Source organism: Ruegeria sp. HKCCE3926, from assembly GCF_017872515.1.
Taxonomy (GTDB): Bacteria; Pseudomonadota; Alphaproteobacteria; order Rhodobacterales; family Rhodobacteraceae; genus Ruegeria.
In genome coordinates this window covers 1-57,671 of sequence record NZ_JAEDOU010000004.1, presented here as the reverse complement: position 1 = coordinate 57,671, position 57,671 = coordinate 1, and the positions used below count along the sequence as shown (strand labels likewise).

The window sequence follows — 57,671 nt, the reverse complement described above, 5'->3', positions numbered from 1 at the left end:
TGAAGTTGAGGCAGGTTTTGCTGAGGCCAAGGAACATTCGCGCAGCCGCGCCATTCTTGTGGAAAGCTTCATCACCGGGTTCGATCACCGGATGCTGGTGGTGAACAACAAGCTGGTCGCGGTGGCCAAGCGGGTGCCAGGCCATGTGGTCGGCGACGGCAAGCACACGATTGCGGAATTGGTCCACATCGTGAACGAAGACCCGCGCCGGGGCATTGGGCATGAAAAAGTACTGACCATGCTGGAGATTGACAATCAGGCCAAACGTTTGATGGAAAACGCGGGCGTAACCGAAGAGACGGTGCTGCCGGATGGCGAAGTTTTCTATTTGCGTTCCACGGCAAACCTGTCGACGGGCGGTACAGCCATTGACCTGACCGATGTGGTGCATCCAGACAACCGCGACATGGCCGAACGTGCCATCATGGCGGTGGGGCTGGACGTGGGCGGCGTCGATTTCCTGATTGATGACATCACCAAGTCCTACAAGGATATCGGTGGCGCGATTGTCGAGGTGAACGCCGCCCCCGGTTTCCGGATGCATGTCGCCCCGTCCGAAGGTCAGCCGCGCGACGTAGCGGGCAAAGTGATCGACATGCTGTTCCCGGCTAATGAACAGACCCGCATCCCGATTGCGGCAGTCACCGGCACCAACGGCAAGACCACGACCTCGCGGATGCTGGGCCATATCATGAAAACCAGCGGCAAGACCGTTGGCATGACCTCCACTGACGGTGTCTATGTAGACGGTAAGTTGAGCGTCAAGGGCGACATGACGGGACCCAAATCTGCTCAAATCGTCCTGCGTGATCCGGCGGTCGATTTCGCCGTGATGGAAACCGCGCGCGGCGGGCTGGTGCGGTCGGGCCTGGGCTATCAGCGCTCGGATGTGGCGGCCTGCCTGAACGTCTCGGCGGATCATCTGGGTCTTGGCGGCATCAATACCGTCGAGGAACTGGCCGTGGTCAAACGCGTCGTGGTTGAAAGCGCCACCAATACGGCGGTGCTGAATGCCGATGACATCAACTGTCTGAAAATGGCCGATTACGCAGAAGCGGGTCAGATTTTCTATGTAACGACAAACCCGGGTCACAGTCTGGTCAAGGAACATATCAAGGCGGGCGGTAGGGCCATCGTGCTGGAAAAAGGCATGAATGGCGACATGCTGACCATCTATGACAACGGGCTTCATATCCCGGTTCTGTGGTCGCATCTGATCCCCGCCACGCTTGAGGGCAAGGCGATCTTCAATGTGCAGAACGCGATGTTCGCTGCTGCGATGGCATATAGTTTCGGTGTGGATCTGGACAATATCCGCCACGGGCTGCGGACCTTTGACACCAGCTATTTCCAGGCACCGGGACGGATGAATGTCTATGACGAACATCCCTTCAAGGTGATCCTGGACTATGGCCACAACCCTGCTGCGCTCAAGGCGATGGCAGCGTTGGCCGACCAGCTTGAGATCACGGGGCGAAGACTGTGTGTGGTTGCCATGCCCGGCGACAGGCGCGATGAGGATATCATCGACGGTGCCGCCGCGCTGGCCGGACATTTTGACCAATTCATCTGCAAGGCCGACGACCGCCGCCGGGGCCGTGGCCATGACGAGGTGCCCCAGATGATGCGAAAGGCCCTGATCGACAACGGGGTAGACGCCGCTGCGATCACAATCATCCCTGATGAGGTCGAGGCGGTGACGGCCGGGTTGGATCAGGCCGCGCCGGGCGATCTGCTGGTGATCTTCGGCGACGACACCACGCGGTGCTGGAAGCAGATTATATATTTTAACTCCGACGGCGAAGCCCCCGAAGTCGAAGCTGTACCCAAGGCTCGACCTGTCGACACCTCGATTGAGGATATGTTCGAAAGCGACCAGAACCTGATCCGGGACGCGCGCGGCGTGCGTCTGGCCCGCGACATCAGCGAAGACGCGGACTGATCGGGGGCATCGCAATGGATCGGATCGAACAGCTTGAAACCGCGCTGACCATCGAAAGCGCGACCGCCGATCATATCCGGGTGGATGATGCCAGACGCCTGACCGGGCCCGGCCTACTGTGGAACAAGCCCGGCGCGGTGATGGATGTGTTCTTCAACGGGATCGACGCCGCGCAGGTCACGACATTGTGGGAAACTCATGCGCGCCGGGTGATGGATGCGCTTGGCTGGCAGGATCAGAGCGTGACCCACCGTACCTTCACCGGCGGCGTCAATCTGGCCATCTCGGCCCCGATGGATCAGCTTTATTCCGCGATCTTCGCGGCGCAGACTGCCTGGCACTTCTGCGCCGCCGAGCTGTTGGCCGCACCCTCCGGCGACTTTGATCAGATGGTGGGTGATGTCAAAGGTGTCATGGCCAGCGAAGCCAACCCCGCCCTGATCGCCCTGATCGAGGCGGCCGAGGCGCATGGCGTGGATATCCTGTGCGACGATGATGAGATCTCGATCGGGCACGGCACCGGCAGTCAGGTCTGGTCGGTCGATGCGCTGCCCGCCCCCGATGATGTGGACTGGTCCGGCCTTCACAACATCCCCGTTGCCTTCATCACCGGAACCAACGGCAAGACCACGACAACCCGGCTGCTCGAAGCGATTGCACGCGCCTCGGGCAAAGTGGCGGGGCTGACCTCGACCGAATTTGTGCGGGTGGGTGACGATATTCTGGACCGCGGCGATTATTCCGGCCCCGGGGGCGGGCGGATGCTGCTGCGCGACAAACGGCTCGAGGTTGCCTGCCTCGAAGTGGCCCGGGGCGGGATCCTGCGCCGGGGCCTGCCGACCCGCGCGGCGACGGCGGCGGCAGTGACCAATGTGGCGAATGATCATCTGGGGCAATATGGAGTCAACACCGTGCCAGAACTGGCGCAGGCAAAGTTCGCCGTCCACCGGACCTTGGCGGAGGGTGGCGTGCTGGCGCTGAACGCCGATGATGCGTATGTCCGCGCCGAGGCAGAAAACACGTCGGCGAACATCTGGTGGTTTTCTCTGGATGCACAGAATGATCTGATCCGTCAGGCGCGGGAAACCGGCACTTGCTGTGCATATGTTCAACACGGGAAAATTGTCTTTTTCGACGGCACGACCGAGCAAATGGTGATCCCCGTCGCCGACGTTCCCCTGACAATGGGCGGGGCCGCAAAGTACAACATCCAGAACGCGCTGGCGGCCCTGTGCCTTGCTCTGGCACTGGGTCTGCCGCAACAGGCGTTGCGCGACGGGCTGGCCGGGTTCAAGCCAGACGCCAAAGATAACCCAGGACGTTGCAACGAGTTTCGGCATAACGGAGCCCAGGTTTTCGTGGATTTTGCCCACAATCCGCATTCAATTTCGGCAGTTTGCGATGCGTTGTCGAGCTTGCCGGCAAAACGGCGTTTCATCATGCTTAGCCATGCAGGGGATCGATCAGATCAAGATATCTGTGACGTAACAGCGACAGCCCTGAACTTCCGACCTGATGTGGTCGTCGCAACGGAGTTGGAAGGGTACTTAAGAGGTCGCGAATTAGGAGAAATTTCTGATCTGATCGAACGAACAGCTTTGGAACATGGGTATGAAGCGAAACAAATACTCAGAGCTACGTCGCCCTCACAGGCCGCTTCAGTGATACTTGAGAGGGTGGAGCCGGGTGATATTGCCTTGCTGCTAGTGCTATCCGATCGCGACGCCGTTCTCGCGATGCTCGATGGTTAAAAACGAGGCCGGCTACCGAATTCACTGAGTTACAGCCAACACGAGGCAATACCAAAAAACCCTGTGCAGGTATCCAATTGGGCTTCAGACACTGATTGAAAGGTGGATTTCTAGTTCATCGGTAATGATTAGCTGAGAAAATAGCCTGGGTTTCTCCCTGGCAAAATCACGTACACGGGCCCACCTTGTTTACAACACCAGATCTATAGCGGCCCGTTCCGGACATTGAGCACAAGTCCTGATCGCTGCAGTGCGGCCCGTCAGACCCGACTTTCGCTGCGAGAGCACGATCCAGGTTGGATCAAGCGACCGCAGAGCGGACAAATCCGCCGTTGGCAGTAATGCAGCGCGTTGCTAACTGCGCGGGGCAGAGGAAGTTGCGTGTTCAATGGGCTTATTTAGAACGACGTCCCAAAGCAATTGAACCGAATTCTGGGCTTGTCTGACTTTGTCACCAGCAAACGCGCGAAGTTTTTCCGGACGTTCTGGGTGCAATTCGTCTTCCTGTGAAACAAATACTATCGGCAATTTAGAAAAAGAATGACAATCCCAACTTAAACTGCCGATCCGGCCCGCCATTTGGCTTGCGCTCCAAGGCGTAGTAACCAACGCTGACGTCCATTGCAGTGCCTTTGGATTCGTTGATTATTGAAGTCTTACCGACAGTCAGGCCAAGCGGTATAGGCCATGCTTCGTCATCACTCTCTGCGCTCCAGTTGTAGGACAACACGTTGTTGTATCCAAAATACCAGCCTTCCCCCAGTCCATAGGTCAAAATGGGTTGGAGGATCGTCACGTTAAAATCATTTCACCCCACATATGAGCGATAACGCCGCCCCATGACAGGTCACCCGCCTGCCCGAACATGACAAAGGCAGGACCGGCGCCCCAACCAGCACCTTGTAAAGCGTCATTTGTGTGCGTCGGCAAGGAAACCTGAAGACCGTACCCCAATGCGATCCCGCTGGCCCCTGGTGTCGGGGAGTAGAAAGATTGCACTGTTGAGTCACCTATACCCCAAGTCAGGTCATCTTCTGGCGAAGGGTTGACGATTCCGGGCGGCAAAACGGCTCCGGGCTGCACGCCCTGAATGGGTATGATGCCCCGCAAAACCAGCGTCGCGTCTGTCAACGGCACCGAGTAAACCGGTTGCAACTGGAAGTTATAGCTGTCGTCGTCATTTGTGCCTGTACGGAAAGCGACCGTGTTATCGGTAATCAGTGCTTTAGTGTCAGCAAGCGGGTTGGCTGCCTTACGCGCTGCCTGACACGCGGCGTCGCAGGCTTGGGCGTCACGAAGGCCAAACGTGAGGCAAACAATAGCAGTGATAGAGGCAAAAAATAACTGCCTCATACTGAATTCAGGTTGCGTCACCATTTGATCCCATCCCGTGCATCCATAATGTATTGGCCAATTTCACCGCCTCCGGTGGTGTCACTCTCCGCTTAAGTAGTCGTTGATGGCGTCAATAGCCGCATATGTGAAATCATCGTAGAACGCGCCAGTCGACTCCGGTTGGGAGGCCTGCCGGATGAAAGCCGTATTGTTAGCCCGATCAATGTAAATCCACTGACCGTGAATGCCGAGCGCGGTGAAGGCTTCACGGCCTTCGTTGTGACGCACCCACCATTGTGCACGATAGCTACCTTCTCCATCGGGCATTTCATTGACATTGGGACCATTCGTCCAGGCGTCTCTATCACCCCCTGTTTCCAACGCTTCGATTACGGCCTCGGGTACGACGACTTCACCGTTCACCATTCCATCATTCAGCATCATGGCAGCAAATCGTGCCAAGTTGTGCGGTGTTGCATTCAGTCCACCGCCAGCAAAGAGGGTGCCATTTTGATCAAGCAAAACGTAGGTCTCACCTTCAGCGCCGACCTTCTCCATTAGTTCTGTGAGTTGGTCAAAGAAAGACTGATCTGTCACACGATTGGTGACCCAGTTGACCACGTCTGTTTTGGGGGTTTGGTAGTGAAAAACTTCTCCATGCGCATGTTCTGGATCAATGTCCAGGGTCGGCAAATACCCATAAATGCTGTCAGGCAAGTCCTCTCCAGGGTTGGAGGGAAGCAGGCCAAGAACGCGTCCATACTGTTGGATACCGGAATTGGGGTCAGCATATTCTTCCGTAAATGCCATAGAATTAGTCATATCCAGAGCTTGGCCAAAGGTTGCTTCTCCAAAAGCTCCAGAGGGTGCCAGTTCCGGAATGATTTCTTTCAAAGGAGCGTCTTCTTGAACAAGCCCTGCATCGACGGCCATCAAGCCAAATAGACCTGCAAAGGACTTAGTCACTGACATCATTTGATGCGGTTGATCGGCGTGCATGCCGTTTAGATATCTTTCGAAGACAATAGTGTCGCCCTTCAGAACCAAAAACGCATCTGTGTAAGTTTGCTCTAAGAAGTCATCGAGACCGACATTCTCGCCATCTGGATGCGCGATACTCAGTCTTTCAATCCCTCCATCTGGGGAGACCCTTAGCTTGCGTGGCACCGTGGAGGGAGGGATGTTCGCTGAGGGATAGAATTGGCGCATGTTTTGGTAGGACCATCGATTGTACGGCACGCCAAACAACGCGTTGTTGCGCGTGACACGCTTGTCGGCCGGAGGCGGAAAGCCCTTCATAAGACCGAGTTCATTATGTGTGGCGTAAGGATTGTCCCCGTGCTCATCGGCTAACGAAAAAGTCGCTGAAATGGCAATAATTGCAACTGTTGTGGCAAGCGTTTTGCGCGGCATTCTTTGAATCCTCCCAAGTTAAAATAAACACATCAGATTTTCTGAACTGTCGCAAGTTTCTTGCGCGAGAAACTCTTGCGGGTTTGATACAATGAAAGGCCGCTCTGGGCTCGTTCCAGACCTCAAATGCGGCGCGGCATCCTGTGATATGTTGCATCGGTCAACGTCGGGTTGTCGTTCTGGGAGGGCATGGCGGATCGGAGGATAAGTCATGGACACACCAAACCTACCTGCCATTCGCGCTTTGCGCCCAGCCTGGAACAAAGGCCGCATCGTTGGTCAAAAGCGACCACTAAAGCCAAAACATGTCTGGGCGATCCGCGTCAGGCTCGAACTCGCCGAGAATCATCGCGATCTGGCGCTGTTCAACATGGCGATCGATAGCAAGCTCCGCGGTTGCGATCTGGTGAAGATGAAAGTCGTTGATGTCATGGCGTCCGGTCAGATCAAGGAGCGGGCATCGGTCCTACAGAGCAAAACACAGAAGCCTGTGCGATTTGAGATATCCGAAGGCACACGCGCCTCGGTCGAGAAGTGGATGGAAGACGAGCTCATGGTCGGCTCCGAGTACCTTTGGCCGGGTCGCTTCCATGAGCGGCTGCACATCTCGACCCGTCAATATGCGCGGATCGTCCGCGACTGGGTCACGTCGATCAGTCTAGAAGCAAGCGCCTATGGCACGCATTCGATGCGAAGAACCAAGGTCACTCAGATCTACAAGAAGACCGGAAACCTTCGTGCGGTTCAGCTCCTTTTGGGCCACACCAAAATGGACAGTACGGTCAGATATCTGGGCGTCGAACTCGAGGATGCCCTAGCCATCGCTGAAGCCATTGAAATCTAGTGAAGTTGGGCCGCCTACATGGGGCGGCCCACACCTGCCGTTGATCGGTGGGTATCATCGCTTCGGTGCAGTCCGTCGGAGGAGACATTCGCTGCAGTAGCAAAATTTGGTGACGACCAAACTCAGAGCCTGAATACAAAGTGGGCCTTTAGCAAAATCAAGTATACTTCGACCGCAGTTAGCAAAGCTGGCCTCTTTCGGCTTGGTGTTTTGCTTTGTTCAGGCTCGAATGACCGAAAGTTTCTGCGCCTAATTGCCTATGCAGCTAGAAGCTCAGGCTCACCACTTGCGGTACATTAGCAAACCTATGATGTTTGGGTATGGTGCTGAATACCACCAACCGTGAACAGCGCGAAAGATGTTCTCGCAACCCATGTCATACGGATGTCGCGGGAAGCCTGCAAAAAACATGTTAACTAACCAACTTGAGAGGTGCCCAATGTCTTTCTCTAACCGAAAAATTTTTTCCCGTCGCCAGTTTCTTTCCACAACAGCTGCAAGTGCCGCTACGATTACACTTCACCCCTTCTCGGCTGCTGCGGCTAACAATCAGGCGCATCTTCGGATCATGGAAACAACCGATATCCACGTCCATGTGTTCCCCTACGACTACTATGCAGACAAACCCCGGGATACAGTCGGCCTGTCCCGGACCACCTCGATCATAAATGAAATCCGTTCTGAGGCGACGAATTCGCTTTTGGTTGATAACGGGGACTTTCTGCAAGGCAATCCGATGGGCGACTACATCGCCTATGAACGCGGTATGAAGGAGGGGGATAGCCACCCAATCATCACCGCGTTCAACACAGTTGGTTATGATGCAGCCACACTGGGCAATCACGAGTTCAACTATGGGCTGAACTTTCTTGAGACCTCTTTGGCAGGTGCAGATTTCCCAGTGATTCTTGCCAACGTAGCAAAGGAGAAAGGCGCGAGCCCGCGCGATGACAAGACGCTCATCCAACCTTACACCATTCTCGACCGCGAAATTGAAATGGGTGACGGCACAAAGCACCCGCTCAAAATTGGTGTAATCGGTTTTACGCCTCCGCAGATCATGAACTGGGACCGCAAGCATCTCGAAGGCAATGTCGAAGCGCGGGATATCGTTGAGACGGCCAAGGCCTATGTGCCTGAGATGCAGGAACGGGGCTGCGAACTGATCATCGCTTTGTCGCATTCGGGGATTGGCGATGCCAATCACGCGGATGGTATGGAAAACGCATCGGTTGTGCTTGCTGGTGTCGACGGAATCGACGCGTTGGTCACGGGTCACAACCACTTGGTCTTTCCGTCGCCAACATTTGCGGACCGTCCCGGCATCGATGTTGATAAAGGTACTCTGATGGGCAAACCCGCCGTTATGGGCGGTTTCTGGGGGTCACATCTTGGTCTGCTTGATCTGCTGTTGGAACGAGATGGGAACGAATGGCGGGTGGTAACCACCACATCCGAGGCACGACCTATTTCCAGAAGGAACGAGGACCGATCAATCACAGCACTGGTCGGAGATGATCAGCGAGTCCTCGACTCGGTTGCGACAGATCACGACGAAACGCTGGTCTATGTTCGCCGCGCTGTTGGCAAGACCTCAGCTCCTCTGCACAGTTATTTCGCACTGGTTGCAGATGACCCATCAGTCCAAATCGTATCAATCGCGCAGAAGTGGTATGTCGAAGACATGCTGAAAGGCACTGAACACGAAGGCCTGCCAATCCTGTCTGCGGCAGCACCTTTCAAGGCTGGTGGCCGCGGTGGTCCAGAATACTACACGGATGTTCCAGTTGGTGACGTTGCCATAAAAAACGTAGCCGATCTGTATCTCTATCCGAACACAGTGCGAGCGGTCCGCGTGAATGGTGCGCAGGTCAGGGGTTGGTTGGAACGGTCGGCCGGAATGTTTAATCAAGTTGAATCGGGTTCAATAGATGCGATCCTGCTGAACCCGGAGTTCCCATCCTACAATTTCGACGTGATGGATGGTGTGACCTATCAGATAGACCTGTCCCAACCCTCGCGCTTCGGACCCAAAGGCGAAGAGATTAACCCTGATGCAGCGCGGATTGTAAACCTGACTTACAATGGCGAACCCGTTGCTGATGAAATGGAATTCATCATCGCCACCAACAACTATCGCGCATCAGGCGGTGGATCATTCCCCGGAGCGTTGGGTGATACAATCGTATTCGAAGCCCCGGATACCAACCGCGACGTCATCGTGCGCTATATTGTCGAGCAGGGTACGATCGATCCAAAGGCAGATGCCAACTGGTCTTTTGCGCCGCTTGGGGACACGACGGTATTGTTCGAGACCGGCCCAAAAGCGCGGGACTATATGGGCGACGTCAAAGGTGTCACAATCGAGGACGCCGGAGAAGGCACCGACGGCTTCGCAGCCTTCCGGATCAAGCTCTGATCCAATTGGAGCAAGAATACCACCTGTCACCAGTAAAGCTGGTGGTGGGCTTACATTGTTGGCTATCGGCCCTGAGCTGCCGTTGGCCTACATGTTTCAATGCTGCGGTCGCAGCCCGCTTTGCAGCCATTCGCTGTAGTTGCGAAAGCCAGCCGAGGTGAATTCTCACTCTGCGGTTGAAAGTGGCATCGCGACTTAGACTTGCTTCATTCATCGCTTGATTTCTAGAGTGAGAACAAACTCCAACCAGCTATCGATGCTGGGGTTCAAGAACTGGTGCCAGACACGAAGACAAATCTGAGGACACAGCGAATATGATTCTCTAGAACTTTCTGCAGTCTACTCGCGCCAATCAAACGATGTTCGTAACATCACAACCCAGTCTCGAGTTCACCAATAAAGAATTCTAGAAACGATAAGTCGCGCCTAACACTGGCCCTGACTGATCAAATGTAAAATCGCTACCGTCGATCTCATGGTCAAACGAGATATAGCGATAGCCGCCGCGGATCAGCCATCTGTTGTTGATGGCATATTCGGCGGTCAACAGAACCTGCCATGTTTCACTGCCGCTGCGGAAACCTCCGTAGTCGACGAAACCGGTGCCGGACCATTTGTCCGAGAACCGGACGCGTGCTCTGGCGGCGATGACAGGGTCGGTCCAGCTGTCGTCGGCGGTTGTTGTCCTCCCCGGTGCCGCGCCAGGGAGAAGGGTGAACTCTGTATCAGTGCTGAACCACCGGAACCCTCCGGCGACATCCACCGAGATAGTTGGTGCTTCATACACTCGGTAGCCGACATAACCGCTTAGGTATTGCGTGGTAAATGATGTCTCGAGGCCCGAACTGGCGGGGCCGGGAGTGCTGTTGCTGAACGACAAATCTGTGTAGTTGTAATCTGCAAGTATAAGCCATCGTCCGTCGGTGGCCGAGAACGCTCCCATAAAGGCGAAATCTAGGTTTTCCAATGCATCAGAAAAACTGAGTGTACCGTCCAGTGTCCCCATGGGGGTGCTTAAGGATGTTTCTGTTTCCGGCATGAACAGATAAATCGTGGCCTCGTAGGACCAATCGGATTGTTGTGCCGCAGCCGTTGTGGCTGCCGATGCCGATAGCGTTGCCGCGCATAAGCAACTTTTCACCCATAGTGACGAAAACATTCTGTTCCTCCCGACAAACATACAAGTTTCAATAAATTGTCGTTGGTTTGAAATTGTGTGGTCCTGATTTTCATTCCGCAGCTTCTTCCGTCGCCATCGAACTGTTGCCGACGCGATTGATATCTGTGTTCGGGAAAAACTCGGACCAAACGTGCCAGAATACGCCTGCGCGCAGGGTTTCTACACGTTTTAGCTGACCCTGATCCGAGTGACCCCAGAAATCGCATTTGGCCACCGGTTGACCCGAGTCGTTATACCAAACGCCCAGGCTTTCATATTTCGGATCCAGGCTGACCACGACATCCCGTCCTCCGACTTTGGCGGTCACGATCCAGTTGTTCTCGATGATGAAATCGTCGGTCCAGCAAGCGACATCTTGACCAATCGTAATTCCCCAGACGTAGGTTTTGTTCGGCAACCGGTGGTCTGAACGATCCATGTTGTCCATCACAGGAGCGTCTTCCTGATGTTGGCGTCCGATGCCCCAGCCAAAGGTGATCTCGGTCATCATGTCCAGCAGACGCAGCAAAGGGTTCGTCGATGGTTTGTTCAGAAACACCTCACCTTCTGGATAGGCTTTCTGAAACCCGCGGAATGTCATTCGAAAGGTGGGCCAAGGCCTCATTTGCGCTTCGGGCCGGAGAGGGCAAGCAGGACCCTCGGAGTTGGGGTCGCGATCCGCCTCGCGAAAACCGTAGATATGCTGGATCGGATCGCCCGTGTCGTTGTCACGCAGTATCAAGTTGTTGCCATGCTGGGCCAGAACCTCAAGGTTCAGGCGCCGTCCTTCTATTCGCGGTGTGTACCCCTGACCCAGATTGGCCATCGCGCAGTAAGTCATTACCACATCCTCGCCCCCCAGCCCATCTACATCGCCCGCCAAATGAGGGCGCATGATCTGCGCATCCGGGTGCGCGCGCGCGTGACCATTGTGTTCGATGACGATGACTGGCGCTGTTGGACCGACATATTTTCGCGCTTCCTCGATAGAAAAATACTGGGCGTCGTTGAGCTGGTTTCTCAGGCCCAAATGCACCCACACATAGGGAAACCCATAAAGAAGCAAGGTCAGCGCAGCCGTTACGAGCCAAAGCCAGAAAGGGCCGCCCCCCAAAAGGAAATGTGCAAGGGTTGCCACTACAAATCCGCCCAGGCCAATGCCAATCAGGCGGTATTCATGCCGGATAAAGCGCACCATATTCTCGCGCTTTACTTTCAGCAGCATTTGCGAGACATCGCCAAGGTCGCGGAAATAGACAAACCCGATTCCGAGTGACACGATCAATCCCAGTGCGAAAATTATGCTACCAACCATGCTGAGATCCTCGATTTTGGTGATTACAGTCCTTCGCGGTTCATTACGAAAGAACAGGCCTACTTCTGGGGCGACGCGCGCTTGATCATGAAAGCTTCAACGGCTTGCTGTGTCTCGGGACGAATGTTCTCAATCCCCTCATAAGGCATGCCGTAGGCGGGCGGAGTATCGGGGTATTTCTCTTTCCGCGCCTTGTGGCGGCCCAGTATACGTACGAATTCCTGCCCACCCCAAGACCCGACTTCGGTTGAGACCGAGTATTCTTCGCGGGTGTCGCGGTAAAGATCGAAGAATTTTGCTAAAATTGCGCTCTCGCCGGGTCCCGGCAGTTTGAGCTTAAGCTGATCCTTAACGATCGCCTCGGGTTTCGCGACCGAATAGATGATCACGTGATCGCGTCGCGCTTTCGATTCATCCGCGAACAGTAGCGCCGCCGACTGATCGACACCATCGACCAGACGATCCCTTGGGATGAATCCATCCGCCCCGGCAAAGCGCGAGATCGTGGTATAGAGGTCCGAAACATGAATGATGCTGTTTAACAACGCGTCAGCTTCAATCATGCCCGGCCAGCGGATGAAGGCGTCCACGCGCACGCCACCTTCAGTCGTGTCGCCTTTACCGCCCGCGTAAATCAGTGGGGTAAACCCGGATTGCGGCGCGTATTTGGTAAAATGCCCATTGTCGCCCATAACCACAACGATGGTGTTTTCGCTGAGCCCTAGATCATCCATGCGCGCGAACAGATCACCCAGCCACTGATCCAGTAGCTGCATCTTGTCGACATACAAGCCGCCATTCGCGCTTTCCGGCCCGTCACGGCCGGCGCGGGTATTGTCCAGCGGGATCATCGGCCAATATTGCAGGAAGAAGGGCGCGTCCCCAGTTGCAAGGCGTTCCAGTTCCTGAAGTGTTTTATCCTGAAACGCCTGGTTCATTTCGTCGTATTTTTCGGCGTTCCAGCGTTCTCCGGCTTCCATGCGGATTTCGCGAATGGCGCCGCCGGTCTCGCCCTCGATGACGGTCATCATCGCCGAGGCATCCGGTCGGAACCAGCCGTCCAGTGTGTATTTATCCTCATAGTCCCGGATCGCGACCGAGACCTGTTCTTTGATCGCATCATCATTAAAGATTGTCAGCTGGCCCTGCTGGTGGATGGCGTGCTGGGCATAGTCAAAACCCTGATTCATTGCCCAGCTTTCGGCAATATCGCCCATATGCCACTTGCCGACGTGGCTGGTTGCATATCCTGCCTGTTTCAAGACTTCGGCCAGTGTCACTTCATTATCGGGCAATCCAAAGCCAGCGATATCGACGGTCGTATCACCCATTCCCATACGCACGGGCAAGCGGCCGGTCATTTGTGCCACGCGAGTCGGGGTGCAGGACGGTTCAGTATACATCCGAACCATACGCAACGCTTCGTCCGAAAAGTCGTTGATGTTCGGAGTGTCGTACCCACGGACAGCGTTGAGCTCGGGTATACCCATATCGCCAAAGCCCATATCGTCAATCAGAACGCTGACGATATTTGGGGGTTGCCCATTGTTGCCGTCACGAAAAGCGGCCAAAGCCTGATCAACGGCAGCGTCATCCTGCACCCATTGTTCCGCGCGTTGGGCTTGCAGAATATAAAACTCAGCATCGTGTTGAATAGGGTCGTCCTGAGCCTGCAAAGGTGGGGCGGCAATGCCTGCACACAAAACCATAAGCCATTGTAGTTTCATTCCATCTCCCCCAGGGTTCGAAGCCGAGCTTCGGTTTTTGACTTCGATGTGATTACCATCAGTAACATCGATATATTCGAATAATTACTAAATTTGTGATCTCACTGCCAACTCGTGAATACGTCGCGGGTCAGTTCGGATTCCGGGCGCAGGTTTTCAATGCCTTCATAAGGTGTACCTTTGCCAATCTCTGAATGCGGATACTTGGCGATCATCTTCTGGTGACGCTTGATCATATCTTGAAAAGATGCCCCGGCCCAAAGCGAGTAGCCCACCAAAGGGTGTTCCTCTCGGGGGTCCCTATAAATATTATAAGTCGGAGCAGCCGCGCCGGGTTGACCGGGGGCAGGAAGATGCATCTTGAACTCCTGCTTGACGACCGAGCGCAAGACAGGTCCTTCGTAGATATAGACATAGTCGCGCCGCCCATTTCCCTCGCCGTTCAACAGCAAGGCCGTCTGGTCGATGCCGTCTATTACGCGGTCCCTTGGGATAAAGTCTGTGGCTCCGGCAATTCGCGCCATCGTGGTGAAGATATCTGAGACGTGAAAGATGTCACCGGCTGCGCTGTTGGCTTCGATCACACCGGGCCAGCGAATGAACGCATCGGTTCTTACGCCGCCTTCAAGATGCTGGGTTTTGCCACCGCGATAGATCAGCTGGTTCAGACCGGATGAGCCTTCGTAGTGATACATCAGGCCATTATCCGCCATCAAAACAACAATTGTGTTGTCCGCTTTGCCAGATTCTTCAAGCTTGGCCAAAAGATCTCCGATCCAACCATCAAGCAGTTGCAGCTTGTCGGCATGAAAACCGCCATTTCGTGAAATTGCCTGATCCGGGTAGACGAAGTTCAACGGGTAAAGCGGCCAGTATTGTAAGAAGAATGGCGCATCCTCGGAAGCGACGCGTTCAAGTTGCTCCAACGCCTGCCGTTGATATCGTTCGTTCATCTCTTCATATTTGGTCTGCGTCCACACTTCACCGGCTGACATTTCTACTTCCTGGGCGGGTCCACCGGCTTCGGCCTCGACACCGGTGACAAGGCCATATGGCTTGAACCGTTCATCCAGCAGGAACTGATTGTTCTGCCCCTCGGGCACATAGCCGAGCATGGTGTTGGACCGCATTGCCTCGGGGGTCATGAGGCTCAGCTGTACTTGCTGGTGGAGTGGAAATGCGGCCCAATCAAACCCCTGATTGTGGGGGTACGATTGTTCGATGTCGCCTTGGTGCCATTTGCCGACATGCGCCGTATTATAGCCGACCTGTTTCAGAATCTCCGGCAGTGTCACTTCACTGGCCGGAAGGCCCTCGCCAACCAAAGCCACCTTGACCTCTTCCACACCTGCGCGAATTGGGTGGCGCCCTGTCAACATGGCTGTGCGGGTCGGAGTGCAGGAGGGTTCGGTATACATGCGCATCAGCGACAAACCTTCGGTGGCCAATTGATTGATGCTGGGTGTCTCGATCCCCATGACGTAATTCATCTTGCGGCCACCCATCTGACCAAAGCTGACGTCATCAATCAGGATGTAGAGGAGGTTAGGGGGCTTATCGCCATTGGCCGCACGAATTTCGGCCAGCTTGGCGTCGACTTCAACGTCTTGTGCATCCCATGCCTCACCAAACTGCGCGCGGAGGAATTCAAACTCGCCGTCATGAACAATTGGGGTTTCCTGAGCAAGCACGGAGCCAGCACCAATCAACAACGTAGGCAAGATATATCTAAGTTTCATGTCAAACCTCCAAATCTTTGTTCCGTACCGATCCCGCACGCGCGCCCTGAGCCCGCAGGTGTCCGTCAATACTGCTGCGCAGGTCCGAGAGGCTTTCTGCCAGATCCGCGAGATAGCGCATCTGTAGAACTGAATGCGACTTTGGCGGCATCGCCATTTCTGCGAAGACCTCTTTGTAGTCGCGACAAATTTGATCGAACTCTTGGTCTTTTTCCCGCAGGTTCCGTAGCAGACGACCCGCTTTGGGAAATTGAGATTCAAAGAATTCATCATCCGTCATTGGCAGCGCTTTTTAGGCATTCTCCCTCTAAGCATGCATCCAAAAGAATATGTATTGCACGTTTCAAGCCGCATGCTACGGTAGCAACGTGACGTCAAACCCTTATTGTGAAAGGATAGTTTTTGAACGTCAGCGTGGGCAATCAGGGCCAGACTGGTACTCAATCGTTCTCGGGCGAGCAGTTGCGTGCCGCGTTGGACAAGGTTCTGAGGTCGGATGAATTCAAAGGATCCGCCCGCATGCGATCATTCCTATCTTACGTGGTGACGGAAACGCTGGAGGGTCGTTCCGACGAAATACGTGCCAAGACCATTGCGATGGATGTTTATGGATACGACGCGGATGAGTTATTGAAACGCGAGGGCGTCGTGCGTGTGGATGCCGGGCGTGTTCGGCGAAAGCTGCAATCTTATTATGACGGTAAAGGGATTGCTGACGAATTGGTTATCTCACTGCCCGTCGGGGGTTACGCACCCGAATTTTTGCCGGGCTCCAGTCGAAGCAGACGAAGCTTACGCGGAAGGCGACGGGCTACCGCAGTCGTTATCTCGCTTTCACTATTAATAGTCAGCATTCTTTTTGGTGTCCTGATTGGCCGCAATTCGCAATCTGTAGCACCCAAAACCGGCAAAACTGCAATCTACGACGTGTCACCTGCCCGTGTCGAGGCAATGAACCTAAGCGACGCAGGCCGGGATCTGATTTTCCCTGTTACGGATCTGGCCCGGCTTCAGCCCGCGTTGTTGATTTTTAAAACAGCGATTGAACGAGACCCGTTATATTACGGGGGATATGCTGGTGCTTCTCAGGTCGAAACAATGCTCGCCATTATGCAATCGGGCAAGCCCGGTTCAGACGAGTTTTTGCACGCAGCGGACAAGAATAGTGCTTACGCTTTGGAAATGGCTCCGAATGCAGCATGGTCGCTTTCAGCTCGGGCCTGGTTTGAATTTGGGGTGGGCAATTATGAAAGCGCGGTTGGATTATCCCAAAGGGCCGTAGACTTGGCACCCGATGATTCACATGTTGCTGAATTCGACGCCCTGATCTCCCTTTACACGTCCGATTTTGATCGGGTTCTGTCGCAATCAGTGAGATATAGAGCACTGGCCCAAAACGGTGGAGGGCTAGTTTTTGACAACGCATTGGGTGCGGCTCAGTTCCACACGGGAGACTATGCTGCCGCAATCCGAACGTTTGATAAAACAATATCTCGCGGTGGGCCGTTCGGACCAATTTCCGCAGCTTACCTTATGGCAGCCCACTGGAGGAACGGAGAACAAGCTGAGGCACAGCGGCTTGCAAGAGTATTTTCGGACACTTGGCCAAGCTTCCCCCTCGAAAAACTAAAGGCTCGGGTGTTTGTAGACCCACAGCCAGTTCAAGAGCTGATCAGTGCAATGATAGCTGCAGGTTGGTCAGGACCCGCCAAGCCCTGACGATTTTCTATAGGGTTTGTAATAATTCGTTCAGAGGCATGCGCTTCCAAGGAGGAGGTGCGTTGGTTGTGAAGTGGACGAACCTCCAGACGAGATCAAAACAAAGTTCATCGATACCGAATGGGTGTGTGATGGACAGACAAAGGTCTGCTCTTGGCTCCCGATGAGATAATCTTTGCACTCGCAGCGAACTTCTGCTTCCCGCCCTTTCTTCCAGTTGTTGCTGATTGCAGTATCAGTCAAAGTGGGCTCGAAATAGACGTTCTCCGCGCGCAGGATCAATGACTGCTATCTGAGGGGTTGAAATGATGGTTCGTTCGGTCCGCAGATAAGGCTCGCACTCAACCAGAGATCGCTTCAGATAACACCCGTTCAGCGACGTTTGCGGTTTGTTATCGAAGTATCAAACATCAATGGTTGCCAAATCTGGCGCTCGTTATGTCGCTCTCCGTCTACCGTGAAGCAGACAAAGCTGACCTTTTCAGCGCTTACTTCCATGCGAGGTTTCGTAAACTGGTTGCGCAACGCAACAACAATGCTCGGATCTTGTACTCTACCAATCCGGGAAACGTGTCGCGAAAAAGCTGGGGAGTCGGACTGTAAACAGCCGCTGCAGCATGGATCTCAAGGAAATGCCCACTGTTATTTTTGCGGGGCTTCCATCCTCTGGAGAGTAGCCAATCGTTTGTCGTGTTTCGGTGATATCCCAGCGCATACCTGGGTTATCTGACATTAGGTTCAGGGCTGCGAAGGAAATATCCTTGGCATCTATTGCGGCGCGCATTCCGCTTAGAAAGTCCCGATCACTCAACCACATTTCCTGACCCCACCGGCCCATCGCCATGTGTGTGCCGGGTTGGTTGCCGTGAGTCCATTGCGTCCAGCCGATGCGCAAGCAGATGACCGACAGTCCGTGATGCTCGGCGAAATAAGCCCCTGTCCGTTCACAGAATAGCTTTGACATGCCGTAGGCGTTTACTGGCCCTGGTGGTGTCGTGCTGTTGAGCACCTGATGCGTGAACCTTTTGTCGCCGTGAACCCAGTTGGAGCTGGCAAGAACCACGCGGCTGACGCCCATGGCTACCGCATGGTGATAGAGAGAAAGCGTTGCATCCATATTGTGTTTGATCGCGGAGGCCCAAGTGGCGGAGGGCTCTCGGTCTCCGGCAAGATGCACGATAACGTCCACTCCCTTTAGCAAACTGACCCAACTGCTGTCGTCGGACAGGTCTGCTGTGTGAATGTCGGGATGATCAACGGGACGGATGTCGATGCCAGAGACGGTGTAATTGGAGTCGCTTTCTAGCGCATTGAAGAGTTTGCGGCCTAGATGCCCGCCTGCGCCTGTAATCAAGACATGCATGACAGGAACTCCTTGTTGTTTGTGAGCCCCAATGGCATTTGTGTTGTATCTTCATCCGTCAAGACGCGGAACGTCTGCCGAAAACTCAGCGTTTCATTTGGTGCAAGCCTGCGTGCCGGGGAGTGCCACTCCGCTTCGCAATAGGCGTAATCGGCTGAATTAAAGACCTCAAACGGATAGTCGTGTGCAAATTGATCGCCCTTTTGAGGTTCTGGTACCGAGCACATTAGCAACGGGGCATCCGCGCCGCACCGTATCAATGTACGACCGTTGGGGTTCGGTAGCCTGACCTTGAATTCCTGCTGTCTGTTGCAATCCACGACAATGCTTTTGCCGTGCGTCGCTATCATCCCTTCGGCAGAGCCAAAAACAGGATAAAATGCAGGGTCTTGCAATTCGACACCGACCTTGGTGGGGGTATTAAGCATCATGACTGACCAAATGCCGGTCAGGCGCGAGGAGGTCCCATGGTTGACCACGATGTGTTCTATTTCCCAGCTTTCCGCCGAGGTCAGCGTGATGCGGCGCGACACTGACAAGTGCGAGGTCGGGCATACTGCGCTGGTCATGTCGATACGAGTGCTGCTTCTTGAAGTGATCTGGTAAGAGCCGCTGTCCAACACGGGAAACGGAGCGCCGTTTACCCAGGATGCATCTGGGGCGATCCACGTCTTCTCGCCGCCCCAGAGTGGAAAACCAAATTGTGGAGAGCGTGTGGGCAGATCAGTAAGCCGTGTGTCATCGACATCCAAACCGTCGAGATCTGCGTTCTGAAATAGGAGGGAGCGACCTTGGAAGTTTATATCCCATAGGCGGCCCCCGATGCCGGGCAGGAGTGTCAGTTGCAGATCGTTTTGCTGCAGGTGAAGAACGCTCCATCTGTCCGACATGTACCCCCTCCTATCGGGTTCCCGGCGCGATCGAATGCGCCGGGACAATCGCTTAGGTGTGTTTGAACTGGACGACGTTTTCGGCCGTAATCGGCATAACCCCGGTCTCAACGCGCTCCGGCAAAGGGTTGATGCCAGCCGCCTTCCAATCGGGCAAGACCTTCAGCGCGTCTGTGTTCTGCCAATGCATCATGTGGAAGGCTAGAAAGATCTCAAGATAGGATTTCTGAGCCACAGCGCCGTGAATTGTGCCGTCTTCGATATAGGGAAGCATATCATCATTTCGGTCCATCGCGACGATCTTGATGTCCTTGCGTCCCGCCTCATTGACGGCAATTGCAGCGCCTTTGCCGCTGTCGCCGTCCGTGCCGCCAATTCCAACAATATCCGGGTTCGCCTGAATTGCCTGAAGGTAGGCTGTCGGCGCATAGGAAGGGTCGGCCTTATCGTTGACGACGTCGACCACTTCGATATCCGGGTATTTCTCAGCAAAGATTTGTTTGTACCCCTCGACCCGCTCCAATGTGGAGGGGGCAGGGAAAGTGCCGAGGATAACCTTGCCTTTCCCGCCAATCGCTTGCGCAAGCATTTCGCCGCCGACACGTCCTGCCTGAACGCCATTGATACCAAGGAATGTGGACCGGGGGCTGTCGGGAATATCGCCAATACAACATGTGACCGGAATGCCCGCCTCGACCGCACGTTCGACGCCGGGGGCCAGAGTGGCCGGATCACCGGGGAAGATAAGGATGCCTGCGGGACGTCTTGCGATCAGTTCATCCAATTGGCGTGCTTGTGCGGCCGTGTCGAAATCCAAGGGGCCCGTGAATGTGGCCTTGATGCCCATCAGTTCCTCAAGGTCTTCCATTGCATTTCGATAGTCCACCCAGAACGGCACCTGCGTGACGATGGACAGGAACACATACTCCTTGCCGGCCGCTTGCGCCATGGCTTCTTTGGACAGCATGGGCAGTCCGAACGCTGCGGCCAATCCAGCGGTGGTGCCCGCTGTCAGCAGCCTGCGCCGATTCACGTTCAATTCAGTCATCGTAGTCTCCCTGTTTTGGATCTTTGGTTGTTGTTGAGTTTTGGAAAGCTTCGGGATTAGCCCCGTTTGCTTCGGATCAGCATGTCCAAGGCGACCGCTGTAACGAGTACACCGCCGATGACGATCATCTGCCAGTAGATCGATACAGCCAGCATCGTCATAGTGTTGTTGATCAACGCAACGAAAACGACGCCGAGGAAAGCACCAAGAATAGTACCTTCGCCGCCGCGTAGAGATGCGCCACCGATGACAGCCGCTGCCAGAACCTGAAGTTCGATACCGTTTCCTGCCGTGGGCGTGCCGCTCATCAGGCGGGAGGCCAGCAATACACCCGCCAAAGCAGCCAGAATACCGGTCAGTGCGTACAGAATGATACGCACGCGTGTGACATGGATGCCTGACAACATCGCGGCCTTTTCATTGGCGCCGATGAAATAGACCTGACGGAAAAAGCGCGTATGGCGGACGGCCAGGTCAAACAGAACGACGAGCAGAATGGTGAACAAGACGATTACCGGAAAGCCGCCTATGTCAGCTTTGCCGATCCAGGCAAATGATGCCGGCAGGCTTGAGACAGAAAAACCTTCGGTCAGGACAAGAGCGATGCCTCGCGCGATCGACATCGTGCCGAGGGTCGCGATAAGCGGATTGATCCCGAGGCCGGTCACGAGCAAACCGTTGACTACCCCGACAATTCCACCCAACACTAATCCGCATACCACAGCGAGCGGAATTGGCATGCCAGTCAAAAGCAGCATGGCTACGACGGTAGAAGACAAAGCCATAACCGATCCAACGGAAAGATCGAACCCGCCGGATGCAAGTAGGATCGCCATACCGATCACGATGATCGCGGTTGGGGCCATGCCCACGGCCACGGCTCGAAAGTTCGAGAAGCTGAGGAAATAGGGATTAACGTTGGACATCACGATGATGATGGCGGCGATCAGAACGATCAGCGTCAGTTCACGAATATCGACAAAAGCTTGTAGAACACGGCGCAGCAGCGGACGCTTCATGGGCAAGTTGGCTTGAGCGGTCATGGTCACGTCGCGACTCCTGATTGATTGGTTTGGGGTGCGTCCACAATAGGAACGGAATTTCCAGCGGCCATTTGAAGAAGCGTGGTTTCGGTTGCCTCAGCGGCTGCGATGTCTCCCATGAGGCGACCGTCGTGGACGACAAGGATGCGGGTCGAGAGAGAGACAAGTTCGGGAAAATCGGATGACACGACGAGGATGGCCATTCCCTCGGCTGCTCGACGCAAAAGTTCCGTGTGGATTTGGAATTTGGCTCCGACATCGACCCCTTTTGTGGGCTCCTCAATGATCAGAAGAGCTGGCGCGCGTTTGAGCCACTTGGCCAACATAATCTTTTGCTGATTGCCCCCTGAGAGATCACCAACAAGTTCGTTAATCCCACTGGTTTTGACACTGAATGCGTCAATGGCTGTTTGGCTGGCTGCTTTGATCGAGCCCGAACGCATGAACCCAGCAGACGCATGATCGGAAAGACTGGCCGCGATCAGGTTGTCGCTGAGTGATTGTTCCAGAAAGAGGCCTTCAGTCTTGCGTTCCTCGGGAACAAACCCGACCCCAGCACGCATCGCCTGCCGCAAGGACGCAAAGTTAACAGGCTTGCCGTGCAGTCTGATCTCCCCGGTCGCGCCATGCATCAGCCCGACAATCGATCGAACAATCTCGCTGCGGCGAGCGCCCATCAACCCCGCCATGCCTACAATCTCTCCGGCTTTAATGGAGAAGGAAATGTCTTCGAATTCACCTGGATGGGTTAGGTGTTGGACATGCAAAACCTCTTCGCCGTTAACCTTACCTGACCGCGTGACATCACCGGGGTGAGCGCCGCCGATCATCTCGGCGACGACTTGTTCCTGAGAAGTTTCCGAAACCGGTAAAGTGCTGATGTGGCGCCCATCTCGCAAAACGGTAATGCGATCCGAGATCTGGAAAATCTCGGCCATATGGTGGCTGACATAGACGATGCCAATCCCTTTTTTTGTCAGGGACTTTAGGACTTCGAATAGTGCCTCTACTTCGTCGGGTGCCAATGCCGATGTCGGTTCATCCAGCAAAAGGACGCGGGAATTCAACGACAGAGCCTTGGCGATTTCAACAATCTGGCGGGAGCTGATCGGCAAGTTTTCCACGGGTGTTGAGACGTCGATATCCAGACCGAATTCCGCCAGCAACGCCTCCGCTCGGCGGCGCAGTTCGGGCCAGTCAACTACGCCGAACCGGGTGGGTACGCGGCCCGCGTAGATGTTTTCCGCGACAGAGAGCGCGCCAGCGAGGCTGAGCTCTTGGAAAACACAGCCGATGCCCAGGGATTGCGCGTGTGATGGGCTTTCGACTCGCTGTTCCTTGCCGTCGCACAGGATACGCCCAGCAGAAGGTTGGTGAAGTCCATAAAACAGGCCGAGACAAGTGGATTTTCCGGCGCCGTTTTCCCCGCATAGCGCGTGAACTTCGCCGGGTCTCAATTCAAAGTCGACGCCATCCAAAACAATGTTCGTGCCGAAGCTTTTGCCAACCCGATCCAGCTGGATCAATGGCTGTAGCCCCGGTGAGTCAGGTTTCATTGCTGGCGTCATACAAGCTTCCTCCCGTCTTTTGATTGGCATCTGATATCTCAGATGTCAACTGAAAAAGAAAAGACCGGGAGGTGCCCAAAAGAAAGGGGCGGCGCTGTTTTGGCCCGCCCCCGTCACAACGAAGCTACGTTTTTGCTAGGATGCGGTCGCTCCTTCGAGGACGATGGCGGCGCTTTTGTAGGCTTGTCTGGTGCGGTCAATATGCGCAGTGAGAAGAGATTTGATTTTGGCCATGTCGCCTTCGCGAACGGCAATAGCGATTTTCGAATGCTCATCGAAGGAGAGCTCAGTATGCTGTGGCAGCTTCGCCAAATGGGTTCGCAATGCGGCAATCTTACCGATGTAGCGTGTATAGCTGGCCGTCAGGTAGTCGTTACCTGCATGTTCAAAAATCAACTGATGAAATGTGGTATCCAGTGAAAGGTAGCCCTTTTCATTACCTCGCCTGCGTTCCTTCTCCATGTCCTTCACGACACGCTGCATGTCGCTGGCAAGACCTTCCGGGTTCCGCAACAACGCAAGTTCAAAGGCGGCAGTTTCGATAGCCTGTCTGAAATCGCAGATCTGAGTCACTTCCGGCTCAGACAGCGAAAAAACGCGTGCGCCTTTTTGAGGCTCGATACTGACCAACCCTTCGTCACGTAATTGAGCGAGTGCTTCGCGTACTGGCGATTTTGATACGCCCAGCTCTTCGGAGATTTTTCGCTCCGACAAAACCTGACCCATTTTCAGGGAGCCATCGATAATACTATTCCGCAAATGTTCCAGTGCGAGTTCACGCAAAGACTTGGGTCTCTCAAGCGCCATCTGAGGATATCTCCAAAAAAAGGTGTTGCCAGATGCAAGATATCTGATACACCAGATTAGGCAAGCTGGTATATCAGATATCAGAATGTACTTGGGAGATCAAAAAGTGCGCGCAGAGTTGGTCGTCGATTGTAAGAACCAGCACGGGGAAGGGATTTTCTGGAATCCCGCCGATGGTCTTGTCTGGTGGACCGACATTGAAGGCTGTGCGCTTTGGTCATTTGATCCTGCAACGTCAGAAACTGCCTCTCATGAGATGCCGGAGCGCGTGTGTTGCTTCGCGCCGCGCGCGTCTGGCGGTCTGATCGTTGCCTATGCGGATCGAGTTGTCTTGTTCGATTCGCCCAATAGCGAGCAAACCCTCGTGGCACGATTCGAGCCGAACAACCCAGAAACACGGCTGAACGACGGGCGAACCGATCGCCAGGGGCGATTGATTGTTGGAGGCATGAACGAAGTGTCTGGCAACGCCGATTCATCGGTCATCTGCGTTGATAAGGATTTGAGTGTACGGACGATTATCGAAGCAGTGTCTTGCGCCAATTCGACTTGCTTTACGTCCGACGGTGAGACGATGTTCTTCGCCGATACCCCGGATCGGGAAATCGTCGCGTTTGACTACGACACCCGCAGTGGAACCGTTTCGAACCGTCGGCAGCACGCTTCCTTCAATGATGAACCTGGCTTGCCTGATGGGTCCTGTGTCGATGCCGAAGGGGGCGTTTGGAACGCCGAATGGGAAGGCCATCGCGTTGTTCGCGTCGCACCTGACGGCACGATAGATCGAGTGATCGAGGTGCCGGTCTGGAAGCCTACCTGTTGCGCTTTCGGTGGGCCTGATCTCGACACGCTGTTCATCACGAGCTCAAGGCTGATGAGTGACGAAGCAGCTTTAACAATAGAACCGGAATCCGGCGGCCTCTTTGCTGTGAAACCCGGCGTTCGTGGCGTGATCGACGCGCCATTCAAAGGATAACCAACGAAATTCTGGAGGAGAAAACTATGTTGAAAACGCTTATGACCACTACGCTTGCCGCGGGGTTCGCCACGCTGGCAACGGTCGCTCTGGCGGAAAATTATCCAACACCGGTTCCACTTGAGGACGGGGCACAAGCGCCAATCGATGCAATAGAACCCAAGAACGATACGTTCCGGATCGCGTATATGCCGCCGGCGACCGAGTTCAACTACTACATCGCCATCGGTGAAGGTATCAAAGCGGTTGCTGCTGAGGCCGGGGTCGAAGTCTTCATGCTTGCGCCCCAGTCCGGTGCGGACATCAACGGCCAGATGGGTATGATCCAGGATGTGCTGACGCAGGATGTGGATGCGATAATTTTTGGAACACACGATGAATTTGCTGCGGCACCACTGCTGAAGCAGGCCGTCGACAAGGGCATGGCAGTTCTGATGATCAACTCGGACATTCCGAACTTCCCGACACCCATTCATGGCGTTGTCGGGTACTCTCAGCGCAACGGCACGCATGCTATCGCTGACTGGGCAATTGAGACTTATGGCGATAAACCGTTGAAGGTCGGCATTATCGAAGGGCAGCCTGGCTATCACTCAACCGAGCGTGTGGGTGGCTTCCTCGACGGTATCGAGGGCAACGAAAACTTTGACGTTGTGGTGTCTATTGACGGAAAATGGAACGTTGAGGGCGGCAACACTGCTGGCATGGATATCCTGCAGTCGAACCCTGATCTGGACATGATCTTTGCGGCGAACGACTACATGATCATTGGAGCGTCCTTCGCGGCTAAGGCACTCGGTCGCAATGACATCGTCCTTTTGGGCAATGATGGCGACACGTCCGGCCTTGAAGAAATCGCGGCTGGCAACATCACGGCAACCGTCAACACCTCGCCATTCTTAATGGGTAAAGCGGCCATGCACGCAACCATTGATGCGCTCAACGGGTCCTATCCCGGCGGCTGGATCGAAACGCCCACATCAATTGAAGACAAAGATGGTGCGATCAGCGTGCTGCAAGAGCCAGAAAAGCTCTTCCCGCAGCCGTCCAAAGAGTACTGAGCTTTCTCCCCGCTTCCCGGTGGCGCGTGCGCGTGCTGCCGGGTCGCAACTCAACCGAGTTTCGCTTTTATCGAGGCAATCGTAATGACACCCGCAACGCCACTTTGGGAGTTTGTCGATATCACCAAGGCCTATCCCGGGGTTTTGGCGAATGACAAGGTTTGCATCCGGCTTATGCCCGGTTCCATTCATGGGCTGCTGGGTGAAAATGGCTGTGGCAAGTCGACCATGATCAAGACTCTGTCCGGCGTACAGCAACCCGATAGCGGTCGAATCCTGCACAATGGCAAGCAGGTCACGATCAGCGACCCGCAGGCCGCACGCGAACTGGGTGTCGCAACAGTTTTTCAGGAATTCTCGATCGTGCCCACCTTGTCGGTTGGCGAAAACATCTTCCTTGGCAATATGCCTCGGTCCCGCTTTGGTGTGATCGACTGGGCCAAGGTCCACGACGAAGCCGCGCGCGTGTTGGCAGAAATGGATGTCGATGTTTCACCCGAAACCATCACCGGCTCGCTATCGGTAGGCGAGCAACAACTGGTCGAGATCGCGAAAGCCGTCGCGATGGATGCCCGCATGATCATCCTGGATGAGCCGACAGCGGCATTGGGTGAAGATGAAATTGAACGCCTGCACCAGTTACTGCGCAATATGCGTGAACGCGGAACCGCTATTCTCTATGTGTCGCACAGGCTGGATGAGGTTGAACGGATCGTTGATGAAGTGACGATCTTGCGCAACGGCTGTGTTGTGCGCGCAAGTGGCGAGACCAAGATCAACGTCTCTGAGATTGTCAGCGCAATGGTCGGTGAGGACATTGGTGAGCATTATCCGAAGGAGCAGAACGCGACCAAGGATATTGTGCTGGAGGCGGCGGGTCTGGCCACCAATTCGGGCGTGAAAGATGTATCATTTTCGTTGCATCGGGGCGAAGTTCTGGGCTTGGGTGGCGTATTGGGCAGTGGCCGCACAGAGATCGCTCGCGCCCTGTTCGGGACAGACGAGCTGACGGGCGGACAGATAACACTGCATGGCAAACCAGTACGCTTCCGCCGGGAAATCGATGCGATCCGTGCTGGTTTGGCCCTTGTTCCGGAAAACCGCAAATTCGACGGCTTGTTCTTCAATTTCCGCGCAAGTGGGAACGTCACCGCAGCGTCGCTTGGCGGGTTAAGTCGGTTCGGAGTGCTGAACCTCAAGGCCGAAGAGCAAGCTACCCATGACCTGATCCGCGATCTGGAAATCTCAACCCAGGCTGAGGAAAAGACGGTCAACTTTTTGTCTGGTGGCAATCAACAGAAGATTGTTATTGCGCGTTGGCTGTTCTCAGCCTCGGACATTCTGATCCTTGATGAGCCGACGCAGGGGATCGATATCGGCGCGAAAATCGCTGTTTACAAGCTGATTAACAGGCTCACGCGGGCGGGAAAATCGATCATTCTGATCAGTTCAGACCATGATGAGTTGCTTGCGATGAGCGATCGAATTGCCGTCGTGCAGCACGGAACGATCGTGCGCACGGTCGATGCATCCGACCTTACTCATGACGACCTTGTGCGCGCGTCCGCCGACACTCCTCAATCCAAGCCTAAGGAGGCTTTCGCATGAAGCGGATCTTTGACACCCAGTTGATCGGACCATTTGCAGCAATGGTGATCGTCGCACTGATCGTGGCACTTACGACGGAACGCTTCCTGAACCCGGGTAACCTTTCAAACCTGTCCCTTCAGGTAAGCATCGTGGCCTTGATCGCAATCGGGTCTACTATCGTGATCTTCGCTGCGGGCATCGATCTGAGCTCCGGGTCTATGGTGGCTTTGCTGACCATGATCCTTGCGCAGATGTTGAAATTTGTTGGCATTCCACTGGTTCTGGCGTTGCCACTCATTCTCCTCATGGGCGGATTGCTTGGTCTGTTCATTGGGCTGATAACAGCCTACGGGCGTATTCCATCTTTCATCACAACATTGGCGGCGTTGATTGCCTTCAGGGGCCTTGCGCTGACTTTCAACAATGGATCGCCGATCTTTTCGCTGGATCCGGCTCTGGAGCCAATCTTTTACGGCAAGCTGTTCGGCGTTCCGATGCCATTCTTCTACCTCGTGTTCTTCTACGTCCTTGCCGCGTTCACTATGAACTTCACGAAACTCGGCCGTGAGATCTATGCCGTGGGTGGCAACCCAGCCGCTGCCGTTCTGACGGGTATCAACGTACGTAAAGTTCAGACGACGACATTTGTCATCGCGGGTTTTATGACTGCGGTTGGTGCGATCCTGATGTCAGCGCGCCTCAACTCTGGTTCGCCCAACTATGGCCAGACGCTGGAACTGCAGGCCATTGCCGCTGCTGTAGTTGGCGGAGCCAGCCTTGCAGGCGGACGCGGCAACATCCTCGCCACGCTGATGGGGGCGATGACAATCGTTATCGTCCAGAATGGTTTGAACCTAAACGCTGCGCCATCTTCGGTTCAGAATATCGTGCTGGGCCTGATCATTCTGTTGGCCGTCGGCATAGACATGTGGCGCGCGGAAATTTCGGGCTTGATGGGTCGAATGTTCGGCCGCCCTTCATCGCAGCAGTCATCTAACGTCAAGAAGGAGGCCTGAGATGGATCTGGGGCTCAAGAATAAACTGGTCCTGGTGACTGGCTCAGGTTCCGGCATCGGCAAAGCCACTGCCCGGGTCTACCTGGAAGAAGGCGCGCGGGTCATCGTGCATGGCCTGACCGAGGCGGAAGTGTCCGACTGCGTCGACGACCTGTCATCTCTGGGCAAGGTCGAAGGCATTGCGGCCGACTTAACCAAAACCACTGATGCGGAAACTCTGGCAGAGTTTGCTCGTGCGCGCGGTGCGGTGGACGTTCTTGTGAATAATGTTGGCATCTTTTCGGTCAAACCGTTCGAAGATCTCACGGATGACGACTGGATGCATTACTTCAACATCAATGTCCTGTCCGCCGTTCGGATGAGCCGGATTTTCCTGCCTGACATGCTCGGCCGGGATAAGGGATCCATCATCAACATGGCCAGCGAAGCGGCAGTGAAACCACTACCTCAGATGGTGCATTATTCTGTCACTAAAACTGCCATGTTAGGTCTGACACGTGGCATGGCAGAATTGACAAAGGGGACAAAAGTCCGGGTTAACTCGATCCTGCCTGGTCCAACCTGGACCGAAGGTGTCGAGGCCTATTTTGACGGCCTCGCCGATCAAAAGGGTGAGCCGCTCGACACGATCGTCGACAATTACTTCAAATCAGATGAGCCCACATCGCTCATACAACGCTTTGTCCAACCAGACGAAGTCGCCCGCATGATCGTCACGATCTCAGCAAGCACGGCCTCCAATGGTTCTGCGCACCGGATCGAAGGCGGCATCGTTCGCAACATTCTTTAACTTCTAACTGGAGGAGCCCTACATGGCCGCTCTCACTTTCTCTCACATCGGCATCACAGTTCCCGACCTGGAAAAAGCCGTGAAGTTCTATTCCAAGGCATTTGGCCTTTACGTGCTGATGGAGCCAACTGAAATCCTACATGACGAAAGCGCCATCGGTCAGATGTGCGACGATGTGTTTGGGGAAGGTTGGGGAAGCTTCCGTATTGCGCACTTGTCGATGGGTGACGGTGTTGGCATCGAATTGTTTGAGTTCCCGAAGACCGTCGAAGAAGAACGCCCGTTTGAATATTGGCGGCGTGGCTTGTTTCATTTCTGCGTACAGGACGAGGATCTGGAAGGCCGCATCAAGATTATCGAAGGCCTGGGCGGGCGCCAGCGCATGAGCCAAGTGCGCAAATATTACCCAGGTGAAAAGCCCTATCGCATGGTCTATATGGAAGACCCGTTTGGCAATATCTTCGAGCTCTACAGCCACTCGTACGAATTGACCTATTCGGCGGGTGCTTATGACTGATCGCGCCGACTTTTCCCCCAGAACGGACAAACCCAAGGTCGTGATAACCGATTACGACTTTGGTGATGTTGCCGTTGAGACGGAAATCCTGGAAGCCGCAGGAGCCGAGGTGATTGCGCTTCAGGCCAAGCGCCAGGAAGACCTGTTCGATGTCGCGCCGCATTGCGCAGCGATGATGAACCAATATGCCCGGATCGGGAAGGAAACGATTGCGCGGATGCGGAACTGCGAGGTCATCGCGCGTTATGGCGTAGGCGTAGATATCGTGGATGTCGGCACGGCGACGGAAAAGGGCATTCTCGTCACCAATGTGCAAAACTATTGCACCGAGGAAGTCGCCGACCACGCGATTGCCCTTTGGCTGACCCTGGCGCGCAAGTTGCCCGACTATGATCGAGCCACTCATGCAGGGGTCTGGCAGTGGCAAAGCGGGCAGCCGGTCTATCGGTTGCGCGGGCGGACGATGGGTGTCGTCTCGCTGGGAAAAATAGGGCAAGCCATCGTTGCGCGGGCGCAATCTTTCGGAGTTAGAGTCATCGCTTACGACCCGTATTTGCCAAGGGAAGTCGCCGCGAATATTGGGGTCGAGCTGGTGAGCAAGCCTGAATTGCTGGCAAGGTCCGACTATATCCTGATGCAGGCGCCGATGACGCCGAATACGCACCACTTTCTGTCGGATGCCGAATTCTCGGTCATGAAACCCGGTGCGATACTCGTGAACACTGGACGCGGACCAACGGTGGACAACAAGGCCCTGTTCCGGGCGCTGACCGAAGGCCATCTGGCTGCAGCAGGGCTCGACGACCCCGAAGAAGAGCCGGCTAAGCGCGCCAATTGGACGCCTGATGACAACCCGTTGTTCACACTGCCCAACGTCCTCGTAACACCACATGCCGCCTACTATTCCGAGGAATCCATACACGCAGCGCGGGTTACCGCGGCTACGCAAGTGGCCAAGGTCCTGACAGGACAAAAACCCGACTACACAGTCAATGCCGACGCATTGGCCGTATCTACCGCATAACAGGAGACAAGAATGCCAGACGTCAGCACAGACCTTAGGGTTTTCAATGATTTTGAAAGAAACCCGGAACTTCTCAAAAAATTCGACAAGGTGTTGGAGGCGTACTCTGCTGCTGCCATTTTTGCGGATGTGCAGTACCGAACAGGCGTGATGGACAGCGCCATCAAGCCCGCTTTCCGCGCCAAGGTGACAGGCCAGGCCGTGACGGTTCAGCTTTCAAAAGGCGATCTGGTCGACCCATTGCGAGCGCTTGAAATGGGACAACCCGGGGACGTGATTGTTGTGGACGCGGGTGGTGATCGTCAAACGTCAGTCTGCGGCGGTTTGATGGGCGGTCTGGCCAAGAACCGTGGCATTCGCGGTATGATCGTAGATGGCACAGGGCGTGACACAGATGAGTTGGAAGACATCAACTGGCCAATCTGGACGCGTGCGATCACGCCGCGTGGAACGCACACGATGTTCTCAGAACGTAAAGAAGAACTTTCGATCAATGTGCCAATCGCCTGTGGGGGCGTCGTCGTAAACCCCGGAGATTTCATTGTAGCTGATCTTATGGGCGTCGTCGTGGTTCCACAGGAAATTGCAGAAGAAACCGTGCGCCTTGCTCAAGAGCAAGCTGACCGTGAGGAAGAAACCCGTAAATGGGTGGCCCAAGGCAAAACCGTTGAGGATCTGCTGAATGAATTCGGTCGCATCTGAGCCAGCGCTGATCGGCGTAGATTGGGGCACTTCATCGTTCCGTGCATTTCTCATTGGTGCGGAGGGCGAGGTGATCGATGGGGTCTCGTCGCCAGAAGGTATCATGCAGGTTGCGGGGCAAACCTTTGACGCGGTCCTTGATCGTCTCATCGGCCCTTGGGTCGCCAAAGCTAACCTGCCGATCCTGGCATCTGGCATGATCACCAGCCGCAACGGCTGGGTAGAAACGCAATATGCCGAAATGCCTCTGGGTGCTGGCGGTCTTGCGCGGGCGTTAGTCCCCCACGAAGCGGCCAACGGAGCGCGTATTCATTTTGTGACTGGTGCTTCGACAGAACATGCCGGAGGACCCGACGTAATGCGCGGCGAGGAGACCCAGATCATCGGGGCATCTTCGCTAGGCTTGAGCGAAGGTATGTTCGTGATGCCGGGAACGCACAGCAAATGGGTTCAGGTTGCGGATGGGAAGATCGTGGATTTCTCGACCTACATGACAGGTGAAATTTTTTCGGCACTGAAAGAACACACGATCCTTGGCACATTGATGAAGGAGGACGCCTTCAGCGAAGACGCATTCGTGATGGGCGTAAAGGCGGGCCTCAGTGGTGAGTCGAACCTGCTGCACAGCCTGTTTCATGTTCGGACGCTTCCTCTCATGGGCAAAATCCCAAAGGTTGCCACGGCCGACTACTTGTCGGGCTTGTTGATCGGGACCGAGGTTGCTGCCGCGACCGGCGAAGTAAAAGACGTCGGCACGATCACTGTTGTTGGACGCAGCGACTTGTCCGACCGATACGAAATAGCGCTTCGAACTGCTGGTTTCGACAGCCGTCGCGCGCCAGATGATATCGTTGCGAAAGGGCATTTTCTGATTGCTCGCGCTGCGGGGTTGGTTGGATGATTGACCTCACCGCAGCTCTTGCCGAGAACCCGCTGATTGCGATTTTGCGGGGGCTAGCACCAGAAAATGCGCGCCCGGTGTCTGATGTACTCTTCGATGCCGGGTTTCGGATAATCGAAGTGCCGCTCAACTCACCGGACCCGCTGGAATCGATAGGGCAGATCGCCGTGAAACATGGCGCTCAGACCATCGTCGGCGCTGGCACAGTGTTGACTGTGGATCAGGTCGCAGCGGTTGCTGATGCAGGCGGGCGTATCATCGTGTCGCCCAATATGAACCCGGACGTCGGGCGCGCGGCTGTCGCTCGGGATCTTTATTGGTGTCCAGGAGTCATGACGCCCTCCGAGGCCTTTACGGCGTTGGATATCGGAGCATCGGTCCTCAAATTCTTTCCGGCGGAAATGGTGCCGCCAGCTGCCATTGCTGCCATGCGCGCCGTATTGCCTGCAGACGCAGTCGTCGCTGCGGTAGGGGGCATAACGCCGGATACGATGGCGTCATATCATGCTGCGGGTGTAGATGGATATGGGCTGGGATCCGCACTGTTCAAACCGAGCTATACATTGGATGATATCGGCAGGCGCGCGCGCGCCTTCACCAGTGTATTGGAGGAACTTGGATGAAACAGGCGCTTGTAACGGGCGGTACGCGAGGGATTGGTGCGGGTGTTGCACGGTCGTTGGCAGACGCAGGTTGGTCCGTCATTGCCGCATCCGCCTCCCAATCCGAATTGGATGCATTCGAGCCTCGGGACGGGTTAAAGGTGCAGCTCTTGGATGTCACCGACCAGACGTCCATCAATGATGTATTCGGCGAACTCACGGGTCTCGATGCCTTGGTGAACTGCGCAGGTATTCTTTTGCGTGGCGAAGAATATGACATCGACGTCTTCGCCAAGGTGCTCGATGTGAATCTGACAGGCACCATGCGCTGCTGTCTTGCCGCGCATCCATTGTTGGCTGAAGCGAGTGGGGCCATCGTCAACACCGCCTCTATGCTCAGTACCTTTGGTGGGCCTTTGGTTCCGGCGTATTCCGCTTCCAAGGGCGGCGTGGCACAGTTGACCAAGGCGCTCGCAGGTCGCTGGGCCGAAAACGGTATCCGGGTCAATGCCATCGCGCCGGGTTGGATTGAGACAGAGATGACCCAGGGCCTTCGGGAAGACCCTGAACGAACAGCGGGGATCATGGCGCGTACGCCTATGAAGCGCTGGGGGAAACCCGAAGAAGTCGGTGCGCTTGTGCAATGGCTTTTGAGTGAAAACGCCAGTTTTGTGACCGGATCGGTCTATCCGGTCGATGGCGGTTATCTCGCTATGTGAGGAAAATCTATGAATGACGATGACACCGCCCGAATGCCATATCAATTGCCATTCCCCAAGGATGCGCAAGACGAGATCGTGATCCCGAATGCCATGAGTGAGGACGACAGACTATGGGTTCCGCAGGCAGAGAACGTCTGGTTCCGACCGCTCTGCCTGAACCGCTCGCAAGGTTATTGGATGAACCTCCTCAAAGTACGCAAAGCTGGTGTTCTTTCGCGGCACCGCCATCCACAGCCAGTCCACGGTTTTGTCCTGAAAGGGCGCTGGCATTATCTGGAACATGATTGGGTTGCGGAAGAAGGGGGATATGTCTTTGAGCCGCCGGGTGAGACTCATACTTTGGTCGTTCCCGACGATGTCGAAGAGATGGTCACCTATTTCCAGGTCAATGGCGTGATGTGCTATGTTGATCCGTGGGGCAAGGTCACTGGCTACGAAGATGTCTTTACCAAGATTGATCTGTGCCGAAAACACTTCGCGGAAGTCGGTCTTGGAGAAGATTACGTTGAACAATTCATCAGGTGATGCGCCCCGTTTCGCGCTCGTGGCCCATGATGCGCGAAAGGACGAAATCGTTGAATGGGTGGGTCTGCAATTGGCCCGCCTGTCCAGAGTACAAATCTTTTCGACAGGGACCACCGGCAGTCGCATTAAGCAAGCCTATCCAGAACTGGATGTTACCTGCTTGAAAAGCGGACCACTCGGAGGCGACCAACAGATCGGCGCCATGATCTGCGAAGAGAAACTGGATGCACTGGTTTTCTTTGTCGACCCTCTGTCGCCCATGCCACACGACGTCGACGTTAAGGCTCTGACCCGTCTCGCCACGGTATATGATCTGCCAATGGCATGTTCACGCTCAACTGCGGATCTGATCGTGGAGGGACTGATTGACGGGGATGACAACACGCCTGTCTGATACGCCGCACGTCGGAATTGCCGATCATCTGGTTCTCAGAAGGTGCTCTGCCAGACTGCCGAGGTTTTCGCTGCCAAGCTGGCTCATGTTGGCCTCTATGTCAGCTTTCAGGATGTGAACGAGATGGTCGATCCCTCGTGCTCCGAACGCTGCAACGGCATATTGAAAGGCGCGTCCGACCATGACGAAATCTGCACCTTTCGCCAAGGCACGCATGATGTCCAATCCCCAGGCAACGCCAGAGTCATAGATCAGTGGCACATCTGTTCCGACCGCCTCGCGGATGTTTGGGAGTTGGTCAATGACCGCGGGTCCGGCTTCGAATTGACGCCCGGAGTGGTTTGAGACCCAGATGCAATCCACGCCCTCGGCCACCATTTCTTGCGCGTCCTCCGGCCGCAGGACACCCTTGACGATCAGGTGACCCTCCCATTCCTGTCGCAGTTCGCGCAGGTAGTCCCAATCTGGAATCCCACGGATCAGAGCGCCTGCATGGGTAAAGCTTTCTCGCCCGCGTGTCGGGGCGTAATCGTCAAAGAACCGCATACGTGGCATGATGCCCTCGCGCAGATGCGCAAGGCACCAGGCGGGTCGTGATGCCATTTCAGTCAGCGTGCGCAGGTCAGCTTTTGGAGGCACCGTCAGATTGGCACGGCGCTGTCGTTCGCGCCGGCTCTCTTCTGGAACGTCCACCGTGATAATCAGCGTATGAAATCCCGCTGCCTTTATCCTCGGAAGCATTGCGCGGCGCAACTCGCCGGACTTTACCGGGTAATGCTGAAACCATCCGTTTTTGCCAATGTAGGGCGCCACATCCTCCGGTGAAGCAACCGCCACGCTGGACAACGAGAACGGAATGTTGTGAGCAACCGCTGCCTTGGCAAGCATCCGCTCTGCTCCTGCCCACATCAGGCCGGACATGCCTACCGGTGCTATCCCGAAAGGCAGGTCGTATTTTTGACCCATCAATGTAGTCTGCAGTTCGGCCTTTGTTCGGCCACATAGCACACGCGGCATGAATCCTATGGCATCGAGTGCGTCACGGTTGACCTTCAGTCCCAGCTCCCGGCCGGTCGCGCTGTCGAGGTATTCGAAAGCAAACTTCGGAATGCGCTTCTGTGCGGTTCGCCGAAGGTCTTCTATCGACGGGTGAGAAAGGTCCAGATCCATCCGGGTCCTCTGGTGTTGTTGTCTAACGTTAGAAGGGCTTCAGCCGGTCACCAAAGGGATGGCAAGGCCAAGGAAATTGCGGGCACATAAGTGATGAACATCAACAAGATCAGCATGCCGGCAAAGAATGGCAGGATTGCCCGGCTGAGGCTTTCGATGGAAACCTTGGAAATGCTGCTGGCCACGAACAGGTTTACACCCAATGGCGGTGTGCAGAACCCAATGGCCAGGTTGACCGTCAAGATGACACCAAAAACGATCGGATCGACCCCCAGTGCGGTTGCAACCGGCAGCAGGATCGGCGTCATGATGATGATCGACGAAATCGTCTCCATGAACATTCCGATCACCAACAACAGCAGATTGATCAGCAACAGGATGATGATTGGGTTGTCGGACAGGCTGGTGATCGTTGTTGCGAGCTCTGTCGGGATTCTTGCGAGCGTGATCAACCTGCCAAAGGCGGTCGCCATGATCACCAATATCAGAATGGTCCCGCTGGTCTTTGCACTGCCCGCCAAAACCTCTGGCAGGTCCTTGAGGGTGATGTCGCCATAGACGAATATGCCGATGAAAGCGGCATAGACTACGGCCACGGCACCGGCTTCGGTTGGGGTGAAGATACCGCTGTAGATGCCCCCAAGGATAATTACCGGCACCAATAGCGCCCAGATGGAAGACCGGAAGCTCTGCCAGACGCCCGGGCCTGAGAACGTAGTCGTCGATTGCTGAACAACCTCGTCCTTTCGCAGCAGAACACGAGCGACCAACATGAACATGAGGGCAAAAAGGATGCCAGGAACAACGCCTGCAAGAAACAGTTTGCCGATCGAAACCTCGGCAGTAACACCATAGATGATGAAGGGAATACTTGGCGGGATCATAACACCGATCATTCCTGAGGATGCTGTCAATGCGCCGCTGAATTTGCGCGTATAGCCGACCTTTTCCATCTCTGGGATCATGTTCGACCCGATGGCGGCTACGGTCGCAGGAGATGAGCCGGATATGGCGGCAAAAAACACACAGGCGAGCACGTTCACATAAGCCAGCCCACCCCGGATATGACCGATCAGCGCATTGGCAAATCCAACTAGTCGGCGAGACATTCCGCCGTGTTGCATCAGGTCGCCTGCCAATATGAACAGAGGGACGGCAATTAGAGGAAAGGAGTCCGCGCCTGTTACCACCGACCGTGCCAGAAGAACCATGGGTGGTGTGCCATCTACAAAGACCATCACGATCATAGTGGCCAAGCCCAGACAGATGCCAATAGGCACGCTGAAGAGCAACAGGGCAAAGAGCGTCAAGAAAAGCGTTGTTGCAAGCATGCCGGGTTCCTCACGCTTTGGTTCCTGCGATCAGACGCAGGGTTCGGAACAGATGTTGAGTGACGCGGATCGCGGACAGGCCAGCGCCAATCGGAGCCGAAGCATAAAGGATCGGAATCGGTAGCCCCAAAACGACCGAAGTCTGGCTGGCGACAAAAGGCTGTCGGATAAGCTTGATGCATTCAATTGTCAGAACGATCAGAAATCCAAGGACAAGAAGCGCGATCACAAAATCCGCGTAAAGCCTTGCGCGCTCGCTTAGGACATCACGCAGGACCGTGATACGCACATGATCACCTGTGTGGAACGCATAGCTGACGCCTAGCCAGACAAACCATACAAACAGCCAAAGCGTTAGCTCTTCGCCCCATGAAAGAGAGGCATTCAGAATGTAGCGCATGAACACATTTCCAAAGATCAACAAGACAATCGCGGCCAAAAGTGCACTGGCTAAGACCTTTTCGGCATTCATATCGATCCATTTGATAACCGACACCGTTCACCTCCCCTTGAACGAAAGGGGCGCCCGAACTTTCATGGCGCGGGTGCCCATATTGGCTGAGTAGTCCGAGTGTCAGCTTCCGCTCGCTGCGGAAACCGCTGCTACCCAGTCGTCATAGGCTTCAGCGCCAACCTCGTCGCGATACTGCAGACGGACGCTTTCAGTTTTGTCGGCAAAGGCCTGTCGCTGCTCTGCAGTCAGTTCCAGAACCTCGACACCAGCAGCACGAATCTGTTCCAGTTGTTCCGCATCTTCGCTCGCGACCAGTTCAGCCTGATATTCACGTGCGGCGGCCATCGAGTCCCGGACCAGTTTCTGATGCTCTGCGGACAGCGAGTCAAAGAACGGTTTGGAGATGACGGGCATATAGACCGCAAAGACATGGCCCGTGGTCGAAAGGTATTTCTGAACCTCGTAGAAACGCTGTGAGGTAATGATCGCCAGTGGGTTTTCCTGGCCGTCGATCACGCCTTGCTGGAGAGCAGAATAGACCTCACCAAAGTTCATTGGCGTCGGGTTGGCCCCGAGCGTTTCGAATGTCGCCACATGAGCCGGAACCTTCATGGTACGTAGCTTGACACCCTCGAGATCTGCGGGGGTTGCAACCGGGCGGACGTTGTTGGTCACATTGCGTACACCCAATTCAAGCCAGCCAAGACCTACCAATCCCTGGTTTTCGACCCGTGCAAGCATGCCATCACCAGCATCACCATCAAGAACATCAAAGGCGATGTCCTTGGAGGAATACATGTAGGGCAGTTCAATTACTGCAAAAGCCGGATCCCAGCCCGCGAAGAAAGAGGAAGGAGGAATGGCCATTTCCAGAACGCCGGTTTGAACACCTTCGATCATTTCGCGATCAGGGCCCATCTGCGACGAAGGGAATATCTGTACGTCGATCTCACCATTCGAGCCAGCTTCGACCAGTTCTTCAAATTTCAGTAGCGCGCGATGCATATGAAACGCTTCTGCTGCGCCATGCCCAACCTTAATGACTGTTTCAGCGGATGCTGCAAAAGTAAGCCCAGCTGACATGACGACGCCAAGCGCCAATGTTGATTTCTTGAACAAGGTATCCTCCCACGGATTTAGTTATTTTCGATCTATTATCTGAGATATCAGATATAATATAGAAATCAAGCTTACATGTGCTATTGTGTTAGAGAGACGAAATAGGACGAAGTGAAAATGACCGAGATTTTGCCGATTAAGCGCCCGGATTCGTTGAGTAAAACTGCTGAAGAGCATATCCGAAAAGGCATAATCAATGGCACGTTTCAATTGGGTGAATCGTTGCCGGAAGTGAAGTTGTCAAATGCCATGGGCATCAGCAAAACTCCGATTCGCGAAGCTCTATCAGCTTTGAATCTTCAGGGCCTCGTTCAGATCTTTCCTCATCGAGGAGCCTTTGTATTCTCTCTTTCTCAAGAGGACGTGGTGCAGCTTTGCCAGTATCGGCTAATCCTGGAATCTGCAGCTTTGGAGCAGGCGCTTGAAAAGAACCCTTCGGTTCTGATCAATGAGCTGTCTACAATTGTTTCGAAGATGTCGGAAGCGCAGGAAGCGGATGAATTCGAACAGTACTTGGAACTTGACGCCGAGTTTCACGACGCGTTTTTCAGGTCCTGCGGAAACAGTTACCTGCGGGATGGATATCAAAAAGTCAGTGATATCGTCCAAACTATGCGGACACACCTGTCCAAACGTTCCAATCGAACGAAGAAATCTTTCAAGGAACATCAAGCGATCACATCGCTATTGGACGAGGGTAAAGTAAAAGCAGCAACGAACACCCTCAAACGTCAAATCACTCGCGGTGAGCGTTCTTACTCCGATTTGGTTGGTCTAAGGCAAGCATAGGTGCCCACCATTTGGTCACGATGTTCACCAAAAGCGCATCTGGCAGCAAATCTAATGCCGCGTGCGTGGGCAACATAAGTTCAAAGTGGCAGAGTTGGGCTATTCTTAGACAAGGGCCGTGGCCACGATTAGAGGGCGGTTTTTGTGTTGGGTCAGAAATGCTTGACGATTGGGTCAGAAATGAATGACGTGATTGGCCGATTTATTGAGGTTTTGTCTGTCGATTGAGTCAAATATCAGTGACGTTCCACATTTCCCCTAAAGCATTGAAAATAAGCAACTTTTTCGCGCTCGGAACCGAAAAATTTAGGGAGGATTCAAACCATCCCGCAACAAATCCCGCAACATTTATTATTGAATGCACTTTGTTTGCATCGGCGCAGGATAGAATCTTGTGCCGTGGTGGTTACCAACGCAAACTCCCGGCATGAGTGATGATGAACAAAAATTTTTCGAACTAAGAAAAGAATCGAAGACATACATTTCAAAGGTCTTCTCTTACAGCGACCGCTCACCTGAAAAACTACGACAGGTGCGAATGGTGATGGAGGGTTCTGATAGGTTACAACTTGGTGAAGTTGAGGGGGCGGCATGTTTACGTCTAACCGGCGAGAAGCGAAAAACGCAGGTAACGGCCCTAGTAACCCAAGACGAAAAGCAAGTGCGTCGTATCACATTGCAGAGCTTTCAAACGCGCGCGGGTGATTGGATCCAAGCTTCCGAGAAGAACGAGTTTACTTTCCGACAAGATGAATTCAACCGCCTGCTGTCGTTCTTGAGGCAAATTGAGTTCATTGATCTTTCCAACGAAGACAACTTCCAAATTGAGGACATTTCCACCCAATCAGGTCCGAAAGCGATAATTGACGCTTCTGATCGTGGGTTAGTCGAACGCATCAAGTTATTAAGTAATGACCAGAGAAAATCAGTTGTTCGCGCTTTGCAGGCCGACCTCACAAGTGAGGAGATCAATATCCTATTAGGAAGACGTCAGGGTGTTGAAGAATTTGAAGCACAGATCGCTTCCGGGAATTGGTCCGAAGCCCACTGGCAAGACTTTTTCGATAAGCATCAATGGGTATTTGGCTACGGCCTTGATTATCGGATCATGCGTCAATTTGATCGTGAAATGACAGTTGGAGGAGGTGGAACAGATAACCAGAACAAACCCGTTGTCGATTTTCTGCTCAACTTCACTGACTATACCGTTTTGGTAGAAATCAAACGGCCAAACACGCGAATTTTCAAATCAGGCAAAGGCGGCAGGGCTGGAACGTGGGAGTTTAGTTCTGAGTTTACCAGTGCCGTTTCTCAAGTCCTTGAGCAAAAAGCCGAGTGGTTGGCCTCAGCTCAAAGTGGCGATCATTACAATAGGACCGGAACGGAAAAACTTGAAGCGCGAACGCGCAACGCAAAAACAATCTAAGTCATCGGATCGCGAGGTGAATTTGATGAAGCGGAAAACGTGAGAACAGCGCAAATAAAACGCGACACATTTGAACTGTTTCGCCAAGAAAACCGGACGGTGGATATTTTGATTTTCGATGAATTGCTCGAACGCGCCCAGTTCATCACCAAGAGTGTCTAAGGGGTTCATCTGATCCCGCAACAAATCCCGCAACATTTGATGCTGAAAATTCATGTAATTTATTGATTAAAACGATAATTCATAGATTACCGAATCCTCCTCGGTCCGCCACTGGTTTCCTTGTCAGGCGACACATAGTTCTGCCACCAGCGACAGAACCTTGCCATTTTCGCCTCACTTTCTTCATCCAGCACCTAAACCGATTTCAATGATCCCGACTTCCCTTTTGGGAAAATCAGGTCTGATTTGCGGATCAGACGCCGAACGCGCCTGTTCCTGCTGATCTGCCACGTGGCGAACGCGGATGGGGGCGAGGCAATGCTATTCGACAGTAGTGGTGCGGCCCGCAGGCTCAGGCGAGGACACGGTGTTGTCTAATAGGGTTGCGGTTCTTCAACCAGCACCAGATGTAGTGGTTCGTATTGAACGTCATCGTTAGCATTGGCAGCCTCGCCGACGCGCATCCAAGAGTCGCGAAAGCTCATCAACCTGAAAATCATCGAAATTAGGTTTTGGTATCCGAGCCCATTGTTGTTTTCTGGAAGCCGCAGCAGCGGCACCATATCTTCGCTTTCCGTAGGGGCCACATCAACGACAAATGTTACAGCCGAAGAGTGATTTAACCCGTCGATTGCCTTTAATCTCGTAGAAACCTTTGGTTTCGGGTCTGTTACGCTTGGGTAACTCATTTCTTCAACTTCACTAAATGCAGCTGCGAAGCTTTCGGTTAGCTTTTGATCAAACGCGTCTTGCGCCGCTTCAATGGCTTGAAGCGCGCCTAAATCATTTGCATCAGGTCCTTTCGCCGGATCGAGGTGTTTTGAATAGTAGCTGCGGAGTTGATCCGAAAGCTTGCTACCAGGAGATCCTGCGGGAGCGTCGTCGTCTTCCTCGCCTTCCGCTTCTTCACCAAATCCTCGCTGCTCAGGGATATCGTGAATTCGTACTAGCCCTTTCAATTGCTCACCTTCGTAAGGAAGACAGTTTGACGGCAATTCCTGCAAGGCCGCTTGTCCACGTACAGGGTCGGCAGCTTTTGCAGGGTCAAGCGGATAGAGCTGTCGGCTATGAAATACGCGAACCAGCCATTCATACAATCACTTTCAAAGCCTGCTTTGTCCCGCGAGGCTGCCTTATGTACTCGTTCCACTGAAGGGCCACCTCTCAACCAGAGATCGCTTCACATAAAACCGTTTCAAGGATGTTCGCGGTTTGTTATGGTGGTGCAAAGCAACCCTTGGTTGCGGAAGCTTAGCGTTCTCATCCCTGTTTAAACGGCTGCCTGATGTAGCGGGTTCGGATGTCGAATCATAAACTTACGGAATTCGTCTGGTAAGCACAGTAATTAAACTTGCCTTTCAGGTCCCGTGCCGTTGATTCAGGTGATGGAGATAGGCGGCAACAACAGCGAGCTACATAGCCTCCAGCGTATGTGAAAGACCGTTTCGAATGTGATCTTCCAACAGCCTCTTTGCCGTGTCGGCGTCTCTGGCCAGCGCGGCATCGAACATGCCCTTGTGCTCCTTGACCGCTTCTTCGCCGCGATAAGTCAGCACAAGCATCTGATACCGCAAGTATTTGTCGTAGATGATGGAGTGCAGAGACAGAAGGTTTTTGGAGTTGCAGGCCGCGATCATCGCTTGGTGAAACTCCCAATCATATCTTTTCCAGGTTTCTTTCTCGGACTCGTCGCCCTTGAGAAGCTGCTGTTCCATCAGGTGCAGTTTGTGGTGTGCAGCAACGAGGTTGCCTTCCCAGTCCGTGTCGCCATTCGCAATGGACAACTCCAACGCGTGGCATTCCAGCAGGACACGCAACTCTGATATCTCGGTCAGGTCTTCGCGAGAGACCGGCGTGACCAGGAAACCCCGTTGCTCGGGAGCTTCGACAAATCCGTCGCTGGCGAGCCTGTTCAGCGTTTCACGAAGTGTCGAAAGGCTTGCCGAGTAGCGTTCCTTCAAGGCGTCCAGCTTCAGTTTGGAGCCGGGCTGCAGCTCCCCGAAGATGATGTCGCGCTTGATGCGCTGATAGGTGCTCGCACCTATCGTAGACGGCTGCTTCGCCATGCGTTTCACCCGATATTATCAGTTTCCTCGTTCAATTAGCATTTTTCAGAGACATCAGCAATCCAAACTGATGTATGGTAAAAATAAAAATATCATATATTATTGCGGAATCGCGAAAACCCCAATACGGTCGTGGCCAAGTTGGGCAAAAGCAGCCCGACCGCAATCATCGGTTTCGGGATTTTCCAGACCCTCCGGAAGGAAGCAAAGTGTCTAAGAACTTTCGCATTGCCATTGTTGGCATTGGTCTTGTTGGACGCCGCCACGCAGACGCTATCCGAGCGTTACGCCATGTTGATCTCGTCGCGGTGGTCGACCCCAGCGATGAAGGTCGTGCGTACGCCGTTGAGCACGGGGTCGCATGTTACGAGACACTCGAGGAAATGTTTGCGAATCAGACGCCGGACGGAGCTGTTCTTGCGACCCCAACCACGCTTCATGTTGAACAAGGCCTCACGTGTGTGCGACATGGTTGTCCCGTTCTTGTCGAAAAACCGATCGCCGTAGAAGCCACCGCTGCACTTGAGCTTGTTCAAGCGGCGGAGAAGGCCAATGTGCCACTGATGGTCGGACATCATCGTCGGTACAATCCTCTGATCCGGTCGGCTAAGGAAGCCATTGTCGATGGGAAGATTGGAGATGTGCGCGCTGTCCATGCGAACTGCTGGTTCTATAAGCCAGACGAGTATTTTGATGCTGCGCCTTGGAGAAAGAAACCCGGTGCAGGGCCCATCTCAGTCAATCTGGTCCACGACGTCGATCTTCTGCGGTATTTGGCCGGAGAAGTCGTGACCGTACAGGCTCAGTCGGCTGCATCGCAGCGGGGCTACGACAACGAAGATGTTGCCGGTGCTCTGTTGACGTTCGAAAGCGGGGCGATAGGGACCATAAGTGTGTCCGACAGCATCGTTGCTCCATGGAGCTGGGAGATGACGTCTCAGGAATATCCAATCTATCCGTCGACCGCTGAGAGTAGCTACATGATAGGTGGCTCTCATGGTTCGTTGTCCGTTCCTGATCTTCGATTGTGGAGTTACCAGGGTGAGCAAAGGGACTGGTGGACGCCAATCTCATCAACCGCGCTGAAGAAGGGTGCGTCTGACCCCCTGGTCAATCAGCTTAGGCACTTTGTTGAAGTAGCTCGGCACGAAGCAGAACCGATTGTGTCTGGATGGGAAGGTTTCAGAACACTTCAAGTTATTGAAGCTATTCAGAATTCCTGCAGAACAGGTGAAACAGTCAGGATAAGCAACCTTCAGGAAACGCAGCAACAGAGAATACAGGTAATGAATAATATCTGATATTTTGCAAAAAATCTTGCAAAAAGTCCAAAATAGGTCAAAACTCAGAATCGGAAAAATGCATCATGATGTCTCAGGGAGGAGCAAAGTGATTACCAAACTTACCCGCCGGGCTGCTGTGTCAGCCCTGGTCGCAACCGGTGTTCTGTTTAGCGCAACAAGTGGTGTGCTGGCGGAAGACAAAGTGCAACTTCGCCTCGCAACATCAGGATCGGAGACCGATCAGCGCTCGGTCGCTATGGCCGAGGTTTTCGCGCCCATGGTCGCTGATTTCGCAAGCTACGAGCCCAGCTATAATGGAACCATCTTCGCCCAAGGCACCGAGTTGGACGCCATCAGCCGGGGTAACCTGGAAATGTCGATCACCTCGGCGCAGGAACTGGCCCAGTTCTTCCCCGAGTTTTCGATCTTTACCGCAGGCTATGTCCACCAGGACGCTGCGCATCAGGTGGCTGTCTTCAACGATCCCTTGATGGATGCCTTTAAGCAGAAGGCTGAAGAAGAACTAGGCGTCAAACTACTTTCGGTCATGTATCTGGGCCGTCGTCAGGTGAACCTGCGCCAACCCAAGGATGAGCTGACAGTCACGACGCCAGCAGACTTGGAAGGCGTGAATCTGCGGATGCCGGGCACCGACGCATGGCAGTTCCTTGGCAAAGCGCTGGGTGCCGCGCCGACACCGATGGCCTTCTCCGAAGTCTATACTGCGCTGTCGACCGGTGCCGTTGACGGGCAGGATAATCCGTTGCCGACCGTCGTCGACGCCAAGTTCTATGAAGTGACCAATCAGATCGTCCTGACATCGCATCTGGTCGACTTGAACTATATCGCCATCGGCAAAGAGGTTTGGGACGGGCTTACACCGGAACAGCAAGCCAAGGTTCAGGAAGCTGCGGACGCAGCAGCTGAATCAGGCCGCCAGAAACAGCTTCAGAAAGAAGAGGATCTTGTCAGCTTCCTGAAAGAGCAGGGCATGGAGATTTACGAACCCGATCTCGCTGCGTTCCGCGATCAGGTACAGTCTATGTACCTGGAAAGTGAATTCGCCGGATCATGGCCGGACGGTGTGCTTGAGCAGATCAACGCTCTGGGCAACTAAAGTCGTCTGAAGAAGGGAGGGAGAACCATAATGAAAGCCTTTATGAAGGGGTTCTCCCGACTGACCGAAGCGATTGCCGGCGGGATGCTGGCGGCAATCTTCCTGATCTTCCTATTGCAAATACTCTTGCGCTACTTCTTTACCCCCGCCGGATGGACGCTTGAACTCATCGGCATTCTGTGGGTCTGGGTGATCTTCTTCAGTTGCGCTTTCATAGTGCGAGAACGGGATCACGTGAAGTTCGACATTATCTACCTTTCCGTACCGATGCGCGTGCGGCAGGTCTTTGCGATGCTGGCGGCCGCAGCGATCGTGGTCGGTATGCTCTACAGCTTCCTTCCGACGTGGGACTACATCGACTGGATGAAAATCCGCAAGACATCGACTGTCCGCAATCCGTTCTCCGGCGAGAAGATACCGCTGCGCACAGTATTCTCGATTTACGCGGTATTCATGCTGGTCGTCGCAGCGCGGTACGCGTGGCTATTCTTCGACGTCATGCGCAATGGCCCACCAAAGACAGAGTTGGAACTGGTCGTTGGGTACAACGTCGTTGACGACCATCCGCGTGTCGACGTCGAAGAGGGCGAGGAAGTTAAGAAATGAGTTTTGAACTTCTTTCCTGCCTGCTCGCTCTCTTTCTTCTGGCAGGCATCGGGACACCTATCGGCTATTCCATCCTTTTGGCCTCATTGGTGTATCTGGGCACGGCCGGATTGGACGTCGCCCTCGCGGGCGAGAAAATCCTGCAAGGCTTCTACAAAAGCACGATCCTGCTTGCCGTGCCTTTGTTCATCGTCGCCGCGAATATCATGAATGCTGGGTCGATCACGGACCGTCTGCTGAACTTCTGCGTAGCCGCTGTCGGTCGTTTCAAGGGCGGCCTCGGGCACGTCAATGTGGTAGCGTCTCTGATCTTTTCCGGTATGTCCGGCTCGGCTGTCGCGGATGCCGCGGGGATCGGCAAGATAATCATTGAAATGATGACCAAAGATGGCCGCTACAGCCGAGGCTACGCAGCTGCAATCACGGCGGCGTCGGCAACGATCGGCCCTATTATTCCACCCTCGATCCCGATGGTTTTGTACGCGCTCGTTTCCAAGGCCTCTATTGGGTCGCTGTTCCTGGCCGGTATTCTGCCGGGTCTGATCATGGGCGTCGTTCTGATGGCGATGAACTACTATCTGGCCGGAAAGCGGAACTTTGCTTTGGAAGAACCTGTTCCGCTGCGCGAGTTGCCCGCAAAAACCGCCAACGCGTTTCCGGCGCTGCTGATGCCTGCAATCCTGCTGTACGGAATCTACGGCGGCGTCACCACTCCGACCGAGGCTGCAGCAGTGGCTGCTTTCTATGCGCTGCTTCTCGCCGCCCTGTTCTATCGTGCCTTGACTTTCCGTGGCCTGTATCAAGTGTTCGTCGACAGCGCGCGCTCTTCCGCCGCCGTCGGGGTGGTCATTGGCGGCGCGTTCATTCTGAACTTCATCGTCATTCAGGAACAGATTCCACAGTCGATCTCGGTACTGCTGGAGGGTTCAGATGTTAGTCCGATTGTTTTCCTGATCCTGGTTAACCTGCTGATCCTCGCGCTGGGTTGCGTGTTGGACGCGACAACGATCATTCTTGTGATCGTGCCCCTGTTCATTCCAACCTGCGAAGCGCTTGGAATTGATCTGGTGCATTTCGGAGTGCTGGTCGTCGTGAACTCGATGATCGGTCTGATCACGCCTCCCTATGGCATTCTACTCTTTGTGATCAACGCCGTGACGGACATTCCGCTGCGTGAAATCATCTCGGAAATCTGGGCCTTCCTCGCGGTTCTCATCTTCGCCCTGGTGATCATGATGCTGATGCCGGATCTGGTCCTGTGGTTGCCGCGTATGTTTGGATATCAGGGATAATGTGCCTCTCGGTTTCGACAACGTCGATCCCCGGTGATCTGGCTGAAAAGCTGAGTACTATCGCTGACGCGGGATTCGGGGGTGTCGAATTACACGAGCCGGATTTGACTGCTTTTGACGGGTCGCCATCTCAGATCCGGAACATTGCGTCAGATCTCGGCCTAAAGATTTGCCTGCTGCAACCCTTCCATAACCTTGAAGGCCAGTCCGGCGGTGGACGGGAGCGCGCCTTTGATCGGCTGAAACGCAAACTCGACCTGATGACCGAGTTGGGAACGGAATTACTGCTAATCGGGTCTGCCTTCGACGTCGATGCCGCTGCAACCGAAGAACAGGTAATCGCAGATCTTGGCGAGGCGGCCAAAATCGCTAAAGAAATAGGGATGCGTCTGGCCTATATGGGCTTGCCATGGTCGGATCTTATTCGCTCGGATGAGCAGGCGTTACGCGTCGTGGAAGCCATCGACAGCCCCCATTTCGGGCTGGCCCTGAATTCCTTCTTCTCGCTTGCCGATGGGTCCAAACCAGCCCGCCTTCGGGACATTCCCGGAGAGCGGCTGTTCCATGTGCAACTGTCCGATGCACCCCGGCTTGAGATGGATATCCGCAGGCTCAAGCGGCATTTCGGGCTTTTGCCCGGGCTCGGATCGCTGAACCTTGCGGGCTTCGTGCGGGTGTTGTCGCGCGCCGGTTACAAGGGGCCTTGGTCCATTGCGCGCGTCAACGAAGCGGCGCCGCAACCCGGAGGCAGGACGCTGGCCCGAGACAGCTACAGGTCGCTGGTGAACCTCCTGGATGAGGTATCTCGGACCGAATCGGGAACCGATTTCGGTATCCCGGAACTGCCGGAACGCGTCTATGTATCAGGCTTTGAGTTCGTCGAATTTACAGCTGATGAATTAAGCGGCGCGCAGCTTGCAGAGATGCTGTCAGCAATGTGCTTTCGAATGGAGCGAAAACACGTCACCAAGTCCGTCGAGCTGTGGCGGCAGGGTGCCATAAACATCGTTGTGAATACCGAAAAGGAAGGTTTTGCCCATTCGGCGTTCCTGGGTCACGGCCCCTCCGTTTGTGACATGGGGTTGCGTGTCAAAGATGCGGATCAGACGGTTCAGCGGGCGACCGCGTTGGGCGCGCCGAATTTCTCACAGCCGGTGGGAACAGGGGAACTGGATATCCCGGCCATTCGGGGTGTTGGTGGCAACGTCGTTCATTTCATCGATGAGAAATCCGATCTGCATCGGGTTTGGGACATTGAGTTTGAGCCAGTCGCCAAGACCAAAGCGACCCAGCCCGCCGGTCTGCGCCGCATCGACCATCTGGCACAGACGATGCGTTACGATGAGATGCAGAGCTGGCTGCTCTACTACATTTCGACTTTTGAGATGGCAAAGTCTCCTATTGTGAACGTCGCCGATCCGTCCGGCGTCGTGCAAAGCCAGGCTATCGAAAGTCCAGAAGGCGAAGTGCGCCTGAACCTGAACGGGGCCGTTGGGCGCCGAACTCTGGCGGCGTCATTCCTTGAAGATGGCTTTGGCGCCGGTGTTCAGCACATTGCCTTCCAATCGGACGATATTTTTGAAACTTCAGCCCAGTTGCTCAAGTCCGGCTTTCCCAGCCTGTCCATCCCGGAGAACTACTACGCCGATCTGCAAGCGACATTCGGATTGGATGACGATTTGGTCGCCCAATTGCGCAGGGGGAACATTCTCTACGATCGGGCGGCGGGTGCTGAGTATTTTCAGATATACAGCCGCCCCATCTTTAACGGCTTCTTCTTCGAAATTGTTGAACGCCGTATGGGCTATGCCGGTTATGGCGCGCGCAATGCACCCATTCGCCTTGCTGCGCAAAGCAAAACCCAGCCGGTGAAAGAGGTGCAGACGCAATGACCGCGCAGATGAAAGACGATGAGCGCGCCGTTCGCCAATGGTGGCGTACCTCCATCATCGACATGAAACCCGGACAGATCTCTTTTCGTGGAAACGCCATAGAAGACCTGATCGGAAACGTATCTTTCCCGCAGATGATCTGGCTTATGGTGCGGGGCGATCTACCCAGCGACGCGCAAGCGCGCCTGTTCGAAGCCGCTTTGGTCGCAGGCGTGGATCACGGCCCACAGGCTCCCTCAATCGCGGCTGCGCGTATGGCCGCCACCTGCGGGGTAGGTCTCAATAATGCGATGGCGACTGCGGTGAACATGCTGGGCGACGTGCACGGCGGGGCAGGAGAGCAGTGTGCAGAGCTGTACTATGATATCGCAGCTCGCATGGATTGCGGAGCATCGTTGAATGACGCAGTGAAGGACGGTCTGGACAGCTGGCGCGAGACCTATGGCAAGATCGTATCGGGCTTTGGTCACAGGTTTCACAAGCCTGTCGATCCACGCGCACCACGATTGATGCAACTTGTTCGTGATGCGGCGGCAGAAGGCACAGTATCTGGCCGGTTTGCCGATATCGGAGAAGAGGTTCGCGCCGAACTCGGTCGTCAACGCGGCGGTCGGCCAATTGCCATGAATATCGACGGCGCGACAGCTGTGATCTTCTGCGAACTTGGCTTTCCTGCGCCCTTGTCGCGGGGGCTGTTCTGCCTGTCCCGCTCGGTCGGAATACTTGCCCACGCCTGGGAGCAGACGAGCCAGGGCGGTCGGAACAAAGGGCCTATGCCCCCAAATTACTTACCCCTCTACGAAGACAGGAATGATGACAGGTGAGACATCGAAATCCTTCCGGGTCGGCCTTATCGGCTGTGGTCGTATCAGCGATATCTATCTAAAAACACTATCTAAATTTTCCAGCGTCGAGGTCGTGGCTTGCGCAAGCCTTGACCCTTCTGAAAGCCGCGCCAAAGCGGATCAATACGGTATCGCCAAGGCCTGCACGCCAGGTGAAGTGTTTGACGATCCGACGATTGACTGCGTTCTGAACCTGACAATTCCGGCGGCGCATGCCGAAATCAGCTTGCGCGCGCTGGAGGCGGGGAAACACGTCTATTCCGAAAAGCCACTGGTCATGAACCGAACGGACGGTAAGGCGATCCTGCACATGGCCTCTGAAAAGGGGTTACTGGTCGGTTGCGCACCCGACACATTTCTGGGCGGTCGCTGGCAGACCGTTCGGCGCTTGATCGACGAGGGTGCCATTGGCAAACCGACAGGGGCTTTTGCCCATGTCGGGACCCACGGGACGGAGCGCCACCATCCCAACCCGGATTTCTACTATAAGGCGGGTGGTGGGCCATTGCTGGACCTTGGGCCGTACTACCTGACCGCCATGATCTGCTGCCTTGGTCCCGTTGACCGGGTTGCCGGAATGGCTCGGCGCACGTTCGACAATAGGATGATCGAAAACGGCCCTCGCAACGGCGAATGGATAGATGTCGAGGTCGACACGCACTCTCTAAGCCTGCTGCAGTTCTCTTCCGGAGCTATAGGGTCGATGACCATGAGCTTCGACGTCTGGGACAGCGAAACTCCACGGTTCGAGATCTACGGTGAAAACGGCACCATCAGCATCCCAGACCCAGACCCGGTTCATGGTGCCAATATCTTTCAAGGGGATGTCTGGCTGAAAACGCGGGAGACCTCGCGCTGGTCTCATCAGCCTCGTCCAACCGGTCGCGAAGACTGGCAGGTGGTCGAAAACAAACACGGGTTCAATGAAGACAGCCGCGGGCTCGGCCTTTTGGATCTGGCCCTGGCGGCGCAAGAAGGACGCCAACCCCGTGCAAGTGGAGCGCTTGCCTACCATGTATTCGAGGTCATGGACGCGATTGAACGGGCGCCGAAATTTGGTGCCTATCAGACGATAGAAAGCCGTTGCGAGGCTCCGGAACCTTTGCCGGTCGATTTCCTGAACGATGAGAGGAAGGAGTTGGTCCATGCCGATTGAGACACTCGATTTTGCTCAGCCATTCTTTCGCGTCCAGCACATAACTGACGAGCGCAGAATTTCTATAGAGGGTCGCGCCATCGTCCTTAACCTTGGGGGGCGAAATCTCTCTGTCGAGGATCAGACCATTGCACCGCTTTCGTCTGTGATCGTGCAAGACAGCACGCTTAGCGGCGTGGAACGTGCAGTCATTGTCCACGATTTCGACGCCCATGCGGATGACAACGAGTTGTTCGCATGGGTGAAAGATACATGGCCATCTGCTTTTGATGTTCGCCAAGAGGAGCGTTTGCGCGGTGTCAGCCACTACATGTCGCCAAAGGTCTTTGTAGGTAACGTTGGGCTGACCATGTACCATTCCGGCTCGGTGCCGCTGAATGTCGGATTGCACAAGGATCATCCGTTCTGCCCGGTACCGGGGTTTCGCGAAGTGCATACACAAATCGTAGGCTTTGGCAAAATGCAGCAATGCCGTGAGCGGGATGTTGAAACCCTTTACCTCGAAGAATTCATGGCCCCCGGCACGACGCACAAACCGATGTATGACGCTGAAGGCAACTATCCCTGGCATCAATACGAGACGATTACCCCCAGCATCTTCATGGCGGTGGAAATACTGCCAGAAGGCGTACGGGCCCCGGAAATAGAGGTTCAGAATGGCTGAGAGACTTTTACCCAAAGACCTGAACTTTGACGGACCTTTCCCCCGGTTGTCTCGCCGTTTGCGGCTGGGCGTTGTTGGCGGCGGACGGATCTCTGTCACGCAGGCAACGGCCGCGCGGATGACCGACCGGTGGGAGGTCACCGCAGGCGCGCTCAGTTCTGACGCCGCGCGAAGCAAGGCGCGCGGGGCCGAGTGGTTCCTGCCGGCAGACAGGTGCTATGCGTCGTTCGACGAGATGGCGCAGGCCGAGGCGACGCGCCCGGATGGCGTAGATGCCGTCATGATCACGACCCCGAACCACGTTCATTTCGAAGCTGCCAAAGCGTTTCTTGAGGCGGGCATTGACGTGCTGTGCGACAAGCCCCTGACCAACGAAGTTGCCGAGGCCGAGGGGCTTGAGGAGATCGCCGCGCGCACGGGAAACATCTTTGCTGTCGGATATACGATGTCATGTTTTCCAGTAATCCGTCAGGCCAAACAAATCGTGGCGGAAGGCGGCATCGGTAAAATCAACCAAATCCACGTCGAGTTCATGCAAGACTGGATGACGCCCGATGATGTGGCTGATGCGCCCCACGTCAAATGGCGGCTGGACCCAAAGATTTCTGGTCCGACCAGCTGTGTCGGCGATATCGGCACCCATGCCGCGCATCTCGCCAGTTTTGTCTCGGGCCTGCCTTTGACCGACCTACGGGCCGAGTTTCATGTCTGCGGCGCGCCAAAGCCTTTGGAAGACACAGCATTCATGTTCACCCGCTATCAAAACGAGGTTCCGGGAACTCTGATGGCGACTCGCCTGGCCCCTGGGAATCGGGGAGGGTTGCGGTTGCGCATATTCGGGAACGAAGGAGGTCTCGAGTGGGACCTGGAGAATTCGGAACAGCTGAAGTTCAATCGGTTCGGTGAGCCGGATCGTATCATCAGCCGAGGTCACGGGCATGGCATCGGCCCCGGCGCAGAACGTCTAATCCGGACCGCGCGCGGCTTCCCAGAAGGGATTATCGAAGCCTGGGCCAACCTCTATGCGGAATTTGCTATGGCCGTAGCCACGCGTCGGGATGGCGTTACCGTTCCGGATGATTGGCTTACTTATCCCAGTGTCGAACAAGGTGCAGATGGCGTCCGGTTTATTGAAGCCTCCGTGCGCTCTCACCAGTCCGGAGGTGACTGGGTCACTCTCTAAGGCTCTGCCAACAAGATTGTAAAACACGCCCGGGCAGTTGCCCGGGCGCTTTCATTTCCTGCTCAGTATTAAAAGTTGATATTTTAAAAAATATCAGATATTTTTTACTACGTGTGATGAATTTAAGATTCGCAGACACGTGGAGCTGTCGTTCATGGTGAAACCCGAAGAGGCTGGCGCAAGCCCCTCTCTCTATTCCTTGGCGCATCTGACGCTGATTGGCTGTACGCCGCCCGAGTTGGTCTATATCGCCGCGCGGGCCGGTTACGATGCCGTCAGCCCCCGCTTCATTCCGATGCATGTGCCCGGTGAATTCACTCAATCTCCAATAGACAAGGCACAGGTGCATGCCACCAAAACTGCTCTCTCTACCACTGGCTTGAAAGTCCTCGATGTCGAACTTGCGCGCATAACAGAAGATGTCGATCCGCGCAGTTTTGAGCCTTCTCTTGAGATCGGTGGGGAATTGGGTGCCAAGCGCATGATCATGAGCGCGTGGACCAATACCCGTGATGATCGTGATTTTCTGATCGACGTCTATTCTGAAACCTGCGAACTGGCCGCGCCCTACGGGTTAACGGTGGACCTGGAGTTCCCAAGTTTTTCCCGCCTGCGCACTCTGGATGAGGCCCTGGATATTGTCCGCGCTTCCGATCAGCCCAACGGCGGTATCCTGGTCGACACGCTCTATCTGCACCTCAGCCGAGTGGATCTTGGAGAGCTGTTGCACGTCCCCTCGGACCTCTTTCACTTCCTGCATATCTCAGATTGCCTGCCCGGAATCGCTGATACGCGCGAAGGCATGATCCAGCTGGCCCGTGATGCAAGGCTGTACCCCGGCGAAGGCTGGATCGATTTCACCGGTATCATCGAACGGATGCCACCCGTCGACTATTCCATCGAACTGCCCAACCAAAGCCGCGTTGCCGAGTTGGGATATGAAGAACACGCGCGTCGCTGTCTCAGCCACGCCAAGCGGACATTCGGCGCGGCGCGATCTCAGCGTCGTATGACCGATGCAGCAATTCCAAAACACCAAGAGGATTATCATGGGCAAAGAGCTCACTGAGAAAGACCGCAACATGGCGGCCGATATGCTGGCGCGCGCCCGCGCTGCCATGGCCGAGATCGAGGATTGGGGTCAGGACAGGCTGGACCGCCTGTCTCAGGCCATTGCGTGGTATGCGGGGAACGAGAAGACCTTCACGCGTTTGGCCCAGCAGGGCGTGGACGAAAGCGGTATCGGAGATCGCGCAGGGCGTCCTGCGAAGCGCTTCAAGATTCACATGGTGCTGCGAGATGTCTTGCGCACACCCTCGACGGGTATCGTCGAGGTGGATGAGGAAAAAGGTCTGGTGAAATATGCCAAACCTGCCGGTGTGATCGCCTCCCTGATCCCGATGACCAACCCGGCAATGACTCCACCAGTGACCGGCGTGTCCGCCGCGAACGCCCGGAATGCGGTCGTCTTCAGCCCGCATCCGCGAACCGCCCATACCACCTTTGAAATGGTCGAGGTCATGCGTGCAGCTTGTCGTGCTGCCGGTGCCCCCGAGGACTTGTTCCAATCCATTCGCAAACCGTCGATCCCATTGACGCAACATCTGATGGAGATCTGCGACCTGACGCTGGCGACGGGTGGCAAGCCCATGGTCAAAGCAGCCTACAGCTCGGGACGTCCGGCCTATGGCGTGGGCGCGGGCAATTCGTCCATCGTCATCGATGAGACCGCAGATCTGGACATTGCCGCTCAGAACACTCGTATTTCTAAGACCTCTGACTTTGGGTCTGGCTGCTCGGCAGATGGCAACATCATCATCCAGCGCTCGGTCTACGACGATATGATCAAGGCACTTGAGGCCGAAGGTGGATATCTCTGTTCGGATGAAGAGAAGGCCATGCTCGAAGCGGCTATGTGGGATGATAGGGGCAACCGCACGTTCCCGACCATAGCTTGTCCGCCTCAGCAAACGGCCAAGGTCGCCGGGTTCTCGATCCCCGAAGATCGCAAATTCCTGATGGTTGAAAATCAGGGGCAAATCGGCCCGCAGCATAAGTTCTCCAAGGAAAAACTGACCACGTTAATGGCGCTATATCACTTCGAAACTTTCGATGATGCGCTGGAAACGGTCAGCCAGATCTACAACACCGGGGGCAAGGGCCATTCCTGCGGCATCTACAGCCACAATGACGATCACATCGACCGGTTGGCGCGTCTGGCTCCGGTCAGTCGCATGATGGTTCGACAGCCTCAGTCCAAGGCCAACGCGGGTGCGTGGACCAATGGCATGCCTATGACCAGCAGCCTTGGTTGCGGCATCTGGGGCGGCAACATCACAAATGAAAACGTCACCATGAAACACATGATGAACTACACCTGGGTCAGCCGTCCGATCCCTGAGGATCGCCCCTCGGAGCCGGACCTGTTCGGTGAATTCTACGGACAGGAGGTCGCGTGATGGACGCAAGCAAACTCGACGGTAAAACCGTCGCCGAACACATCGTTGATTTCCTCGAACGCCGTGATGTCAAGCATGTGTTCGGGCTTTGTGGCCATACAAACATCGCAGTTCTGGCTGCACTGGCCGAAAGTCCGATTGATTTTGTCACGGTGCGGCACGAACAAATCGCCAGCCACGCGGCGGACGCATATGCCCGCGTGACGGGCAAGGCCTCGGTGGTGTTGTCACACCTCTCCCCAGGTTTGACAAACTGTGCTACCGGGGTCGCCAACGCGGCGCTGGACTGTATCCCCATGGTCGTGATCGCGGGCGATATTCCCACGCATTACTATGGCAAGCATCCGCATCAGGAAGTGAACCTGCACGCAGACGCGGCCCAATGGGAGATTTATCGCCCCTTCGTCAAACGTGCTTGGCGGGTGGATCGCGCCGACCTGATGGCCGAAATCTTGGAAAAGGCGTTCCATCTGGCTGAAAGCGGTCAGCCCGGGCCGGTGCTGGTCAATGTGCCGATGGACATCTTCTCCGAGGTGATCCCCTCGGACAGCTTCGACCGTATCCGCGATAACACGCGCGCGCTCAAGAAGCCGTCGATTGACGATGAAACCGCACGTGAAATCATTGAGGCTCTGGCACAGGCCGAAAACCCGGTTGCCTATGTCGGCGGCGGTATCCTGTTGGCGCAGGCCAGTGAGGAGTTGCGAGAATTTGTTGAACATATGGGCCTTCCAGTCGCGCATTCCCTGATGGGTAAAGGCGCGTTGCGAGACGACCATCCGCTTGTGCTGGGAATGACCGGGTTTTGGGGCACCGAATTGGTCAACCAGTCCTGCTTGAATGCGGACTACATCTTTGCCGTGGGCACTCGGTTCAAAGAGGCCGATTGCTCCAGCTGGTACCCCGGCTACACGTTCAACATCCCCGGTTCCAAGGTCATTCATATCGACATTGAACCGCAGGAGATCGGCCGGAACTACCCCACCGAGATCGGAGTCGTTGCTGACGCCAAGGCCGCATTGCGCGTCCTCAACCGGGTCGCCCGCGAGATGTATCCGGACGGCTTCAAGCGCCCCACGCTGGAACAGAAGATCGCTGGCTTCCGGACGGACTTCAAAGCGCGCAACGAGGAAATGGCGACCTCATCGGCCTTTCCAATGATGCCCGAGCGTATTCTGGCAGATGCCCGCAAGGCACTGCCTGAGGATGCCATCATCACCACGGACGTTGGGTGGAACAAGAACGGTGTCGGACAGCAATTCGATATCCTGACCCCTGGCTCAATACTGACCCCGGGCGGGTTCGCGACGATGGGTTTTGGCCCTCCGGGCGCGATCGGCGCGAAATTGGCAGCACCTGATCGAGTCGTACTAAGTTTAGTTGGCGATGGTGGCTTCGGTCAAAACCCGTCGATGCTCGCAACGGCCGTCGAACTCAATCTGGGCATCATCTGGCTGGTCATGAACAACAACGCCTTCGGAACGATCGCAGGTCTTCAAAAAGCTCATTACGGTTTGACCTATGGAACCACGTTCCCCGGATCAGCCGCCGCACCCGCAAACGGACCGGGTTATGCAGATATTGCAAAAGCTTATGGTGCAGAAGGGCACAGGCTCAGTGCTGCTGATGAATTGTTGCCCGCATTGGAAGCGGCAATCGCCAGCGGCAAACCAACCGTTCTTGATGTCCCAATGATCAACAACCCAACACCAACGACCGGACATTGGAACATCTTGGACATATACTCGCCGGACA

The 57,671-nt window shown here is 54.9% G+C and carries 52 protein-coding genes (1 of these 52 running past the window's edge); 32 read left to right on the top strand and 20 right to left on the bottom strand.

Features of this window, described 5'->3' with window-relative positions; translation table 11 throughout:
* Together cphA and I9184_RS12025 are read left to right on the top strand one after the other, a co-directional pair.
* Positions 1 to 1,942, top strand: the 3' portion of a protein-coding gene (gene cphA / locus I9184_RS12030; RefSeq protein WP_209834550.1) for a cyanophycin synthetase. Its footprint begins 860 nt before the window's first position; only the last 1,942 of its 2,802 coding nucleotides appear in the window; its start codon lies beyond the left edge, outside the window; its stop codon occupies positions 1,940 to 1,942.
* Positions 1,943 to 1,956: 14 nt separating this feature from the next.
* A complete protein-coding gene (locus tag I9184_RS12025) occupies positions 1,957 to 3,693 on the top strand; it encodes a Mur ligase family protein (RefSeq protein ID WP_171636979.1) in 1,737 nt (578 codons plus the stop codon).
* A 529-nt stretch (positions 3,694 to 4,222) separates the two neighbouring features.
* Here the strand turns inward: I9184_RS12025 and I9184_RS12020 are convergent.
* Genes I9184_RS12020 through I9184_RS12010 form a run of 3 tightly spaced genes read right to left on the bottom strand, consistent with a single transcriptional unit; the run spans position 4,223 to position 6,441 of the window.
* Complete coding sequence (locus tag I9184_RS12020) at positions 4,223 to 4,489, bottom strand: hypothetical protein (protein ID WP_209834548.1); 267 nt, start codon at positions 4,487 to 4,489, stop codon at positions 4,223 to 4,225.
* Positions 4,486 to 5,070 (bottom strand): hypothetical protein, encoded by a 585-nt coding sequence (locus I9184_RS12015; RefSeq protein WP_209834546.1) that lies wholly within the window; start codon positions 5,068 to 5,070, stop codon positions 4,486 to 4,488. Before I9184_RS12015 ends, I9184_RS12020 begins: the two co-directional genes overlap by 4 nt.
* A gap of 57 nt (positions 5,071 to 5,127) precedes the next feature.
* Positions 5,128 to 6,441, bottom strand: a complete 1,314-nt coding sequence (locus I9184_RS12010) for a serine hydrolase (protein WP_209834545.1) — start codon at positions 6,439 to 6,441, stop codon at positions 5,128 to 5,130.
* A 211-nt stretch (positions 6,442 to 6,652) separates the two neighbouring features.
* Here I9184_RS12010 and I9184_RS12005 point away from each other — a divergent pair, with 211 nt between their 5' ends.
* Together I9184_RS12005 and I9184_RS12000 are read left to right on the top strand one after the other, a co-directional pair.
* A complete protein-coding gene (locus I9184_RS12005; RefSeq protein WP_209834542.1) occupies positions 6,653 to 7,285 on the top strand; it encodes a tyrosine-type recombinase/integrase in 633 nt (210 codons plus the stop codon).
* Between the two features lie 439 nt (positions 7,286 to 7,724).
* Complete coding sequence (locus I9184_RS12000; RefSeq protein WP_209834540.1) at positions 7,725 to 9,704, top strand: bifunctional 2',3'-cyclic-nucleotide 2'-phosphodiesterase/3'-nucleotidase; 1,980 nt, start codon at positions 7,725 to 7,727, stop codon at positions 9,702 to 9,704.
* 406 nt (positions 9,705 to 10,110) lie between these two features.
* Here the strand turns inward: I9184_RS12000 and I9184_RS11995 are convergent, their stop codons facing one another.
* From I9184_RS11995 to I9184_RS11975, 5 genes are all read right to left on the bottom strand, one after another.
* On the bottom strand, positions 10,111 to 10,863 hold the full coding sequence (locus I9184_RS11995) for a porin family protein (RefSeq protein WP_171724058.1): 753 nt from the start codon (positions 10,861 to 10,863) through the stop codon (positions 10,111 to 10,113).
* Between the two features lie 70 nt (positions 10,864 to 10,933).
* The gene (locus I9184_RS11990) at positions 10,934 to 12,178 is read right to left on the bottom strand and encodes a DUF3179 domain-containing (seleno)protein (RefSeq protein ID WP_171724059.1); all 1,245 of its coding nucleotides are present in this window, start codon (positions 12,176 to 12,178) and stop codon (positions 10,934 to 10,936) included.
* Between the two features lie 59 nt (positions 12,179 to 12,237).
* Positions 12,238 to 13,905 (bottom strand): sulfatase-like hydrolase/transferase, encoded by a 1,668-nt coding sequence (locus tag I9184_RS11985; protein WP_209834538.1) that lies wholly within the window; start codon positions 13,903 to 13,905, stop codon positions 12,238 to 12,240.
* A gap of 101 nt (positions 13,906 to 14,006) precedes the next feature.
* Positions 14,007 to 15,644: a sulfatase-like hydrolase/transferase gene (locus tag I9184_RS11980; protein ID WP_209834536.1), complete on the bottom strand. Its 1,638-nt coding sequence runs from the start codon at positions 15,642 to 15,644 to the stop codon at positions 14,007 to 14,009.
* A gap of 1 nt (position 15,645) precedes the next feature.
* Positions 15,646 to 15,924: a hypothetical protein gene (locus I9184_RS11975; RefSeq protein WP_209834534.1), complete on the bottom strand. Its 279-nt coding sequence runs from the start codon at positions 15,922 to 15,924 to the stop codon at positions 15,646 to 15,648.
* Between the two features lie 122 nt (positions 15,925 to 16,046).
* Here I9184_RS11975 and I9184_RS11970 point away from each other — a divergent pair, with 122 nt between their 5' ends.
* On the top strand, positions 16,047 to 17,363 hold the full coding sequence (locus tag I9184_RS11970; RefSeq protein WP_245218111.1) for an adenylate cyclase: 1,317 nt from the start codon (positions 16,047 to 16,049) through the stop codon (positions 17,361 to 17,363).
* Between the two features lie 553 nt (positions 17,364 to 17,916).
* On the opposite strand, the gene I9184_RS11965 is transcribed toward I9184_RS11970, so the two are convergent.
* The 6 genes from I9184_RS11965 to I9184_RS11940 form a co-directional block, all read right to left on the bottom strand.
* Positions 17,917 to 18,726, bottom strand: a complete 810-nt coding sequence (locus I9184_RS11965; RefSeq protein ID WP_209834532.1) for an NAD(P)-dependent oxidoreductase — start codon at positions 18,724 to 18,726, stop codon at positions 17,917 to 17,919.
* Positions 18,714 to 19,616 (bottom strand): hypothetical protein, encoded by a 903-nt coding sequence (locus I9184_RS11960; protein WP_209834530.1) that lies wholly within the window; start codon positions 19,614 to 19,616, stop codon positions 18,714 to 18,716. Before I9184_RS11960 ends, I9184_RS11965 begins: the two co-directional genes overlap by 13 nt.
* A 52-nt stretch (positions 19,617 to 19,668) precedes the next feature.
* The gene (locus tag I9184_RS11955; protein ID WP_010437236.1) at positions 19,669 to 20,664 is read right to left on the bottom strand and encodes a substrate-binding domain-containing protein; all 996 of its coding nucleotides are present in this window, start codon (positions 20,662 to 20,664) and stop codon (positions 19,669 to 19,671) included.
* A 56-nt stretch (positions 20,665 to 20,720) separates the two neighbouring features.
* Positions 20,721 to 21,707, bottom strand: coding sequence for an ABC transporter permease (locus I9184_RS11950; protein WP_174818509.1), 987 nt, complete (start codon positions 21,705 to 21,707; stop codon positions 20,721 to 20,723).
* Positions 21,708 to 21,709: 2 nt separating this feature from the next.
* Positions 21,710 to 23,305 carry a sugar ABC transporter ATP-binding protein gene (locus tag I9184_RS11945; protein WP_245218110.1) on the bottom strand — a complete coding sequence of 532 codons (1,596 nt, stop codon included), beginning with the start codon at positions 23,303 to 23,305 and terminating at the stop codon, positions 21,710 to 21,712.
* A 105-nt stretch (positions 23,306 to 23,410) separates the two neighbouring features.
* Entirely contained in the window at positions 23,411 to 24,082 is a 672-nt protein-coding gene (locus I9184_RS11940; protein WP_170431691.1) for a GntR family transcriptional regulator, read from the bottom strand.
* Positions 24,083 to 24,104: 22 nt separating this feature from the next.
* Here I9184_RS11940 and I9184_RS11935 point away from each other — a divergent pair, with 22 nt between their 5' ends.
* From I9184_RS11935 to I9184_RS11875, 13 genes are all read left to right on the top strand, one after another.
* Positions 24,105 to 25,058, top strand: coding sequence for an SMP-30/gluconolactonase/LRE family protein (locus I9184_RS11935; RefSeq protein ID WP_348539530.1), 954 nt, complete (start codon positions 24,105 to 24,107; stop codon positions 25,056 to 25,058).
* 26 nt (positions 25,059 to 25,084) lie between these two features.
* Positions 25,085 to 26,119 (top strand): sugar ABC transporter substrate-binding protein, encoded by a 1,035-nt coding sequence (locus I9184_RS11930; RefSeq protein ID WP_209834528.1) that lies wholly within the window; start codon positions 25,085 to 25,087, stop codon positions 26,117 to 26,119.
* An 84-nt stretch (positions 26,120 to 26,203) separates the two neighbouring features.
* The gene (locus I9184_RS11925; RefSeq protein WP_209834526.1) at positions 26,204 to 27,727 is read left to right on the top strand and encodes a sugar ABC transporter ATP-binding protein; all 1,524 of its coding nucleotides are present in this window, start codon (positions 26,204 to 26,206) and stop codon (positions 27,725 to 27,727) included.
* Positions 27,724 to 28,725 (top strand): ABC transporter permease, encoded by a 1,002-nt coding sequence (locus I9184_RS11920; protein WP_050606102.1) that lies wholly within the window; start codon positions 27,724 to 27,726, stop codon positions 28,723 to 28,725. The genes I9184_RS11925 and I9184_RS11920 overlap by 4 nt, the downstream gene beginning before the upstream one ends.
* A gap of 1 nt (position 28,726) precedes the next feature.
* A complete protein-coding gene (locus tag I9184_RS11915) occupies positions 28,727 to 29,515 on the top strand; it encodes an SDR family oxidoreductase (RefSeq protein ID WP_050606103.1) in 789 nt (262 codons plus the stop codon).
* A 22-nt stretch (positions 29,516 to 29,537) separates the two neighbouring features.
* Positions 29,538 to 30,032, top strand: a complete 495-nt coding sequence (locus I9184_RS11910) for a lactoylglutathione lyase family protein (protein ID WP_209834524.1) — start codon at positions 29,538 to 29,540, stop codon at positions 30,030 to 30,032.
* Complete coding sequence (locus I9184_RS11905; protein ID WP_209834522.1) at positions 30,025 to 31,056, top strand: C-terminal binding protein; 1,032 nt, start codon at positions 30,025 to 30,027, stop codon at positions 31,054 to 31,056. Before I9184_RS11910 ends, I9184_RS11905 begins: the two co-directional genes overlap by 8 nt.
* Before the next feature lie 12 nt (positions 31,057 to 31,068).
* Positions 31,069 to 31,758 (top strand): RraA family protein, encoded by a 690-nt coding sequence (locus tag I9184_RS11900; protein ID WP_108861947.1) that lies wholly within the window; start codon positions 31,069 to 31,071, stop codon positions 31,756 to 31,758.
* Positions 31,739 to 32,659, top strand: coding sequence for a 2-dehydro-3-deoxygalactonokinase (locus I9184_RS11895; RefSeq protein WP_209834520.1), 921 nt, complete (start codon positions 31,739 to 31,741; stop codon positions 32,657 to 32,659). The genes I9184_RS11900 and I9184_RS11895 overlap by 20 nt, the downstream gene beginning before the upstream one ends.
* Positions 32,656 to 33,282: a 2-dehydro-3-deoxy-6-phosphogalactonate aldolase gene (locus tag I9184_RS11890; protein WP_170347544.1), complete on the top strand. Its 627-nt coding sequence runs from the start codon at positions 32,656 to 32,658 to the stop codon at positions 33,280 to 33,282. Before I9184_RS11895 ends, I9184_RS11890 begins: the two co-directional genes overlap by 4 nt.
* Positions 33,279 to 33,980 (top strand): SDR family oxidoreductase, encoded by a 702-nt coding sequence (locus I9184_RS11885; protein ID WP_209834518.1) that lies wholly within the window; start codon positions 33,279 to 33,281, stop codon positions 33,978 to 33,980. The genes I9184_RS11890 and I9184_RS11885 overlap by 4 nt, the downstream gene beginning before the upstream one ends.
* A 9-nt stretch (positions 33,981 to 33,989) precedes the next feature.
* Positions 33,990 to 34,508: a 2,4'-dihydroxyacetophenone dioxygenase family protein gene (locus I9184_RS11880; protein ID WP_170347546.1), complete on the top strand. Its 519-nt coding sequence runs from the start codon at positions 33,990 to 33,992 to the stop codon at positions 34,506 to 34,508.
* A complete protein-coding gene (locus I9184_RS11875) occupies positions 34,489 to 34,902 on the top strand; it encodes a methylglyoxal synthase (RefSeq protein ID WP_170347547.1) in 414 nt (137 codons plus the stop codon). Before I9184_RS11880 ends, I9184_RS11875 begins: the two co-directional genes overlap by 20 nt.
* A 24-nt stretch (positions 34,903 to 34,926) precedes the next feature.
* Here I9184_RS11875 and I9184_RS11870 read toward each other — a convergent pair whose 3' ends face one another.
* The 4 genes from I9184_RS11870 to I9184_RS11855 all read right to left on the bottom strand — a co-directional run bounded on the left by I9184_RS11870 (position 34,927) and on the right by I9184_RS11855 (position 38,976).
* Positions 34,927 to 36,072 (bottom strand): alpha-hydroxy acid oxidase, encoded by a 1,146-nt coding sequence (locus I9184_RS11870; protein ID WP_209834516.1) that lies wholly within the window; start codon positions 36,070 to 36,072, stop codon positions 34,927 to 34,929.
* A 47-nt stretch (positions 36,073 to 36,119) separates the two neighbouring features.
* Positions 36,120 to 37,403 (bottom strand): TRAP transporter large permease, encoded by a 1,284-nt coding sequence (locus tag I9184_RS11865; RefSeq protein ID WP_170357711.1) that lies wholly within the window; start codon positions 37,401 to 37,403, stop codon positions 36,120 to 36,122.
* Positions 37,404 to 37,413: 10 nt separating this feature from the next.
* Entirely contained in the window at positions 37,414 to 37,899 is a 486-nt protein-coding gene (locus tag I9184_RS11860; protein ID WP_010437264.1) for a TRAP transporter small permease, read from the bottom strand.
* A 78-nt stretch (positions 37,900 to 37,977) separates the two neighbouring features.
* The gene (locus tag I9184_RS11855) at positions 37,978 to 38,976 is read right to left on the bottom strand and encodes a TRAP transporter substrate-binding protein (protein ID WP_209834514.1); all 999 of its coding nucleotides are present in this window, start codon (positions 38,974 to 38,976) and stop codon (positions 37,978 to 37,980) included.
* Positions 38,977 to 39,093: 117 nt separating this feature from the next.
* Here I9184_RS11855 and I9184_RS11850 point away from each other — a divergent pair, with 117 nt between their 5' ends.
* Both I9184_RS11850 and I9184_RS11845 read left to right on the top strand, forming a co-directional pair.
* The gene (locus tag I9184_RS11850) at positions 39,094 to 39,765 is read left to right on the top strand and encodes a GntR family transcriptional regulator (RefSeq protein ID WP_209834512.1); all 672 of its coding nucleotides are present in this window, start codon (positions 39,094 to 39,096) and stop codon (positions 39,763 to 39,765) included.
* 427 nt (positions 39,766 to 40,192) lie between these two features.
* On the top strand, positions 40,193 to 41,191 hold the full coding sequence (locus tag I9184_RS11845) for a Shedu immune nuclease family protein (RefSeq protein WP_209834510.1): 999 nt from the start codon (positions 40,193 to 40,195) through the stop codon (positions 41,189 to 41,191).
* Between the two features lie 536 nt (positions 41,192 to 41,727).
* On the opposite strand, the gene I9184_RS11840 is transcribed toward I9184_RS11845, so the two are convergent.
* Positions 41,728 to 42,450 carry an AAA family ATPase gene (locus I9184_RS11840; protein WP_209834508.1) on the bottom strand — a complete coding sequence of 241 codons (723 nt, stop codon included), beginning with the start codon at positions 42,448 to 42,450 and terminating at the stop codon, positions 41,728 to 41,730.
* 315 nt (positions 42,451 to 42,765) lie between these two features.
* Positions 42,766 to 43,419 carry a GntR family transcriptional regulator gene (locus tag I9184_RS11835; protein ID WP_171634661.1) on the bottom strand — a complete coding sequence of 218 codons (654 nt, stop codon included), beginning with the start codon at positions 43,417 to 43,419 and terminating at the stop codon, positions 42,766 to 42,768.
* Positions 43,420 to 43,628: 209 nt separating this feature from the next.
* Here I9184_RS11835 and I9184_RS11830 point away from each other — a divergent pair, with 209 nt between their 5' ends.
* The 12 genes from I9184_RS11830 to I9184_RS11775 form a co-directional block, all read left to right on the top strand.
* The gene (locus tag I9184_RS11830) at positions 43,629 to 44,720 is read left to right on the top strand and encodes a Gfo/Idh/MocA family oxidoreductase (protein WP_209834506.1); all 1,092 of its coding nucleotides are present in this window, start codon (positions 43,629 to 43,631) and stop codon (positions 44,718 to 44,720) included.
* A gap of 88 nt (positions 44,721 to 44,808) precedes the next feature.
* Positions 44,809 to 45,819 (top strand): TRAP transporter substrate-binding protein DctP, encoded by a 1,011-nt coding sequence (gene dctP, locus I9184_RS11825; RefSeq protein ID WP_171634656.1) that lies wholly within the window; start codon positions 44,809 to 44,811, stop codon positions 45,817 to 45,819.
* Between the two features lie 30 nt (positions 45,820 to 45,849).
* A complete protein-coding gene (locus I9184_RS11820) occupies positions 45,850 to 46,425 on the top strand; it encodes a TRAP transporter small permease subunit (protein ID WP_171634653.1) in 576 nt (191 codons plus the stop codon).
* On the top strand, positions 46,422 to 47,717 hold the full coding sequence (locus I9184_RS11815) for a TRAP transporter large permease (RefSeq protein ID WP_171634650.1): 1,296 nt from the start codon (positions 46,422 to 46,424) through the stop codon (positions 47,715 to 47,717). Before I9184_RS11820 ends, I9184_RS11815 begins: the two co-directional genes overlap by 4 nt.
* Positions 47,717 to 49,609 (top strand): sugar phosphate isomerase/epimerase and 4-hydroxyphenylpyruvate domain-containing protein, encoded by a 1,893-nt coding sequence (locus I9184_RS11810; RefSeq protein WP_209834504.1) that lies wholly within the window; start codon positions 47,717 to 47,719, stop codon positions 49,607 to 49,609. Before I9184_RS11815 ends, I9184_RS11810 begins: the two co-directional genes overlap by 1 nt.
* On the top strand, positions 49,606 to 50,433 hold the full coding sequence (locus I9184_RS11805) for a citryl-CoA lyase (protein ID WP_245218108.1): 828 nt from the start codon (positions 49,606 to 49,608) through the stop codon (positions 50,431 to 50,433). The genes I9184_RS11810 and I9184_RS11805 overlap by 4 nt, the downstream gene beginning before the upstream one ends.
* A complete protein-coding gene (locus I9184_RS11800; protein ID WP_209834502.1) occupies positions 50,420 to 51,610 on the top strand; it encodes a Gfo/Idh/MocA family oxidoreductase in 1,191 nt (396 codons plus the stop codon). Before I9184_RS11805 ends, I9184_RS11800 begins: the two co-directional genes overlap by 14 nt.
* Positions 51,600 to 52,274 carry a hypothetical protein gene (locus tag I9184_RS11795; protein WP_209834499.1) on the top strand — a complete coding sequence of 225 codons (675 nt, stop codon included), beginning with the start codon at positions 51,600 to 51,602 and terminating at the stop codon, positions 52,272 to 52,274. Before I9184_RS11800 ends, I9184_RS11795 begins: the two co-directional genes overlap by 11 nt.
* Positions 52,267 to 53,457: a Gfo/Idh/MocA family oxidoreductase gene (locus I9184_RS11790; protein ID WP_209834498.1), complete on the top strand. Its 1,191-nt coding sequence runs from the start codon at positions 52,267 to 52,269 to the stop codon at positions 53,455 to 53,457. The genes I9184_RS11795 and I9184_RS11790 overlap by 8 nt, the downstream gene beginning before the upstream one ends.
* 154 nt (positions 53,458 to 53,611) lie before the next feature.
* Positions 53,612 to 54,526 carry a sugar phosphate isomerase/epimerase gene (locus tag I9184_RS11785; RefSeq protein WP_209834496.1) on the top strand — a complete coding sequence of 305 codons (915 nt, stop codon included), beginning with the start codon at positions 53,612 to 53,614 and terminating at the stop codon, positions 54,524 to 54,526.
* Entirely contained in the window at positions 54,507 to 55,916 is a 1,410-nt protein-coding gene (locus I9184_RS11780) for an aldehyde dehydrogenase family protein (protein ID WP_171634635.1), read from the top strand. Before I9184_RS11785 ends, I9184_RS11780 begins: the two co-directional genes overlap by 20 nt.
* Positions 55,916 to 57,671: thiamine pyrophosphate-binding protein (locus I9184_RS11775; RefSeq protein WP_209834494.1), on the top strand; the 1,756-nt coding region annotated here is incomplete at its 3' end. The genes I9184_RS11780 and I9184_RS11775, both read left to right, overlap by 1 nt.

Bases quoted from the DNA above. Each gene is read 5' to 3' on its own strand.
- I9184_RS12025 (WP_171636979.1), top strand. From the start codon at position 1,957: ATGGATCGGATCGAACAGCTTGAAACCGCGCTGACCATCGAAAGCGCG.
- I9184_RS12015 (WP_209834546.1), bottom strand. From the start codon at position 5,070: ATGGTGACGCAACCTGAATTCAGTATGAGGCAGTTATTTTTTGCCTCT.
- I9184_RS12010 (WP_209834545.1), bottom strand. From the start codon at position 6,441: ATGCCGCGCAAAACGCTTGCCACAACAGTTGCAATTATTGCCATTTCA.
- I9184_RS12005 (WP_209834542.1), top strand. From the start codon at position 6,653: ATGGACACACCAAACCTACCTGCCATTCGCGCTTTGCGCCCAGCCTGG.
- I9184_RS12000 (WP_209834540.1), top strand. From the start codon at position 7,725: ATGTCTTTCTCTAACCGAAAAATTTTTTCCCGTCGCCAGTTTCTTTCC.
- I9184_RS11995 (WP_171724058.1), bottom strand. From the start codon at position 10,863: ATGTTTTCGTCACTATGGGTGAAAAGTTGCTTATGCGCGGCAACGCTA.
- I9184_RS11990 (WP_171724059.1), bottom strand. From the start codon at position 12,178: ATGGTTGGTAGCATAATTTTCGCACTGGGATTGATCGTGTCACTCGGA.
- I9184_RS11985 (WP_209834538.1), bottom strand. From the start codon at position 13,905: ATGAAACTACAATGGCTTATGGTTTTGTGTGCAGGCATTGCCGCCCCA.
- I9184_RS11980 (WP_209834536.1), bottom strand. From the start codon at position 15,644: ATGAAACTTAGATATATCTTGCCTACGTTGTTGATTGGTGCTGGCTCC.
- I9184_RS11975 (WP_209834534.1), bottom strand. From the start codon at position 15,924: ATGACGGATGATGAATTCTTTGAATCTCAATTTCCCAAAGCGGGTCGT.
- I9184_RS11965 (WP_209834532.1), bottom strand. From the start codon at position 18,726: ATGCATGTCTTGATTACAGGCGCAGGCGGGCATCTAGGCCGCAAACTC.
- I9184_RS11960 (WP_209834530.1), bottom strand. From the start codon at position 19,616: ATGTCGGACAGATGGAGCGTTCTTCACCTGCAGCAAAACGATCTGCAA.
- I9184_RS11955 (WP_010437236.1), bottom strand. From the start codon at position 20,664: ATGACTGAATTGAACGTGAATCGGCGCAGGCTGCTGACAGCGGGCACC.
- I9184_RS11950 (WP_174818509.1), bottom strand. From the start codon at position 21,707: ATGACCGCTCAAGCCAACTTGCCCATGAAGCGTCCGCTGCTGCGCCGT.
- I9184_RS11945 (WP_245218110.1), bottom strand. From the start codon at position 23,305: ATGCCAATCAAAAGACGGGAGGAAGCTTGTATGACGCCAGCAATGAAA.
- I9184_RS11940 (WP_170431691.1), bottom strand. From the start codon at position 24,082: ATGGCGCTTGAGAGACCCAAGTCTTTGCGTGAACTCGCACTGGAACAT.
- I9184_RS11930 (WP_209834528.1), top strand. From the start codon at position 25,085: ATGTTGAAAACGCTTATGACCACTACGCTTGCCGCGGGGTTCGCCACG.
- I9184_RS11925 (WP_209834526.1), top strand. From the start codon at position 26,204: ATGACACCCGCAACGCCACTTTGGGAGTTTGTCGATATCACCAAGGCC.
- I9184_RS11920 (WP_050606102.1), top strand. From the start codon at position 27,724: ATGAAGCGGATCTTTGACACCCAGTTGATCGGACCATTTGCAGCAATG.
- I9184_RS11915 (WP_050606103.1), top strand. From the start codon at position 28,727: ATGGATCTGGGGCTCAAGAATAAACTGGTCCTGGTGACTGGCTCAGGT.
- I9184_RS11910 (WP_209834524.1), top strand. From the start codon at position 29,538: ATGGCCGCTCTCACTTTCTCTCACATCGGCATCACAGTTCCCGACCTG.
- I9184_RS11905 (WP_209834522.1), top strand. From the start codon at position 30,025: ATGACTGATCGCGCCGACTTTTCCCCCAGAACGGACAAACCCAAGGTC.
- I9184_RS11900 (WP_108861947.1), top strand. From the start codon at position 31,069: ATGCCAGACGTCAGCACAGACCTTAGGGTTTTCAATGATTTTGAAAGA.
- I9184_RS11895 (WP_209834520.1), top strand. From the start codon at position 31,739: ATGAATTCGGTCGCATCTGAGCCAGCGCTGATCGGCGTAGATTGGGGC.
- I9184_RS11890 (WP_170347544.1), top strand. From the start codon at position 32,656: ATGATTGACCTCACCGCAGCTCTTGCCGAGAACCCGCTGATTGCGATT.
- I9184_RS11885 (WP_209834518.1), top strand. From the start codon at position 33,279: ATGAAACAGGCGCTTGTAACGGGCGGTACGCGAGGGATTGGTGCGGGT.
- I9184_RS11880 (WP_170347546.1), top strand. From the start codon at position 33,990: ATGAATGACGATGACACCGCCCGAATGCCATATCAATTGCCATTCCCC.
- I9184_RS11870 (WP_209834516.1), bottom strand. From the start codon at position 36,072: ATGGATCTGGACCTTTCTCACCCGTCGATAGAAGACCTTCGGCGAACC.
- I9184_RS11865 (WP_170357711.1), bottom strand. From the start codon at position 37,403: ATGCTTGCAACAACGCTTTTCTTGACGCTCTTTGCCCTGTTGCTCTTC.
- I9184_RS11850 (WP_209834512.1), top strand. From the start codon at position 39,094: ATGACCGAGATTTTGCCGATTAAGCGCCCGGATTCGTTGAGTAAAACT.
- I9184_RS11845 (WP_209834510.1), top strand. From the start codon at position 40,193: ATGAGTGATGATGAACAAAAATTTTTCGAACTAAGAAAAGAATCGAAG.
- I9184_RS11835 (WP_171634661.1), bottom strand. From the start codon at position 43,419: ATGGCGAAGCAGCCGTCTACGATAGGTGCGAGCACCTATCAGCGCATC.
- I9184_RS11820 (WP_171634653.1), top strand. From the start codon at position 45,850: ATGAAAGCCTTTATGAAGGGGTTCTCCCGACTGACCGAAGCGATTGCC.
- I9184_RS11815 (WP_171634650.1), top strand. From the start codon at position 46,422: ATGAGTTTTGAACTTCTTTCCTGCCTGCTCGCTCTCTTTCTTCTGGCA.
- I9184_RS11810 (WP_209834504.1), top strand. From the start codon at position 47,717: ATGTGCCTCTCGGTTTCGACAACGTCGATCCCCGGTGATCTGGCTGAA.
- I9184_RS11805 (WP_245218108.1), top strand. From the start codon at position 49,606: ATGACCGCGCAGATGAAAGACGATGAGCGCGCCGTTCGCCAATGGTGG.
- I9184_RS11800 (WP_209834502.1), top strand. From the start codon at position 50,420: ATGATGACAGGTGAGACATCGAAATCCTTCCGGGTCGGCCTTATCGGC.
- I9184_RS11795 (WP_209834499.1), top strand. From the start codon at position 51,600: ATGCCGATTGAGACACTCGATTTTGCTCAGCCATTCTTTCGCGTCCAG.
- I9184_RS11790 (WP_209834498.1), top strand. From the start codon at position 52,267: ATGGCTGAGAGACTTTTACCCAAAGACCTGAACTTTGACGGACCTTTC.
- I9184_RS11785 (WP_209834496.1), top strand. From the start codon at position 53,612: ATGGTGAAACCCGAAGAGGCTGGCGCAAGCCCCTCTCTCTATTCCTTG.
- I9184_RS11780 (WP_171634635.1), top strand. From the start codon at position 54,507: ATGGGCAAAGAGCTCACTGAGAAAGACCGCAACATGGCGGCCGATATG.